Origin of the sequence: Micromonospora sp. NPDC047134, assembly GCF_040643455.1 — a bacterium.
Lineage (GTDB): Bacteria > Actinomycetota > Actinomycetes > Mycobacteriales > Micromonosporaceae > Micromonospora.
This window is the reverse complement of sequence record NZ_JBEYUI010000029.1, coordinates 1-57,671: the sequence shown is the minus strand read 5'-3', so window position 1 is coordinate 57,671 and position 57,671 is coordinate 1. Positions and strand designations below refer to the sequence as shown.

General features: G+C 70.6%; 49 protein-coding genes, 1 pseudogene and 1 riboswitch (1 of these 51 running past the window's edge). Of the genes and pseudogenes, 16 read left to right on the top strand and 34 right to left on the bottom strand.

The features are described 5' to 3' along the window. The 18 genes from ABZ795_RS25525 to ABZ795_RS25440 form a co-directional block, all read right to left on the bottom strand. Window positions 1-144: the beginning of an SgcJ/EcaC family oxidoreductase gene (locus ABZ795_RS25525; RefSeq protein ID WP_327022949.1), read on the bottom strand. Its footprint begins 276 nt before the window's first position; the window shows 144 of its 420 coding nt (coding positions 1-144); the start codon lies at window positions 142-144; its stop codon lies beyond the left edge, outside the window. Window positions 145-514: 370 nt separating this feature from the next. Beyond that, on the bottom strand, window positions 515-1,696 hold the full coding sequence (locus ABZ795_RS25520) for an acyl-CoA dehydrogenase family protein (protein WP_327022950.1): 1,182 nt from the start codon (window positions 1,694-1,696) through the stop codon (window positions 515-517). Between the two features lie 131 nt (window positions 1,697-1,827). Then, complete coding sequence (locus ABZ795_RS25515) at window positions 1,828-3,204, bottom strand: condensation domain-containing protein (RefSeq protein WP_357532175.1); 1,377 nt, start codon at window positions 3,202-3,204, stop codon at window positions 1,828-1,830. A 29-nt stretch (window positions 3,205-3,233) separates the two neighbouring features. Beyond that, window positions 3,234-4,991: a non-ribosomal peptide synthetase gene (locus ABZ795_RS25510; RefSeq protein WP_357532174.1), complete on the bottom strand. Its 1,758-nt coding sequence runs from the start codon at window positions 4,989-4,991 to the stop codon at window positions 3,234-3,236. Window positions 4,992-5,031: 40 nt separating this feature from the next. Next, window positions 5,032-6,261, bottom strand: a complete 1,230-nt coding sequence (locus ABZ795_RS25505; RefSeq protein ID WP_327022953.1) for a cytochrome P450 — start codon at window positions 6,259-6,261, stop codon at window positions 5,032-5,034. Between the two features lie 5 nt (window positions 6,262-6,266). Then, window positions 6,267-7,346, bottom strand: a complete 1,080-nt coding sequence (gene hppD / locus ABZ795_RS25500) for a 4-hydroxyphenylpyruvate dioxygenase (protein ID WP_327022954.1) — start codon at window positions 7,344-7,346, stop codon at window positions 6,267-6,269. A 62-nt stretch (window positions 7,347-7,408) separates the two neighbouring features. Continuing rightward, complete coding sequence (locus ABZ795_RS25495) at window positions 7,409-7,612, bottom strand: MbtH family protein (RefSeq protein WP_327022955.1); 204 nt, start codon at window positions 7,610-7,612, stop codon at window positions 7,409-7,411. Window positions 7,613-7,863: 251 nt separating this feature from the next. After that, entirely contained in the window at window positions 7,864-9,300 is a 1,437-nt protein-coding gene (locus ABZ795_RS25490; protein ID WP_357532173.1) for an extracellular solute-binding protein, read from the bottom strand. 73 nt (window positions 9,301-9,373) lie between these two features. Beyond that, complete coding sequence (locus tag ABZ795_RS25485) at window positions 9,374-10,939, bottom strand: MFS transporter (protein ID WP_357532172.1); 1,566 nt, start codon at window positions 10,937-10,939, stop codon at window positions 9,374-9,376. Between the two features lie 61 nt (window positions 10,940-11,000). Then, window positions 11,001-11,711, bottom strand: coding sequence for an alpha/beta fold hydrolase (locus tag ABZ795_RS25480; protein ID WP_357532171.1), 711 nt, complete (start codon window positions 11,709-11,711; stop codon window positions 11,001-11,003). After that, on the bottom strand, window positions 11,712-13,094 hold the full coding sequence (locus ABZ795_RS25475; RefSeq protein WP_357532170.1) for a class I adenylate-forming enzyme family protein: 1,383 nt from the start codon (window positions 13,092-13,094) through the stop codon (window positions 11,712-11,714). It abuts the gene before it with no gap. Between the two features lies 1 nt (window position 13,095). Then, the gene (locus ABZ795_RS25470; RefSeq protein WP_357532169.1) at window positions 13,096-13,608 is read right to left on the bottom strand and encodes a hypothetical protein; all 513 of its coding nucleotides are present in this window, start codon (window positions 13,606-13,608) and stop codon (window positions 13,096-13,098) included. Continuing rightward, complete coding sequence (locus tag ABZ795_RS25465) at window positions 13,595-14,728, bottom strand: beta-ketoacyl-[acyl-carrier-protein] synthase family protein (protein ID WP_357532168.1); 1,134 nt, start codon at window positions 14,726-14,728, stop codon at window positions 13,595-13,597. The genes ABZ795_RS25470 and ABZ795_RS25465 overlap by 14 nt, the downstream gene beginning before the upstream one ends. Next, entirely contained in the window at window positions 14,725-15,201 is a 477-nt protein-coding gene (locus ABZ795_RS25460; protein WP_327022962.1) for a hypothetical protein, read from the bottom strand. The genes ABZ795_RS25465 and ABZ795_RS25460 overlap by 4 nt, the downstream gene beginning before the upstream one ends. Continuing rightward, a complete protein-coding gene (locus ABZ795_RS25455) occupies window positions 15,201-15,650 on the bottom strand; it encodes a thioesterase family protein (protein ID WP_327022963.1) in 450 nt (149 codons plus the stop codon). The genes ABZ795_RS25460 and ABZ795_RS25455 overlap by 1 nt, the downstream gene beginning before the upstream one ends. Then, window positions 15,647-17,029: an aminotransferase class III-fold pyridoxal phosphate-dependent enzyme gene (locus ABZ795_RS25450; protein ID WP_327022964.1), complete on the bottom strand. Its 1,383-nt coding sequence runs from the start codon at window positions 17,027-17,029 to the stop codon at window positions 15,647-15,649. Before ABZ795_RS25450 ends, ABZ795_RS25455 begins: the two co-directional genes overlap by 4 nt. Then, window positions 17,026-17,283 (bottom strand): acyl carrier protein, encoded by a 258-nt coding sequence (locus ABZ795_RS25445; protein WP_327022965.1) that lies wholly within the window; start codon window positions 17,281-17,283, stop codon window positions 17,026-17,028. Before ABZ795_RS25445 ends, ABZ795_RS25450 begins: the two co-directional genes overlap by 4 nt. Window positions 17,284-17,583: 300 nt before the next feature. Next, window positions 17,584-18,147, bottom strand: coding sequence for a dihydrofolate reductase family protein (locus tag ABZ795_RS25440; protein ID WP_357532167.1), 564 nt, complete (start codon window positions 18,145-18,147; stop codon window positions 17,584-17,586). 230 nt (window positions 18,148-18,377) lie between these two features. On the opposite strand from ABZ795_RS25440, the gene ABZ795_RS25435 reads away from it, so the two are divergent. The 3 genes from ABZ795_RS25435 to ABZ795_RS25425 are packed head-to-tail and all read left to right on the top strand — an operon-like array spanning window position 18,378 to window position 21,268. Beyond that, window positions 18,378-19,424, top strand: coding sequence for a ketoacyl-ACP synthase III family protein (locus ABZ795_RS25435; RefSeq protein WP_357532166.1), 1,047 nt, complete (start codon window positions 18,378-18,380; stop codon window positions 19,422-19,424). A 39-nt stretch (window positions 19,425-19,463) separates the two neighbouring features. Next, a complete protein-coding gene (locus tag ABZ795_RS25430) occupies window positions 19,464-19,712 on the top strand; it encodes an acyl carrier protein (protein WP_357532165.1) in 249 nt (82 codons plus the stop codon). Continuing rightward, entirely contained in the window at window positions 19,709-21,268 is a 1,560-nt protein-coding gene (locus tag ABZ795_RS25425) for an amino acid adenylation domain-containing protein (RefSeq protein ID WP_357532164.1), read from the top strand. Before ABZ795_RS25430 ends, ABZ795_RS25425 begins: the two co-directional genes overlap by 4 nt. A gap of 137 nt (window positions 21,269-21,405) precedes the next feature. On the opposite strand, the gene ABZ795_RS25420 is transcribed toward ABZ795_RS25425, so the two are convergent. Next, window positions 21,406-23,028 carry an MFS transporter gene (locus ABZ795_RS25420; protein ID WP_357532163.1) on the bottom strand — a complete coding sequence of 541 codons (1,623 nt, stop codon included), beginning with the start codon at window positions 23,026-23,028 and terminating at the stop codon, window positions 21,406-21,408. A 201-nt stretch (window positions 23,029-23,229) separates the two neighbouring features. Between ABZ795_RS25420 and ABZ795_RS25415 the strand changes: the two genes are divergently transcribed. Both ABZ795_RS25415 and ABZ795_RS25410 read left to right on the top strand, forming a co-directional pair. Then, on the top strand, window positions 23,230-24,237 hold the full coding sequence (locus ABZ795_RS25415) for a sigma-70 family RNA polymerase sigma factor (RefSeq protein ID WP_327022972.1): 1,008 nt from the start codon (window positions 23,230-23,232) through the stop codon (window positions 24,235-24,237). A gap of 149 nt (window positions 24,238-24,386) precedes the next feature. After that, the gene (locus tag ABZ795_RS25410) at window positions 24,387-24,932 is read left to right on the top strand and encodes an SRPBCC family protein (RefSeq protein ID WP_327022973.1); all 546 of its coding nucleotides are present in this window, start codon (window positions 24,387-24,389) and stop codon (window positions 24,930-24,932) included. Between the two features lie 96 nt (window positions 24,933-25,028). Here ABZ795_RS25410 and ABZ795_RS25405 read toward each other — a convergent pair whose 3' ends face one another. The 9 genes from ABZ795_RS25405 to ABZ795_RS25365 form a co-directional block, all read right to left on the bottom strand. Further along, complete coding sequence (locus ABZ795_RS25405) at window positions 25,029-26,078, bottom strand: enediyne biosynthesis protein (protein ID WP_327022974.1); 1,050 nt, start codon at window positions 26,076-26,078, stop codon at window positions 25,029-25,031. Continuing rightward, on the bottom strand, window positions 26,075-28,009 hold the full coding sequence (locus tag ABZ795_RS25400; protein ID WP_327027287.1) for a CRTAC1 family protein: 1,935 nt from the start codon (window positions 28,007-28,009) through the stop codon (window positions 26,075-26,077). The genes ABZ795_RS25405 and ABZ795_RS25400 overlap by 4 nt, the downstream gene beginning before the upstream one ends. Before the next feature lie 391 nt (window positions 28,010-28,400). Then, entirely contained in the window at window positions 28,401-29,756 is a 1,356-nt protein-coding gene (locus tag ABZ795_RS25395) for a cytochrome P450 (protein WP_357532162.1), read from the bottom strand. Continuing rightward, window positions 29,753-30,256 carry a flavin reductase family protein gene (locus tag ABZ795_RS25390; protein ID WP_357532161.1) on the bottom strand — a complete coding sequence of 168 codons (504 nt, stop codon included), beginning with the start codon at window positions 30,254-30,256 and terminating at the stop codon, window positions 29,753-29,755. Before ABZ795_RS25390 ends, ABZ795_RS25395 begins: the two co-directional genes overlap by 4 nt. A 52-nt stretch (window positions 30,257-30,308) precedes the next feature. Next, a complete protein-coding gene (locus ABZ795_RS25385) occupies window positions 30,309-30,749 on the bottom strand; it encodes an acyl-CoA thioesterase (RefSeq protein ID WP_327022977.1) in 441 nt (146 codons plus the stop codon). Between the two features lie 5 nt (window positions 30,750-30,754). Then, the gene (locus tag ABZ795_RS25380; protein ID WP_357532160.1) at window positions 30,755-36,553 is read right to left on the bottom strand and encodes a type I polyketide synthase; all 5,799 of its coding nucleotides are present in this window, start codon (window positions 36,551-36,553) and stop codon (window positions 30,755-30,757) included. Between the two features lie 84 nt (window positions 36,554-36,637). Further along, entirely contained in the window at window positions 36,638-37,597 is a 960-nt protein-coding gene (locus ABZ795_RS25375) for a DUF1702 family protein (protein WP_357532159.1), read from the bottom strand. A gap of 148 nt (window positions 37,598-37,745) precedes the next feature. Further along, entirely contained in the window at window positions 37,746-38,738 is a 993-nt protein-coding gene (locus ABZ795_RS25370) for a DUF1702 family protein (protein ID WP_357532158.1), read from the bottom strand. 103 nt (window positions 38,739-38,841) lie between these two features. Beyond that, on the bottom strand, window positions 38,842-39,876 hold the full coding sequence (locus ABZ795_RS25365; protein WP_357532157.1) for a carboxymuconolactone decarboxylase family protein: 1,035 nt from the start codon (window positions 39,874-39,876) through the stop codon (window positions 38,842-38,844). Window positions 39,877-40,181: 305 nt separating this feature from the next. Here ABZ795_RS25365 and ABZ795_RS25360 point away from each other — a divergent pair, with 305 nt between their 5' ends. From ABZ795_RS25360 to ABZ795_RS25340, 5 genes are all read left to right on the top strand, one after another. Then, window positions 40,182-40,751: a DUF5987 family protein gene (locus tag ABZ795_RS25360; RefSeq protein ID WP_327022982.1), complete on the top strand. Its 570-nt coding sequence runs from the start codon at window positions 40,182-40,184 to the stop codon at window positions 40,749-40,751. Continuing rightward, window positions 40,748-42,382, top strand: coding sequence for a GMC family oxidoreductase (locus tag ABZ795_RS25355; protein WP_327022983.1), 1,635 nt, complete (start codon window positions 40,748-40,750; stop codon window positions 42,380-42,382). Before ABZ795_RS25360 ends, ABZ795_RS25355 begins: the two co-directional genes overlap by 4 nt. A 60-nt stretch (window positions 42,383-42,442) precedes the next feature. Beyond that, window positions 42,443-43,516, top strand: coding sequence for a carboxymuconolactone decarboxylase family protein (locus ABZ795_RS25350; protein WP_357532156.1), 1,074 nt, complete (start codon window positions 42,443-42,445; stop codon window positions 43,514-43,516). A 1,013-nt stretch (window positions 43,517-44,529) separates the two neighbouring features. Continuing rightward, the gene (locus ABZ795_RS25345; RefSeq protein WP_327022985.1) at window positions 44,530-45,366 is read left to right on the top strand and encodes an AraC family transcriptional regulator; all 837 of its coding nucleotides are present in this window, start codon (window positions 44,530-44,532) and stop codon (window positions 45,364-45,366) included. 144 nt (window positions 45,367-45,510) lie between these two features. Beyond that, complete coding sequence (locus ABZ795_RS25340; protein WP_327022986.1) at window positions 45,511-46,269, top strand: MerR family transcriptional regulator; 759 nt, start codon at window positions 45,511-45,513, stop codon at window positions 46,267-46,269. 155 nt (window positions 46,270-46,424) lie between these two features. Here ABZ795_RS25340 and ABZ795_RS25335 read toward each other — a convergent pair whose 3' ends face one another. From ABZ795_RS25335 to ABZ795_RS25325, 3 genes are all read right to left on the bottom strand, one after another. Then, window positions 46,425-47,228: a TIGR03084 family metal-binding protein gene (locus ABZ795_RS25335; RefSeq protein WP_357532155.1), complete on the bottom strand. Its 804-nt coding sequence runs from the start codon at window positions 47,226-47,228 to the stop codon at window positions 46,425-46,427. Window positions 47,229-47,380: 152 nt separating this feature from the next. After that, window positions 47,381-47,800 carry an SCP2 sterol-binding domain-containing protein gene (locus ABZ795_RS25330; RefSeq protein WP_327022989.1) on the bottom strand — a complete coding sequence of 140 codons (420 nt, stop codon included), beginning with the start codon at window positions 47,798-47,800 and terminating at the stop codon, window positions 47,381-47,383. A gap of 111 nt (window positions 47,801-47,911) precedes the next feature. Next, window positions 47,912-48,091 (bottom strand): hypothetical protein, encoded by a 180-nt coding sequence (locus ABZ795_RS25325; RefSeq protein WP_357532154.1) that lies wholly within the window; start codon window positions 48,089-48,091, stop codon window positions 47,912-47,914. A gap of 275 nt (window positions 48,092-48,366) precedes the next feature. On the opposite strand from ABZ795_RS25325, the gene ABZ795_RS25320 reads away from it, so the two are divergent. The 3 genes from ABZ795_RS25320 to ABZ795_RS25310 all read left to right on the top strand — a co-directional run bounded on the left by ABZ795_RS25320 (window position 48,367) and on the right by ABZ795_RS25310 (window position 50,503). Then, complete coding sequence (locus ABZ795_RS25320; protein ID WP_357532153.1) at window positions 48,367-48,936, top strand: nucleotidyltransferase family protein; 570 nt, start codon at window positions 48,367-48,369, stop codon at window positions 48,934-48,936. A gap of 686 nt (window positions 48,937-49,622) precedes the next feature. Continuing rightward, window positions 49,623-50,237: a superoxide dismutase gene (locus ABZ795_RS25315; RefSeq protein ID WP_357532152.1), complete on the top strand. Its 615-nt coding sequence runs from the start codon at window positions 49,623-49,625 to the stop codon at window positions 50,235-50,237. Window positions 50,238-50,242: 5 nt separating this feature from the next. Beyond that, entirely contained in the window at window positions 50,243-50,503 is a 261-nt protein-coding gene (locus ABZ795_RS25310; RefSeq protein WP_357532151.1) for a superoxide dismutase, read from the top strand. Window positions 50,504-50,551: 48 nt separating this feature from the next. Here the strand turns inward: ABZ795_RS25310 and ABZ795_RS25305 are convergent, their stop codons facing one another. Both ABZ795_RS25305 and ABZ795_RS25300 read right to left on the bottom strand, forming a co-directional pair. Further along, entirely contained in the window at window positions 50,552-51,814 is a 1,263-nt protein-coding gene (locus tag ABZ795_RS25305; protein ID WP_357532150.1) for an ATP-binding protein, read from the bottom strand. Window positions 51,815-51,955: 141 nt separating this feature from the next. Further along, window positions 51,956-52,350, bottom strand: a pseudogene (locus ABZ795_RS25300) (hypothetical protein); the annotation flags it as partial. 179 nt (window positions 52,351-52,529) lie between these two features. Further along, window positions 52,530-52,746, top strand: a riboswitch (cobalamin riboswitch). Window positions 52,747-52,863: 117 nt separating this feature from the next. Between ABZ795_RS25300 and ABZ795_RS25295 the strand changes: the two are divergent. The 3 genes from ABZ795_RS25295 to ABZ795_RS25285 all read left to right on the top strand — a co-directional run bounded on the left by ABZ795_RS25295 (window position 52,864) and on the right by ABZ795_RS25285 (window position 56,127). After that, the gene (locus ABZ795_RS25295) at window positions 52,864-53,376 is read left to right on the top strand and encodes an acyl-CoA thioesterase (RefSeq protein WP_357532149.1); all 513 of its coding nucleotides are present in this window, start codon (window positions 52,864-52,866) and stop codon (window positions 53,374-53,376) included. 60 nt (window positions 53,377-53,436) lie between these two features. Then, window positions 53,437-54,006 (top strand): LysE family translocator, encoded by a 570-nt coding sequence (locus ABZ795_RS25290; protein ID WP_357532148.1) that lies wholly within the window; start codon window positions 53,437-53,439, stop codon window positions 54,004-54,006. A 915-nt stretch (window positions 54,007-54,921) separates the two neighbouring features. Then, window positions 54,922-56,127, top strand: coding sequence for an IS110 family transposase (locus ABZ795_RS25285; protein ID WP_357532147.1), 1,206 nt, complete (start codon window positions 54,922-54,924; stop codon window positions 56,125-56,127). A gap of 345 nt (window positions 56,128-56,472) precedes the next feature. Here the strand turns inward: ABZ795_RS25285 and ABZ795_RS25280 are convergent. After that, window positions 56,473-57,671 (bottom strand): hypothetical protein (locus ABZ795_RS25280; RefSeq protein WP_357532146.1); only part of this gene is annotated, 1,199 nt, incomplete at its 5' end.

Sequence of the window (57,671 nt, the reverse complement as noted above, 5' to 3'; positions counted from 1 at the left end):
CAGGATCATGCTGCCGTCCTCGGTGAAGGTGGCGGCGAAAGCCTCCGCGTCGTGCGCGGCCCAGGCGGCGACGATGCGCTGGGGTACCGCACGCACCGCGGCCTCGTCCTCGGCGCTCAGCATCGAAGTGGTGCTCTTCGACATGGGATGGTCCTCTCTCGATCTGGTGAACCGGACGGACCACGGTCGGTACGCCGGCGAAGGACCGCCTCCGAACCCCGTCGGGGCAGGCGACACCGGCGGCACACACGGCGCCGGCAGGACGGTCTGGGGTAAAGCGACACGGCGTCCGCGGTCCGGGCCGTCGGCGACGTGCGCAGTGCTAATTCTCCGGCGTACCCGGAAATGGCTCACCTTCGAAATTGCGAGGCCCGGCCGGGCCCGGTCAGCAGGCGAAGGGGCAGGTAGGCAGACGGGCGCCCCCCTTTCGGAGGACGCCCGTCGCGGGTGCCGCAGCCGTACGGAATGAATCGTCGAGGCTGGGCGGGAGGCGGGCGGCTAGCCGCCCTGGGAATCAGATGAACAGGGTGTTCGGACCGAGGCCGCAGAGGATCCGGCCGTACAGCTCCAGGTTGGTGTTGGGGTGCATGATGGCGTGCAGGTTGAGGGTCTGCACGTCCCGCTCGATCCGCTGGATCGGCACGTCCTGGTAGATCGAGGAGCCGCCGCTGGCGGTGTTCAGCAGGTCGACGGCCTCCTTCGACCGCTGGCAGACCGCGCCCAGGTCGAGGCGGACCCGGGCCCGCTCCTCCAGCGTCCAGTCCTCACCCGCGCCGGCCTTACGGTCGAGCATCTCGGCCGACCGGTACGCGTGGAAGTCCGCCTCATCGATCTTGACGGTGGCGTCCGCCACCTGGATGTGGGTGATCGGAGCCTGGCTCTGGTCCTCGTACTCCGTGTAGGTGATCTTCCGGCCGGGCAGCCGCTCGAAGAACACCTCCTTGGCGGCCTTCGCCAACCCCAGGCAGCTGGCGCCGACCGCCGTGCACGCCATCGACATGAAGGGCACCCGGTAGATCGACGAGCCGGCGTTGGAGTTGGTCAGCGGCACACCCTGGATGATCGGCCCCATCCGCACCAGCCGGTGCTCCGGGACGAAGAGCCCGTCGGCCACCGTGGTGACGCTGCCCGAACCCCGCATGCCGGCGGTGTGCCAGTCGTCGATGATCTGGAGATCCTTGATCGGCAACGCCACCATCACCGGCTCGTGGCTGCCGTCCGGGTTGGCGAGCACGGCCGCGTTCGTGTTCCAGTGGCTCTGGGTCGCCCCGGTGTTGAACGACCACCGACCGTTCAGGATGTACCCACCCTCGGTGGGGATGGCCATCGCACCGGGGCTGAGGATGCCACTGATCCGGACGTCCGGGGTGGAGAAGATCTCGTCCTGGGTCTGGTCCGGGAAGAGGCCCGCCATCCAGCTGCTGATCATCCAGACCGCCATCGTCCAGCCGGCGGAGCCGTCCCCACGGCCCACCTCGGAGACGACGTCCACGACCGTCCGCATGTCCGACTCGTAGCCGCCGTAGCGGGCCGGCATCCGCATCTTGAGCAGGCCGGCGTCGGTGAGGGCGGCGATCGTCTTCTCCGGCAGGCGGCGCTGCTCCTCGGCCTCCAGCGCGCCTTCTCGCAACAACGGCACCAGTTCCGCGGCGCGTCGCGCCAGCTCGCTGCGGCCGGGAGCTGCCATGGTTTCCATCGAACCTCCAGTTAGGACAAAGGGCTGAACAATGATGAGCGAGTCGGGGAAGGCTGTGCACCACCGACCCTGGCACCCCGTCGATGGGCCTGCACCTTTGAAAATGCGGCGCCCGGCGGGCCTTCGATCACCTATACGGCGACCCGCACCGATTCGCGGGCGGCATCCGGATCGACCAGCATCTCCCGCAGGACCTCCTGGAAGCCGCTGACCCACCCGGCGACGGTCGCCTCGTCGAACAGACCGCTCTTGTAGGCGACGCTGCCGACGACCTCACCGCAGGGGTCCAGGTTCAGGGTCCACAGGGCGCCGTCCGGGACGTCCGAGACGAGCGGCTGGGACACCAGGCGGTACCGGATCTCGGTGTACTCGAGATCGCCGATCAGCTCCTCGTCCAGCAGGAACGGGAACGCGAAGACCTGGAACACACAGGGCGCCCGGTCGTCGGAGATGGCCGGCAGCATCAGCTCCGGGGCGTGGGCCAGGATCTGCGGCACGTCCTGCGAGTACGACTCGACGCACTGGTTCCGGGTGGCGATCACCACCTCCCGGAAAGTGCGGCACTTGGCCAGGTCCACCCGGATCGGCATGAAGTTGAAGAAGGACCCGACGGTGTACGGGAACTCCTCGTCGCCCCGACCGGGGCTGAAGGTCGGTACGACCACGTCCGAGTTTCCGCCGAGCCGCTCGGCCAGTACGGCGAAGGCGGCGAAGAGCACCATGAACGGCGAGCTGCGGGTGGCCTTGCCGAGCTTGAGCGCCGGAGTGATCACCTCCGAGCCGATCACGAAACGGTGCATCGCGGTGGTCGTCTCGACGGCCACCGAACGGGGGCGGTCCAGCTTCATCGTGTGCACCCGGGCACCGGCCAGGTTCTGCTGCCAGAACTCGCTCGGCTCCGCCATCCGGACCGGATCGCCCACCAGCTCCCGCTGCCACTCCGCGAACTCCCGGTACTGGCGCGGCTCCGGCAGCACCGGCACCTCGTGGCCCCGCCGGGCGGCGTACCGGTTGGCCAGGTCCCGGATGATCAGACGCATCGACCAGCCGTCGGTGGCGGTGTGGTGGGAGATCAGCACCAGGACCGAGTCGCGGTCGTCGAACCGGACCAGGACCGCGCGCAGCAGCGGAAGCTCCGTGCTGGGGAAGGTGTCCGCCTCGGCCTCGATCAGCAACTGCTCGGCCACCGCGTCACGCTCGTCCTCGGGCACCACGGACAGGTCCCGCAGGATCAGCTGCACCGGGGCGGTCTCCGGGCTGATCACCTGGTACCGCTCCTGCGGCGTACGCACCACGATGGTGCGCAGCGCCTCGTGCCGAGCCACCACGTCGTCCAGGGCACCCTGCAACGACTCGACATCGACCTCGCCGCGCAGCCGCCATCCGTGCACGATGTGGTAGCGCGGGCCGAAGGGACCCTCCTCGTCGCCCTTGTCGTACATGCAGAGGAAGTCCTGGTTGAGCGAGAGGGGCGCCCGGTGCGGCGCCTGGGTGTCGGGGGTGTTCATCTGGCCATCAGCCCTTTCGTAGTCGTCGGCTAGGAGGTCGGTGCGGGCGTGGCCTGGGCGGCCAGCCGCTCGGCAAGGCCGGCCACCGTGGGGGTGTCGAAGAGGGTGCGCAGCGGCAGCTTCGTCCCCAGTACGGCCTCGATCCGGCTGATCAGCCGCATGGCCAGGAGGGACTGCCCGCCGAGTTGGAAGAAGTCGTCGTCCACGCCTACCCGGTCCACCCCGAGCACCTCGGAGAAGATCTCGCTGAGGATCTCCTCCCGCGGGTCGCGGGGTGCCCGGTAGGCCACCCACGCCTCCGGATCCGGCTCCGGCAACGCCCGCCGGTCCAACTTGCCGTTGGCGGTCAGCGGCAGGGTGGTCAGCGCCACGAAGGCGTCCGGCACCATGAAGTCGGGCAGGGTCGCGATCGCGAAGGCCCGCAGCGCGGCCAGGTCGACAGTGCGCTCACCGACCACCACGTATGCGGTTAGGGACCGCTCACCGGTCGGCAACTGCCGGGCCACCACGGCCACGTCGGAGAGTTCGGGGAACCGGGCCAGCACCGCCTCCACCTCGGCCAACTCGACCCGGAAGCCCCGGATCTTGACCTGGTCGTCGGCGCGGCCGAGGAAGTCGAACATGCCGTCGCTGGTCAACCGCACCAGGTCGCCGGTGCGGTACATCCGTTCCCCCTCCCCGGTGAACGGATCGGCGACGAAGCGTTCGGCGGTCAGGTCCGGCCGGCCGAGGTAGCCGCTGGCCAGTCGGGGCCCGGCCACGTACAGCTCGCCCACCTCCCCGTCGGGGACCTGACGGAGCCGCTCGTCCAGCACGTACGCCCGGATGTCCGTCATCGGGCGGCCCACCGGAACGGTCGGGCCCGGCAGGAACAGGTCGGACATCGGCGAGTGGGTGGTGAACAGGGTGGACTCGGTCGAGCCGTACATGGCCCGGACGACCAGACCGGGGCAGGCGTCCAGCACCCGCCGGACCGCCCCGGGGGAGATCACGTCGCCCCCGGTCATCACCTCCTGCACCCCGGTCAGGCAGTCCGGCGCCTCGTCGGCCACCACCCGGAACAGCCCGGCCGTCAGGTGCACGGCGGTGATCGCGTGCTCGGTGATCAGCTGGCGCAGGGTGGACACGTCGAGGTCGGCGGAGGGCCCCAGCACGACCGTGCCACCGCGGCTCAGCGGCACCCACAGCTCGTAGCTGGAGACCTGGAAGGCGTACGGAGCCACGGAGAGGACCCGCTGGTGCCGGCTGCCGTTCCAGGCCGGATCGGAGATGAGCCGGGTCACCGCGCGCTGCGGGATGGCCACCCCCTTGGGGTCCCCGGTCGACCCAGAGGTGTACATGACGTACGCGAAGTCCTCCGGGCCGGTGGGCACGGCCGGGTCGGTGCCGGGGAACTCGCCCGGCTCCTCGTCGACCAGCAGCACCCGCCCACCCTCCGGCAGGCCGCGGCGCCGGGTGCCGTCGTCGGCCAGCAGCACCGGGCCGCCCGCCTGGTCCAGGATCCAGCGCATCCGCGCCATCGGGTACGCCGCGTGCAGCGGCAGGTACCACGCACCGGCCTTGAGGACCGCCAGCAGTGCCACCGGCAGGTCGGCGGTCCGGCCGGTCAGCACCGCGACCGGCTGCCCCGGCTGGACCCCCTCGGCGATCAGACGGTGCGCCAGCCGGTTCGCCCGCTCGTCCAGATCCCGGTACGTCAAGGTGCGGTCACCGGCCACCACGGCCACCGCGTCCGGAGTCCGGCTCGCCTGCGCGGCGAGCATCTGCTGCACAGAAGTGAAGGTCATCAGACGCTCCATTCAGATGGTTAGGCCGGTAGAACCGGTTTCAGGTGGTTCCGCCGGGCTTGAGCGTCACCGGCAGGCTGGTGTAACCGCGCAGGAAGGTCGAGTACAGCGGGCGCGGTTGGCCGTGTAGTTCGAAGGTGTCGACCCGCCGACGCAGCGAGTCCAGCACCGCCCGAACCTCCGCCCGGCCCAGGAAGGCACCGAGGCAGAAGTGCGGCCCGTGTCCGAAGGTGAGGTGCTTGTTGGGCGTACGGCCCAGATCGAATTCGTCCGGCCGGTCGAAGACCGTTTCGTCCCGGTTGGCCGAGGCGTTCCAGACGGTGACGACGTCGCCGGCCGGGATGGTCTGCCCGCCGAGTGTGGTGTCCCGCCGGGCCACCCGCCCGACATGCATGGCCGGGGTGTTCCAGCGCAGGATCTCCTCCACCGCGTCGTCCAGCGACACCTCGCCCCGGCGCAGCGCCCCCCACTGATCCGGGTACTCGACGAAGTTCAGCACCGCGCTGATCATCGCCAGCCGGCTCGTCTCGTCCCCGGCGAGGATCAGGCCGTAGCAGTTGAGGACGACCTCCTCCTCGGTCAGCGGCGCTCCCTCGATCTCGCAGGTCACGAGGCTGCTGATCACGTCGTCCCGCGGGTCCCGGCGACGCTCGGCGGCGATCCCGCTGAAATAGAGCAGGATCTCGTTGCGGGCCAGCCAGGTCTCGTGGCCGGGCTGATCCGGATCGTCGGAACTGAGGGCCTGCTTGCTCAGTCGCAACAGCTCGGCCCGGTCCGCCGACGGAACGCCGAGCAGGTCGCTGATGGTGCCCATGGGCAGTTCGTCGGCGACCTGGGCGGCGAAGTCCCCGCCACCTGCCGCCACGGCCTGCGCCACCAGTTGATCCGCGCGGGCCAGCACCCCGGACAGCACCGGCCGCAGCATCCGGGGGGAGAACGACCTCAGCAGGTGGTTGCGCACGGCGGTGTGCCGGGGGGCGTCGGAGACGGCCAACAGCTTCCCCCCGGCGGTGTCCCCGCCGGTGAGCAGCGAGGTGAGCATGTTGCCCCGGCCCGAGCCGAAGGTCTCCGGGTCCTTGTAGACCCGCAGCGCCTCGGCGTACCGGGTGACCACCCAGAAGTGGGTTCCCTGCGGGGTGCTCGGGTGCCGCCACACCGGGGCGTTGCGGCGCAGCCAGCGCCACACGTTCTCCACCTCCGGGCCGACGAAGGTTCTCGGGTCGGCCAGGTTGACCCCGTCGAGGTCGGTGGCGCGGATGCCTGTGCTCACCGAAGTCAGTCCCGTTCCGCTTGCCGTTGCAGCTCCACGGCCTCGTACAGCGCCTTGACGTTGCCGCTGCCGAAGGTCTGCGCGCCGAGCCGTTCGATCAGCTCCAGGAAGAAGGTCTTCCGGGGGTGCGCCGAGCGGGTGAAGATCTGGAAGAGCTGACCGTGGTGATCGGCGTCGACCAGCACGTTGACCTCCCGCAGGTCCGACACGGTGTGCCGGGCCAGCTCCATGCGGGAGGCGAGCATCGTGTAGTAGGTGTCCGGGGTGGACAGGAACTCCACTCCCCGCCGCTGGATGTTCTGCACGGCGGCGACGATGTCGTCCGCGTTGAACGCCACGTGCTGCACACCCGCGCCGCCGTGGTTCTTCAGGAACTCGTCGATCTGCCCCGGCGAGCGGGTCACGTCCGGCTCGATCAGGGTCAGCGTCACCGCACCCCCGACGGACTGCACGACCTTGGAGTTCATGGCCTGGTTACCGACCACGATCTGCTCCTCGAAGATCATGCGGAAGTCGAGGACCTCCTCGTAGAAGCGGACCGTCGGGTCCAGCTGGCCGGCCTCCAGGCAGACCGCGAAGTGGTCCACCGCGGACAGCCCGCTGTCCCAGGTCGGCTCGGCCTCCGGGCGGGGCAGCAGGCCGGGCAGGTGCCGGGCGTCCATTCCCTCGGGGCGCCGGACGAAGGTGTGCGCGACATCGCCGAAGCCCATGATGGTGGCCCGTACCACGCCTTCGACGTCGTGCGGGGCCGCTACCGGCCGGGCCCCCCGGCGTACCGCCTCGGCGAAGGCCGCCGCCGGGTCGGCGACACCGAGGCTGATGTCGGCGACCCCGTCTCCGTGCCGCTCCACGTACGCGGCGGCCGGGTGGTCCTCGACCAACGGCTGGGTCAGCACCAGCCGGATCTCCCCCCGGCCCAGCCCGGCGGACCGGGCCTCCGGCGGGGCGGCCGGGTCGGTCCCGGAGTAGACGGCCAGACCGAAGCCGTCCACCAGCCGTTGGGTCTCCGCGGCCAGGTCGCTGACGTAGAACTCGATGTGGTCGAGCGAAATCTGACCGAAGATCGAAGTCTGTGGCGTGCTCATCGGGTCATCTCCCCCTTGTCATCAGCCCCGGGGGCCGACCGGCGGCCCGGGTGGGGCACGTTTCAGTGCGAGCCGGCGAGCCGGCGCGGGCGAGGGTCGATCCAGTTGTCGCTGACGTACCGCAGGCACTCGGTGCGGCCGGCCGGACCGCACACCGCACCCCAGCCCTGCGGCACATCGGCGAAGGCGGGCCACAGACAGTGCTCGCCCGCAGCGTTCACCAGCACCAGGAAATCGCCGTCGACGGCGTCGAATGGATTGTTCATTCCTTTTCCTCCAGCCCGAATCCGTCGGTCGACACAAGAAATTGGCGCACCGGTCGCTAGCGAATTCTTCGGCGAACCTGGCCGCCCTCAGAGGCTGTCATTACGACCCTGTACCACGCATCTTCCGTAGTGCGCAGCGCACGCCTGATCGACAGAAAGCAAGCGAGGGCAGGTCGCCGGCGACGCCGTTTTGACGGCACCGCGACGACCTGCCCCCGCCGACCGGAAAAGGCGGTCAGTTGTTGCTGGGATCAGCCCCAGATTCCGACCCGGTAGCAGTCGGGACCACGCGGCCCGGCACCGACGCATCGGGCGTTGTACGCGTCGAGGAGCCGCTGGGCGCGAGCGTCGGCCAGCCGGAATCGCTCCACCGGGTTGGCCCGGCGCAGCAGCACGTCATCCATCGCCAGGACCAGCTCGTTCTGGATCCCGTCGAACGCGCCGACCACCACGCCGAGACTGGCCGGCGACTTCGGGGCCTTGCGGATCTGGTCCAACGCCACCTTCGGCGCCGGGTGCTGGGCGAACCAGCGCTCCCGCTGGAGGAGGTCCACCGCCTGCCCGGTCATCGGCAGGTAGGCGGTGCTCTTGTGCCACTGCGCCGAGTTGCGCGGGCTGTTCAGGAACTGCATGAAGGCGAGGGCGCCGTCCTGGGTCTCCCGGTCCAGACCGGCCCGCAGGAAGAGCGAGTCACCGGAGTTGACGTTCCCGACCGCCTTGCCGCGACCGGGGTGCGGCAACGAGCCCGCGGCGACGTTGAACCCGAACTCGGCCCCCATCTGGGCGAAGGTGTCACCCTGGTTGGCCCCGTCGAAGGTGAAGGCGACCTGCTGGGTCACGAACGACTCGAAGTTGCCGCCCCAGTCCTCCGGCATGCCGGTGTACCGGTAGTGGCCCGCCTGGTGCATCCGCTTCCACCAGGAGACGTAGTTGAGGATCTGCGGCGAGTCCAGGTTGACCTTGGTGGCCCGGCCGGTACGCCCGTTGTTGTTGTTGGTCAGCAGGCCGCCCTGCTGGGCGATGGCCTGCTGGAAGAACCAGTTGTGGTTGGGCCAGGTCACGCAGTTCGCCGGGCCGTTCGGCATCCGCGCGATCTTCGTGCAGGCGGCCTCCAGCTCCTGCCAGGTCTGCGGAAGCTTGGACACCCCCGCCTTCTTCAGCAGGGTGGTGTTGGCGTACAGCACGCTGGTCATGCTGGTGACCGGGAAGGAGAACATGTCACCCCGGTCGGTGTGGTACGCCCGGACCTGCGGCAGCAGGTCCCGCACCACCACCCGCTCGTTGAGGATCTGGTGGCGTCCGCCGATGGCCCGCTGCACGGACGTGAACAGCGGTCGGCCGGAGCGGTCCTTCATGTCCCGAGCGACCTGGCTGACGTTGTAGTAGTAGTTGGCGATCGCCGGCGGGTTGCCCTCCCGGACGGCCCGGTCCACGTCAGCCGGCAGCGCCGTGTAGTCCCGCGCCTCGACGTTGATCTGGTAGCGCGGGTACTTACGGTTGAACTCCTCGGCCAGCCGCTTGCGCTCGTCCAGATAACCCGGGAACGGATAGTCCGCGAGCCAGACGTCAATGTTGATTTTCTTCTTCTTGTGGGCGCCGGCCTCCGCCGCCCCGGCGGTTGCGGTGACGGATGACAGGACAACCGCTACGCCGAGCGACGATGCAATCAGTGCGCGCAATGGTCGCATGGAACCTCCAGTTTCCGGTCAATCAAGGACGATCAACTGTCACCGTTCATCCTGTTGGTCGGCCGGGGTCAATTCATCTTTCCAAGTGCGCACTAGTCGCCACCGACGGGGAATCAGCCGACTCTTTCCCACCGGTGGGTCGACGCAGGGCCAGGGCGATCAGGACCGCCAGGGCCACCGATACGGCGGCCGCGACCAGCCCCACCGTGGCCAACGCCCCGGCGTACGCCTCCTGGGCCGGACCGAGCACGCCGGGCACCCGGTCGGCCAGTTCCATGGCCCCGGTCATCCCGTCCAGGGCCTTGGCCGCGACCTCCGGTCCCAGGTTCTCGGGGAGGGCGTCCTCCAGCCGCGCCCGGTAGACGGTGGCGGCCAGGCTGCCCAGCACCGCGATCCCGGCGGCGAAGCCGAGTTCGCTGCTCGTCTCGGAGATCCCGGATGCCGCTCCGGCCCGCTCCGGTGGAACGGACCCGACCACCAGGTCCACCCCCAGACCCGCGGGCAGCCCGTTGCCGACGGCCACCACCACCCAGCCGGCCAGGACCATCGTCTGGCCGCCGACGTCGGCGGTGGCGACCAGCAGGAATCCCGCGGCGGCGATCACGAGCCCGGCCGCCATCACCGGCCCGGCCCCGAACCGGCCGGCCAGCATCGGGGCGACCATCACCGCCAGGATCATCGCCACGGTGGAGGGCAGCAGCCACAACCCGGCTCGCAGCGGCGACAGTTCGGCGACCAGTTGCAGGTACTGGGTCACCAGCAGGGTGCTCCCGCCGAGCAGCATTCCCCCGACCACCAGCACCACCAGCACCGGGCGGACCGACCGGCGGGCGAAGAGTCCCAGATCCAGCAGCGGGTCGGGCAGGGCCCGCTGCCGCCGGATGAACACGGCTCCGGTCACCACCCCGACCAGCAGCAGCAGCCCCACCAGGGGTTCCAACCCGTACCGGGCGACATGTTTGACGGCGTACACCAGGGACAGCACCGCCACCAGCGAGAGCAACACGCTGGACAGGTCGACCCGTACGCTGCCGCGCCGTTGCCCCTTAGGTAGCAGCACCGGACCGGCCAGCAGCAGCACCGCCATCACCGGGACCCCCAGCAGGAAGACCGACCCCCACCAGAAGAACTCCAACAGCACCCCACCGACCAGCGGTCCGGCGGCGTTGCCGGCGAGGAAACAGCTCATCCAGACCGCGATCGCGGTGGACCGCTGGGCGGGCTGCCGGAACAGGTCACTGATCAGCGCCAGGGTCGACGGCATGAGGGTGGCACCGGCCACCCCCAGCAAAGCCCGGCTGACGACGAGCATTCCGCTGCTCGTCGAGAAGGCGGCCAGCAGCGAGAACGCGGCGAAGGCCGCCGCACCTACCAGCAGCAGTCGCCGTCGGCCGATCCGGTCGCCGAGGGCGCCCATGGTCACCAGCAGGCCGGCCACCATGAAGCCGTACACGTCGCCGATCCACAGTTGGGTCACGGCGTCGGCGCCCAGGTCCACGGCGAGCTGCGGCAGGGCCAGGAAGAGCACGCTCAGGTCGACGGCGACGAGCAGTGTCGGCAGGGCGAGCACGGCGAGGGCCAGCCATTCGCGCCGGCCGGCGGGGGCGGGTGCGTCCAGCACCGGACCGTTCTGTGTCATGGGGCCGACCCTGGCATTCCCCCTCGGCCGCGCTCACCTTCCACAGTGCGCAGCCCGCTTCCTACCTGCTCCGGACCGGATCCGGCACGGCCTGCCCGAGGACCCGGGCCACCTCGGCCGGCTCCCGCATCGGGAAGAAGTGCCCGCCCGGGACCGCCCGCAGCAGGAAGTCCCCGGTGGTGATGTCGGCCCACCGGGTCAGCGCGGCCGGCGAGGTCAACGGGTCGGCGATCCCGTGCAGCACGACCACCGGGGTGGCCAACCGGGGCCGCCTCGGTCCGGGCCGGTAGGCCTGGGCCAGTCGCAGGTCGGCGCGGAGCATCGGGAGGAAGGTGCGGTAGGTCAGCGGGCCGGCCGCCCGGGCATCGGCACCCCCGAGGGCCACCAGCCGGGCGAACAACTCCTCATCGGGCAGGTCAACGGCGTGCCACAACGCCGAGCCGGGGGCCATCCAGGGCGGATTCCGCCCACTGAGGACCAGCAGGTCCGCGGGATGACCGGCGTCGCGCAGCGCGTGGGCCAGCTCGTAGCCGACAAGGGCCCCCAGGCTGTGCCCGAACAGCCCGTACGGGGTGCCGTCCAACTCGCCGAGGATCCGGTCGGACAGGTCGGCGAGCAGGTCCGGCCAGCCCCGGCAGGGCGGCTCGCGCCACCGGTTTCCCCGGCCGGGCCGCTCCACCGGGACCATCGTGAGACCCTCGGCGTGCCGATCGACCACTGAGGCGAAGGACCCCGCTGACCCGCCCGCGTGTCCCAGGCAGTAGATGCGCATCTACTTGTGCCCGAACTCGTGCAGGGACATGGTCCGGATCCGGCTCGGCCACTCGGTTCGGACGAGTTTTCGGCGCAGCTGGCGGCGTACCTCCTCGGACTCGGTCGGCCCTACCTCGTGCAGGTAGAGGTCCAGGTCGAAGCGGGTGCCCAGCGGTGTCTGGTAAATACGGGTCTTCGAGGCCACGACGTTGGGCAGGGCGTTGGCGATCCGGCGTACCGAGGCCAGCGACACCTTCGCACCGCCGGTCACCACGAAGTCCGACAGGCGGCCCCGGAAGTGCAGGTAGCCCTCCTCGTCGATGTGGAACAGGTCGCCGGTGGCGATCTGGTTCGGGCCGACCAGGCAGTCGCCCACCCGCCCCTCGGCCATCCCCACCTTGCGACGCAGCACCGTGTCGGAGGTGACGAGCAGCTCGCCCACCCCCTCCGGGTCCGGGTTCCGCAGCTGCACCTGGACCCCCTCCAGGGGGCGTCCCACGGTCGCCAGCCGGTGGTACGGCTCGCGGTGGGCGGCCAGGGTGGCCACCCGGGGCCCGGCCTCGGTCAGCCCGTAGGTGAGATACAGCTCCAGCTCCGGTGACCGCTCCCGCAGCACCCCGGCGACCACCGGGCTCAACTGCTCCCCGCCGACCGTCAGCATCCGCAGCCGCTGCGGCGGTCGCCAGTCCGCGGCGATCATCTGCCGCACCATGTACGGGGTCACCGAGGAGCTCGTCACCCCGTGGTCCCGCAGGGCGGCCTGGTAGGTGGTGGTGGTGAAGGGCGGCCCGGTGACCACCAGCCGCGCACCGGTCGTCAGGCCGGCGAGCGCCTGGGCCACCAGGGCGTACGAGAAGTTCAACGGCAGGTTCACCAGCACGGTGTCCTCGGGGCGCAACCCCACCGACCGGGCGTGCCGCGAGGCGTTGCGCAGCAGGGCCGGGAAGCTGTGCAGACAGCCGCTGGCCACCCCGGAGGTGCCGGAGGTCAGGATGATGACGTGGCCCGGATCGTGCCGCTGCGGGTCCACGCCGTCCAGGGTCTCCACCCGCACCGGGCCCACCTGTCCCGACGCCGGCTGCTCCCCGGCCCGGGCTGGAGTGACGAGGGTCCGGGCGCCCAGCCCCTCGGCGATCTCCCGGACCCGGCCGGCCGGGGTGCCGGGGGCCAGCAGGGCCGGTACGCAGCCGGCGTGCAGCACCCCGAAGAAGCAGCGCAGCAGTGCCGCGCCGTTGGCCAGGGCGACCAGCACCACCTCGCCGGGCTGAAGGCCCCGCCGGTGCAGTTCGTCGGCGATCCCGTCGAGCAGGATCTCCGCGCCCGGGGTGGGCTCCAGGTCGATCACCGTGTCCAGGTACGTGGCGACCTGGTCGCGACTGAAAGGCGGTTCGAGCCCGGACATGTCAACGCTCCCGCGAGGTGAGGACAACGGTGTTCACACGGTGCACGCCCGACGGGTGCCTGCGGTGCTCGGCGACGACCAGTCGGGTGCAGGAGGCACCGAGCCAGGCCCCGGCCAGCACCGCCACGGCCGGGCGGGCCGCATCGGGTGCCATCGACAGCAGCAGGCTCGGGCCACGGAGTCCGTGCACGATGCAGGCCAGGCCGGCGACCGAGCCCGGAGCCGCCCCGGCGAACCGCAGCGGGGAGACCCGCCCCCGTTCGCGTACGGCGTCGGCGACCTCCCGCATGGTGTGGCCGGTGGCGTGTTCGCTGACCGCCACCATGCCGACCTCCGCCCCGGCCGTCGGCCCCGGCAATCCCGCCGCCTCCAGGGCGGTCCCGACCGCGTCGGCCACCAGCCAGGCCACCGGGTCGGCGTAGAACCCGACCCCACGCGGGCGACTCGGACCCTCCGTGCCCTCCAGGGTGGCCGTGCCGAGCATCGCGAAGGCCCCCTGCTCAGCCCAGTCCATCGGCTGCTCCGGCGAAGACCAGGCTGGTGTTGAAGCCACCGAACCCCAGGGTGACGCTGAGCCCGGCGCCCGGCCCCAGGGCCACCGGCGCGCCCTGCGGCACCGGAAAAGCCAACCCGGGGGCGGGGGTGTCCAGGCCGTACACCGGCGGGACCTTGCCGTGCCGCAACGCCTGGACCAGGGCGATCGCCTCGATCGCACCGGTGGCCCCCAGGGTGTGCCCGAAGGCGCCCTTGGTGGCGAAGAGGACCGGCCGGTCGGCCGCCGGGAAGAGTCGGTCGAAGCTGGCCGCCTCCACCGCGTCGTTGACCGGGGTGCCGGTGGCGTGCGCGTTGACCACGGCTACCTGGTCGGTGCTCAGACCGGCGGCGGCCAGGGAGCGCCGCACCGCCAGCAGCACGGCCGCGCCGGAGGGGTCGGGCGCCGTCATGCCGGCGGCGTCGTTGGCCGAACCACCACCGAGCAGTTCGGCGTACGCGCGAGCCTGGCGCCGCTGCGCCCGACCCGCCTCCTCCAGCACGACGATCCCGGCGCCCTCGCCCAGCAGGGTGCCGTCGGCGGCCTCGTCGAAGGCGCGTAGCAGGGTGGGCGACATGGTGCCCAGCGCGCTGTGGCCCAGGCGTTTGGCCGCGGTGAGGATGTCCACCCCGCCGCAGACGGCCACCTCCGTCATCCCGGCGGCGATGAGGTGCCCTCCCACCAGGATCGCGTCGGCCCCCGACGAGCAGGCGGTCGACACCGACACCGGGGGGCGGGTGAAGCCGAGCCCTCTCGCCACCGCCGCCGCCCAGTCGTGCAGCCCGCCGGCCCGGGTGTCGTCCAGGTGGGCGCCGTAGCTGGTGCCGAGCACCAGCAGCGCCTCACCCGGATCGCCGTCGATCCCGGCGTCCTGAAGGGCCCGGCCGACCGTACGGGTGCCGAGGGAGATCTGGCGGCGGGCCGGTGTCCACCCGGCGGGCGGATCGTCCACGGTCGCCGCCAGGCGATTTCGCAGCCGGTGCGGCGAGGGCACCTCACGCAGGCCGGTCTCCCCCGCCAGCAACCGGGACCACACCCCGTCCAGGTCGTCGCCGAGGGCGGTGTCCCAGGCCATCCCGGTGACCAGCACCTGGCGGGTCACCACAACTGACGTCCCAGTTCGTCGACCTTTGTTCGCACCAGTGACCCACGGAACGCCGCCACCCGGGCGCCATTCACGGTGGCCCGGCAGGAGAAGTGGAACGAGGCCTGGTACAGCCGGTCACAGCGCAGGTCGAAGATGACCTGGTCGCCGGGGACGACCACCCGGGTGAACCGGCTCTGCACCGAGCCGATCAGGGTCAGCTCGTCGTCGGCCAGGGGCGAGGTGCTCAGCTGGTAGAGGATGATCCCGGACTGGGCGAAGGCCTGCATCAGGTGGCTGCCGGGGAAGACCGCCCGCTCCGGGAAGTGACCGGCGATGGCGTCCATTGTGCCGGAGACCGACATCAGGCTGCGCAGGTACTCGCCGGGCCGGTGGTCCAGCACCCGGTCGATGTAGATCATCGGGTGGCGGTGCCGCAGCCAGCTCTTGATCTCGGTGAACCCGAGGGAAGTGTCGGTAGCCTCAGTCATCACAGTTCCTCTTCCGTCCCGGTTTCCCGCTTCCAATCCCCCATTGCTCGGCGCAGCGACGACGGCAGGGGCGCCGCCCGGCCGGTGGCCCGTTCGACGACGCAGAGCACCAAGGTCCCGCTGGCCAGCAGCTCGCCAGGGGTGCCGTCGTCCGACTCCCGGTGCACCGCACCGGACACCTCGCAGGTGGCTCCGGCGACCCGTTGCACCCGGACCGCCACCCGCACCCGGTCCAGGAACCGCGCGGACGCGGCGTACCGCATCCGCAGGTCCCGTACGGTCAGCTCCAGGCCCTCCGCGCCGAGTTCCCGGACCCCCACCCCCAGTCGGTCGAGGTTCTCCAGCAGCGCCGACTCCAACAGCGAGGCGTACCGGGTGAAGTGGACGACGCCTCCCGCGTCGGTGTCCACATGCTCCACTCGCCAGCGCAGCTCGCGTACGGCCGTCATCCCAGCGACCTCTGGAAGGTCCGGGAGCCCTCGGCGATGCGGCCCACCAGCTCGACGGCCTCGTCCGGCGTGGTGATCAGAGGGGGTGCGATCCGCATCGTGGGGAAGACGTACCGCAGGCCCCGCGAGCGGCGGCCCGCGCCGGCCATGAACTCGACGTACGCCCCGGCCCGCACGACATGCTCCCGCAGCCGCGCCAGACCGGCCGCCGCCCGCTCGGTCAGCTCGACGCCGTGCATCACACCGGTGCCACGGGACTCCTGGTAGAGGTCCGGGAAGGCATCCACCAGCTCGCGCTGGAGCAGCTCGGCGAGCTGGGCGCCGAGGGCGGCGGAGTGGTCGATCAGCTTGTCGGTGACCACCAGCTCCAGGCCGTCACGGATCACCGCGCAGGCCAGCGGACGCAGGTCCGAGGTGGCCACCGCGCCGGATCCGCGCGGAGACAGTCCCCGCCGGGCGATCACCATGGACAGCGACAGGGCGCCCATTCCCAGGCTCTTGCCGATCACGGTCACATCGGTCCGGATCGGGCCCTGGTCGTCGGCCATCGCGAAGAAGCGACCGGACTTGGCGAAGGTGAGCACCTCGTCGGCGACGAGCAGGGCGCCGTACTCCTGGCAGAGCCCCGCCAGCCCGCGCAGGTAGCCCGGCGGCGGCTGGAGGATGCCGGCATCGCCCTGCACCGGCTCCACCACCACCCCGAGCACCCGGTGGCCGTTCTCGGCGAACCAGTCCGCGAGCACCGCGGGGTCGCCGAAGGGCAGGTGCACCACGCTCACCCCGTAGGGCCCCTCCGGAGCCAGGGAGGGCAGCCCCACCCGGTAGTGCCGGCGGTTCAACAGCGGCACCAGGCCGCTGGTCCAGCCGTGCCAGGCCCCCTCGAAGGCGAGGATGAGGTCCCGTCCGGCGGCCTCCGGCACCGGCCGCAGCCGGTTTCCGTCGAACCGGGACTCCAGGACCAGACGCAGCGCCAACTCCATGCCCTCGGAGCCGGAGTTACGGCCGCTGACGTGGTATTCGCCGGTCGGGAACTGTTCCGTCCACAGCCCGTCCGGGCCGAAGAGGGTGTTCAGCAGTCGAGCCCGCTCCAGGGAACCCACCTCGTCGGTGGCCTGCCCGCCCTCGGTGACCCCCCGGGCCAACGCCCGGCGCACCGTCTCGTGACCGGCGCCGAGGCAGGCGCTGCCGTACGCGCCGCTGGCGTCGATCACCTCGAATTCCCGGCCGGCGTCCGGGCCGTCGAGGGCCATCAGCCGGCTGTGCACGCCCTGCCCACCGAGCACCGCGTACGGCAGCCGGTTCGACTGGTAGTGGTCCAGGTGCAGGTCCCGGCCGGCCCGCAGCAGCCGGAGGGTTTCCTCGGACCCCAGCCCGGTCACTGCTTGGCCTCCGCGCGCAGCCGGTTGATCAGGTCGGTGACCGTCCGGACGCTCTGGAAGTTCTCCGGGGTGAAGTCCTCGTCGGAGATACGCACATCGAACATGTCCTCGCACTGCACCCGCAGTTCCACGAAGCCGAGCGAGTCCAGGCCGTACCCGGCCCGCAGACTCTCGTCGAGGCCGATCTGCTCGGGCGGCACCTCGACGAAGAGCTCGGAATTAAGGATCTTGCGAATGCCGTTCTCGATCTCCATGGAGGCACCTTCGTCTCAGGTTGGGGGTCGCTTCGTCGACAGGCCCGGTCCGCGATCCGCACGGTCTGCATCAGGCGGTGACATTCGCGGGGCGGGGTCGGTACGGCACTGCCGCGAGCCGGTCCGGAGCCGGCGGCCGTTCGCGTCCGCCGAGGTCGGCGGTAGTGACCACCACATCGTGCGCGAGGCGTGAGAGAGCATGCATCTCTTGAATTGCGGGCCGCCCGCCGGCCCTTCGTGAAGGCGGCGGCGCCGGTGACCCGCAGGTCACCGGCGCCGCCGAGGTGAATGCCGCTGCGACTAGCGCACGACCCGGTAGCTCAGGTGGGTCACCTCCGGGGTGTGCAACGCGTCGATGCTCTCCAGGGTCACCGAGCCAGCCAGGTTGTCGAACAGCCGCAGACCGTTGTCGATGAGCACCGGACGCACCGCGACCCTGATCTCGTCGACCAGGCCGGCCGCCAGGCACTGCTGGGCGATCTGGGCGCCGCCCCCGACCACCACGTCCTTGTCACCGGCCGCCGCCTTGGCCTGGCGTACGGCGGACTCCACCCCGTCGCTGACGAAGATGAAACTGGTGTCCCCCTTGGCCAGCTCGTCGGGGGTGTCATGCGACACGATGAAGTGCTCGACCTTGAACGGGTTGTCCACGAAACCGCCCTGGCTGGCCCCCATGTCGTAGGTCCGCCGACCCATGACCATGGCGCCGATGGCGTCCACCTGCCGCTGCACCATCGCCTGGTTCTCCGGCGACGGGGAGAAGAACCAGTCGTGCAGCCCCTCCGGCTCATCCTCCGGGCCGGCGACGCAGCCGTTCACCGACATCGTCATGTCCAACACGACCTTGCCCACTGAGACCTCCATCTGTTGGTTTCCGATAGTTGGACGGGCCCGGTGCCGGGTGGCACCGACGCCCGCTGGTACTTCGTCCGGCCGTACCCGACCCTGCCATCCCCTGCACCTTCACGGGAAACGATGCGCAATCTGGGAGGCGGCCCGCCTCCGCCGCCGGTGCCACGATGAGGCGACGGCGGCGACCCGTCGCCGTGGCTCGGCCACGGCCGGGCGGCACATCTGCCGAGGGGACCGAATCGATGCGGTGGAACGACGTCTGGATCAGTGCGGCGGGCGCCTCCCTGGGGCGCGCCGAAACCACGGAGACGGCGGTCGCTGAGGGCCACTACCAGGAGAAGGACCGCGACGGTGACGGCTACCTGGCCGTCCGGGTGGTGGACGAGGGCCCCGCCGTCGAGCTGGCCGTGGCGGCCGGGAAGTTGGCGGTCGAGCGGTCCGGACGCCGGCCCGAGGAGTTCGCCCTGGTGACCCACTCCCACGTCGGCTTCCAGGGTCTCGACGACTTCGCCTCCGCCGCGTACGTGCAGCAACGCACCGTCGGCGGCTCGGCGACCGCCACCGAGGTCCGGCAGGCCTCCAACGGCGGGATGGCCGCCCTGGAACTCGCCGCCGCCTACCTCTCCGCCGACCCCGGACGCCCGGCCGCGCTGCTCACCACCAGCGATCTCTTCCACCCGCCGAGCTATGACCGGTGGAGCACCAGCGGAACCCTCTACGGCGACGGAGGCACCGCCCTGGTGCTCAGTCGGGGCAGCGGGGTGGCCCGGCTGCTCGCCAGCGTCTCCGTGGCCGACACCAGCCACGAGGGACTGCAACGCGGCGACGAGCCGTGGACCGGGGTCAGCGGCGGCAACGGCTGGCCGATCAACACCGAGGCCCGGATCGCCGGGTACGTCCGTCAGCACGGCGAAGAGGTCTTCGTGGACCTGGTCCGGCGGATCTTCGAGGCGGAGCGGCGCACGGTCGAGGGGGCGCTGGCCGACGCGGGAGTCACCGCCGCGGACATCGCCCTGTGGGTCTTCCCCAACATGGGCCTGTCCCTCACCGACTGGGACGCCCGCGCCTCGATCGGGGTGGACCCGGAGCTGACCACCTGGCCGTGGGGGCAGCGGACCGGCCACCTCGGCGCCGGGGACCAGTTCGCCGCGCTGGCCCATGTGCTGGAGTCGCGGCGCGTCCGAGCCGGGGATCTGGTGCTGGTCAACGGGGCCGGCAGCGGCTTCACCTTCACCTCCGCCGTGCTGGAGATCCAGACCGAGCCGGAGTGGACCACCAGCGCCGAATAGCTCGCGGGGCACAACGCACCGACCGGGGAGAGGAATTCGATGATCACGAAAGAGCGGTTCATCCACGCCGTTCGCGACGAGTTGAAGCTGCCCCTGGTCAACCCGGACCTGGAGCACGACTTCGACCAGAAGGTGCAGTGGCGTTCCATGCACCGAGTTCGACTCTTCGCCGCCCTCGAACGGCTGACCGGCCGCAAGGTGCCGGTGCGGCGGCTGTTCGAGCAGACCACGGTCAGCGGCGTCTACCAGCTCTACACCGAGCCGATCGAAGAGGAGCAGCCCGCGTGAGTACCATCCCCACCCTCTACGACTGGTTCGCGGAGTCAGCACGACGGCACCCGGATCGGCTCGCGCTGCGCGCCGGCGGCCTCGACTTCAGCTACCGTCAGCTCACCGCGGCCGCCGCCCAACTCGCGGAGGACATCGTGGCCCGGCAGGGCCGTCGGCCGGCCCGGGTCGGAGTGTTCGTCTCGCGTACGGCGGGCACCTATGTGGCCTACCTGGCGGCGTTGCGGCTCGGGGTGACGGTGGTGCCACTCAACACCGACTTCCCGCCCGCCCGGCACGCCCGCATCGCCCGCACCGCCGGCCTGGACCTGCTGCTGCACACCGCCGTCGACGCGGACCTGGCCGAGGCGGTGGGGACCCAGACCGGCACCGCCCGGATGGCCGCGCCGGACGAGCACCGGGGACCGACCGCACCGGCCGGGCCGCCGGAGGAGTACCGCCCCGACCCGGACGAACTCGCGTACATCGTCTTCACCTCCGGGTCCACCGGCACCCCCAAGGGGGTTCCGATCCGGCACCGCAATGTCGCCCACTGGCTGCCGTACGTGCTGGACTACTTCGAGGCCGGCCCGGACATCCGGGTCTCCCAGACCTCCGACCTGGCCTGGGACCTGTCGGTGTGGAACGTCTTCCTGCCCTGGGCGACCGGGGGTGCCCTGGTCGTACCGGAGCGCACGGAGTTGCTGGCGCCGAGCCGGCACATCAACGACGACGGGATCACCCACTGGTTCTCCACCCCCTCCTCGATCGTGACCGCCCGGATGCTCGACGACCTGATCCCGGACACCATGCCCGGGCTGCGGTGGAGCTGCTTCGGTGGTGAGCCCCTCACCCTGGACAAGGCCCGGGCCTGGCGGGACGCCGCACCGAACAGCGTGATCGCCAACGTCTACGGGCCGACCGAGACCACGGTCACCTGCCTCACCTACCGGGCGCCCGCGGATCCCCTCCGGTGGCCGCGGGCCGCCCTCGGGGCCCTGCCCCTGGGTCCGGCGTACCCGACCGTGGAGTGCGACCTGATGGACGAGGAGGGCCGCCCCGCCGACGAGGGAGAGCTGCTGATCCGGGGCCCGCAACGCTTCGACGGCTACCTCGACCCGGCCGATAACGTGGGCCGGTTCACCCGCTGGCGGGGGGACCGCTGGCGGATGGAGGAGGGCGAGCCGCTCACCGAGGAGCACTGGTTCCGCACCGGGGACCGGGTCCGCCGCACCGACAACGGGTACGTCTTCCTCGGTCGGATGGACAACCAGGTGAAGGTCAACGGGTACCGGATCGAGACCGGCGAGATCGAGGCCGTGCTGCGGCAGCACGACGCGGTCGACGAGGCGGCCGTCGTGCCCTGGCAGGCGGAGGACGGCACCGTGGAGCTGGCCGCCTTCTACGTCGGCGACCAGGCCGGCCAGGAGGACCTGGAGGGCTTCCTCGCCGAGCAGCTGCCCACCTACATGATCCCGCCCCGGCTCGGCTGGATCGAACGGTTCCCGCTCAACGTCAACGGCAAGATCGACCGTCACCGCCTGGTGGAGATGGCCCTCACCATGGCCGATGTCTGACCCTGGCCCGTCGCGCGCCCCCGGTTGACCGGGGGCGCGCTCGCGTGTGCGCCGGTCACCGGCTGAGCTGGGCCGCCCGGCCGGCACCGGCGGGCGGACCACCAGGGGTGGTCCGCCCCATCTCGGTACCCGCAACGTCACCTGGCCGGCTTCTGCGCGGCCTCACCGCGCGCTGCGGTCTCCGCCGGGGTCGGCTCGTCACCAGCGACACCCCCGTGCCCCGCCTCACCGTCGGGCATCTGGGCGTCGCGCAGGGCGACCACCGCGACCACGGCGAGCAGCAGGAAGAGGGCCGCACCGACGATCGCGGCCGTGTTCAGGCCGTTGGTGAAGGCCACCGAGGCGGCGTCGCGGAGCTGCTCGGCCAAGCCGCCGGGAAGCCCCTCGGCGGCACTGACCGCCCCGGTGATGCTCTCCCGGGCCGACTCGGCCGCATCCGCCGGAAGACCGGCCGGCAGCGAGGTGTCGATCTGGTTCCGGTAGACCGTGGCGCCGATGCTGCCCATCACCGCGATGCCGATCGCGATGCCCAGGTGGTTACCGGTCTCCGACAGGGAGGCGGCGGAACCGGCCTTCTCCCGCGGTGCGGAACCCACCACCAGGTCCGTGCCGAGGGCACCCATCGGACCGGCGCCCAGGAATGCCAGCACGAAACCGGCGACCAGCAGGGGCAGCCCGCTGACCGCGCTGACCTGGGTCAACAACACGTAACCGAAGGAGGTGACCGCCAGACCACCCGCGATGAGGTACGCCGGGCGGACCTTCTGCACCAGCGCCGGCGCCACCATCGAACCCACGATGATCGCCAGGGTGGAGGGCAGCAGCCAGAGACCGGCCCGCAGCGGGGAGAGCCCCTCGACGGTCTGGAGGTAGAGGCTGACCAGCAGGTAGATGCCGCCGGTGGTGACCGAGCCGAAGAGCAGGATGACCAGTGCGGCGCTGAACGAGCGGCTCTTGAACAGCCGGAGGTCCACCAGCGGGTCGTCCAGTCGCCGCTGCCGGGAGACGAAGATCGCCCCGAACACGATGCCGGCGAGGATGACCAGGATCGAGGTGGTGGTCCAGCCCTCGCCGGCCACCTCCTTGACCCCGTAGATGATCGGCAGGACCGTCAGCAGGGAGAGCAGCACGCTGGGCAGGTCGATCCGACCCGCCGAGGGGTCGCGGTACTCGGGCAGCAGCACCGGGCCCAGGACGAGCAGCACCACCATCACCGGCACGCCCATCAGGAAGACCGAGCCCCACCAGAAGTTCTCCAGCAGGGCGCCACCGACCACCGGGCCGAGGGCACCACCGACCATCAGGCAGCTGAACCACACCGCGATCGCGACGCCCCGCTGCTTGGCGTTGTGGAACACGTTGCTGATCAGGGCCAGGGTGGAGGGCATCAGCGTGGCGCCGGCCACCCCCATCAGGGCGCGGGTCACGATCAGCATCGTCACGCTGGTGGAGTACGCCGCGGCGATGGTGGCGACGGTGAAGGCGGCGGCCCCGATGAGCAGCAGCTTTCGGCGACCGATCCGGTCACCGAGGGTCCCCATGGTGACCAGGAAGCCCGCCAGGATGAATCCGTAGATGTCCAGGATCCACAGCGCCTCGATGCTGTCCGCGCCGAGCTCGGCACTGAGGTGCGGTAGGGCGAGGTAGAGCACGCTCTGGTCGAGGGACAGCAGGAGGGTGGGCAGCGCGAGTACCGCTAGCCCGAACCAACTTCGGCGGGTAGCCAACTGGCCGGTGCCGTCCGAGGACGTTTCGTGCATGACAGTTCCTTCCGTTCACCGAGTCCGGTCATCCGTACTGATCCACAAGGCGGCCGGAATTCATCGCTGCCCGGGAAAACTTCTGCTCCGCTGCCGCCACCGTGCTGACCTGCTGGCTACGCCGTGTCGCGAGGTCCTTTTCGAGGCGTTCGACCTGCCGACCGACCTACAATTGGCGGGCGTGAGCCGGGAGGGCAGACGATGACGGTTGAGAACGTGACCCGGGCGGATTTCCCCCGGCTCACCGACCCGTTCCGGCACGAGTTGCTCGTCCACTGCTACCGCATGCTCGGCTCGATGCACGACGCCGAGGACCTGGTCCAGGAGACCTACCTGCGCGCCTGGCGCTCGTACGACGGCTTCGAGGGGCGTTCCTCGCTGCGCACCTGGCTCTACCGGATCGCGACCACCGCCTGCCTGCGGGCCCTGGAGAACCGTGACCGGCGCCCCCTGCCGGTGGGGCTGGGCGCACCGAGTTCCGACCCGGACGAGTGGTTGAGCATGGACGAGGCCACTGCCTGGCTGGAGCCGATCCCGGACTACCTGCTCCGCGGGGAGCGGACGGATCCGGCGGCCATCGTGAGCGCTCGGCAGAGCGTCCGGCTCGCCTTCGTGGCCACCCTGCAACACCTGCCCCCACGGCAGCGGGCCGTCCTCCTGCTGCGCGACGTGCTCCAGTGGCGGGCGGCGGAGGTGGCCGACCTGCTCCAACTCAGCCCGGCCGCGGTCAACAGTCTGCTGCAACGGGCCCGGGCCACCCTGCACAGCCGGGCGCCCCGGGAGGAACAGTTCACCGAGCCGACGGCGGCCGCCGAGCGGGAGCTGCTGGACCAGTACGTGACCGCCTTCGAGGAGAAGGACATCGCCGGGCTGGTGCGGTTGTTCGCGCCGGACGCGGTGTGGGAGATGCCGCCCTACTCCGGTTGGTACGAGGGTCCGCTGGCCATCGGCCGGCACCTGGCGCTGCGCTGCCTCTCGGCCCCCGGTCCGGTGCGGCTGATCCGCACCGGCGCCAACGGACAGCCCGCCCTGGCGACCTACATGGGGGGCCAGGAGGGCGGTTTCGAGCTGGTCAACCTCCAGGTGCTCACGATCACCGGCCTGCGGATCACCCGGATCACCGCGTTCTCCGATCCTCGGCTGTTCGCGGCCTTCGACCTGCCGGTGACCGCCCCGGCAGGGCACCTCGACGAGCTCTGCACCCACTGACCCCGAGATCGACACCGAGCCGTCCGTCCACAAAAGACTGACGGCTCGGTCCGCACCTCCGGCTGCACGTAGCGTCGTTCTTGAATTTGAATCACGTCATGGGGTGTAGTGGACCGATCAGTTTCGGTAACGAACGAAGGAGCGGTGACGTGCGGTACGCCGACAGCCCCGCGATCGAGTGTCAACTCCACGTGGCGGCAGACCCCGCCCGGGTGTGGGCCCTGGTGACGGACATCGAACTCGCGGCGCGGTTGAGCCCGGAGCTGCAACAGACGCGCTGGCTGGACGACTGCGACGGACCGTCGCTGGGTGCCCGGTTCGAGGGGTTCAACGACCACCCCCTGCTGGGCCGGTGGCGAACGGTCTCGCATGTCGTGCACTTCGACGCCCCCCACCACTTCGGCTGGGTGGTGGTCGACGAGGACGGTCAGTTCGGCGGCGGCCCGGCCGACCTGGAGCGCCCCGGATCGACCTGGCAGTTCCGGCTGGTCGAGGAGGAGGGTGGCTGCCGGGTGGTCCACTCGGCCCGGATCGGGCCGGGCCGGACCGGCCTGAGCGTCATCATCGACAGCGCCCCGGAGCATGAGGAGGCCATCATCGAGCGTCGGACGGCCGCCCTGCGAGAGGCCATGACGAACACCTTGCAGGGCATCAAGACCCTCGCCGAGAAGGACGAGTCGACGCCGACCGGCTGACCTGTCGATCGGGGACCGGTGACACACGGACCGGTCCCGGCCACCGGCAGGCCCGCGAGGAGCGGAGCCTACCGGCGACCGGGACCGGCTGGTCGGTCAGCGGGCGACCGGCAGCGCCACCGCGGCGGGCGGCGGTACGGGAGTCATGTTCTCCGCCGGCGGCCGGTTGCGCTCCACCAGCCACTTGCCCCACCAGAACAGACCGCGGGCCAGGCAGACCAGGGTCACCGCGAAGAACAACGTGTAGACCACGTTGAACACCATCAGCACGCCGTACACCATGCCGACGCTGGCACCGAACATGAACTGCATCCGCGGTGCCGAGGGGGTGGTACCCGGGTCGGTGATCATGTAGTTGGTGAACAGGACGAAGGCCACCCCGGTCATCGGCACCAGCGCCGCGACCAGTGACACATCCCAGATGAAGTGCCGGATCACGGCCTGGATCACGAACGCACCCAGCCAGCCGACGATCAACGCCACCTTCTTGGTGAGCATGGCGTTGAGCACCGTGCCCGCCGTCACGATGATCACCGGGATCAGGATGCTGATGACCCCGGGGACGTTCTCCGTGAAGTGGTACGGCGGAGCGATGTTGACCCAGGAGAAGGCCAGCAGCGTGATCGTGATGCCGAAGTTGGACGGGTTCATGTAGTGCCGCATCCGACCCTTGATCGGCGCTTGCAGCACCGCCTTCTGACCGACCGCCACGACCACGGCGAACGCGATGGGCCAGAAGTTGTCGTTGGCGTACAGCAGCATGTTCGCGGCCAGCGCGGTGATGTGCGCGGGCAGCAGGAAGGTGTACATCCCCCAGAGGCCGTTGCCGCTGTAGGCGGCCGGTCGCTTGTAGGCCCGCGCCGAGACCCACTCTACGATGATCTCGGTGCCGTAGCCGACCGCCAGGGCCAGGAACGGCCACAGCCAGGGCTGCTCGAAGCCGAGCACCGTGTAGCCCAGGATGTTGAAGATCGACATCGAGATGGCGAAGTTGCGCAGCGCCAGGTAACGCGGGTCCTTGGGGTCCACCCGAGGTACGGCGTTCTGGGTCGTCGCGGGCGCCGGCTGCGGTGCCGTCGCGGGCGGGGTGACCGGTGTGTCGACGGACAGGTCCCTGCCCGCCTCCGGTCGCTTGACGTCCGTCATCGCTTGGTCAGCTCCTCGGCTTGACTGGTCAGCATGAGGTCGTGCCACCCGGCGGTCAGGTCCAGGGTCTGCTTGTGCATGGCGCCGTTGAGGTCACGCCAGCACAGCTCCGCCTTGACCGGCCGGTCACCGGCGTCGCCCAGCCCGAAGAACACGTCGAAGCTGCGCTTGCCGGAGTGACCGCCGCCGCCGTCCAACTGGGCGAGCTGGGTACGGCCGTCGGCGGTGGTGATCCGCACCTGGGCGCCGTACGCCGGGGAGGTCCCGTCGCCGGAGAGGGTCGGGCGGTTCAGCCGCAGCCCCAGGAAGTTGCCGTCGCCGGGCTTGTCGTTGCGGAAGAAGGCGGGCGGACCCCACTGGCGGGCCACGGCGAAGTCCTGCGCGCCGTCACCGTTGGTGTCGCCGACCGCCACCCCGCGGGTGGGGATGGGCGGGGACAGGCCGAGTTCCTTGCCGATGTCGACGTACCGGCCGTTGTCCTCGCGTACCCAGAAGGCGAGGGTGTTCTCACCGGCGATGTCGTCGCCCGGCTCGGCCTTGGGCCACATGTACGGGTCGGAGAGCAGCAGGTCGTTGGCGATCGCCAACTCCTGCAACCAGTTGAACCGGTTGATGGTGCCCTTCACGAAGCCGGTGGCCTGGACGACCGCCAGCTTGCCGCTGTTGTCGAAGTCGGCCATCTTGGTGTCCCAGCCCCAGCCGACCCAGGCGATGTTCTTGCGCCCCGCCACGTTGCGGTACGGCGCCTCGCCCCGGTTCAGCATTTCCCGGGCCTGCTCCGGCGTCTCGGCGGTGTTGTACCAGAGGAAGTTGCTCTCCTCCAGACCCCACGACTCGGTGATGTTGCTGACGAAGGCGTCGAAGCGGCCCCGCCCCTCAAGGTCGGCGAAGTCGATCGACATGCCCTTGAAGGAGTCGTGCCCGAGCACCAGAGACTTCGGGGTGATCGGGGTCCGGCGCCCCTCCACCAGGGCGAACCGGATCTGACCCGGAGTGGACCGGTTGTGGAAGAACCGGTCCTGGCCGAAGTCGTTGGCCAGGTACAGTTCCGGCAGCAGGTCGCCGTCCAGGTCAGCGGAGCCGGCACCGAGGGTCCAGCCGGTGAAGTACGCGGGGTCCCCGGCCTTCTGCTCCTCGTAGCTCACCGAGGGGGCATCACCGGTGGTCGCGCCGGTCCAGCGCAGGAAGTGGGCACCACCGGCGTTGTGCGCGTGCGACATCGAGTGGTTCATCTGCACGTGCGGCAGACCCTGCGGGTCCAGCACCTGGCTGTCCGGGAAGTAGTTGAAGATCCCGATGTCCGGCTTGCCGTCACCGTCGAAGTCGGCCACCGCGACGGCGTTGGTGTTCCACAGCGGGCCGCGGTAGGCCGGCCCCGAGGTCAGCTGGGGGATCAGCTCGACCGGGTGGTACGCCGCCAGGGTCAGCTCGGTAACCCCGGCCCGCTGCATGAACAGCACCGGCGTCCGGCCCCAGTAGTAGACCAGCAGGTCCATCCGACCGTCGAGGTTGAAGTCACCGGGGGTGCAGCCCATCGGGGCGATCGCGGAACCCATCGGCAGCGGGGCCGGGTCCAGCACGAAGGGAGCATAGGTGGCGCCGCTCTCCGGCGCCGGGGTGACGATCACCGCGTCGCTGCGGGGGTCGACCAGGCACAGGTCGTTCGCGCCGCCCCGGCCGTCCAGGTCGTTGAGCGCCACCCCGGCGCCGACGGACGAGATCCAGGACCGGATGTGCTCGTACCGGGGGTTGACCTGGCGCACGGTGCGTTCCGGCAGGCCGGGCGGCAGCGCGATGGGGAGTTCGGTGAACGCGAACCGGGAGGCCAGCTTGCTGCGCTCCTCGGCCGATGCCGAAGGCAGGCGGGCCACCGAGAACAGTCCGGCGACCAGCACCAGGACGAGCACGGGTGGAATGAGTCGGCGCAGGATGCCTACGGATTGCGATGGCAAGTGTCCCCCTCGGGTAGACGGCGCCGGGACGTGCGGGTCGGCCGGCAGCGGGCAGTCGGTCGTGGCGCCTACGAATGCGCCGTGGTTCGTACCGGCCGGCTCTGGGTATTCCGAATCTCGGGGAATCAGTCACCGGCCGGGCTCGGTGCGAACCATCGTCATGCTTTCGCCCGACGCGCCGTGAAGTCTTCTCAGGAATTGCTCTCAAAATCGTTCACGGCGAAGATCCGCACGGTTAAATAAAATGTGGAAAGTAGGCATCTCCACTGCTCACAGCGCCCGGACGAGCGGGAACCGATCCGGGAACAAATGTGGAACGCCACCTTCCCCACCCGGTAGAAACCGGGCGGGGAAGGTGGCTGGATATTCGTCAGTCAGGCGTTCCCACATGCATGGGCAGGCCGCCGCGTACCCGCAGCGACAGCATCGGCTCGGGCACCACAGGGTGATTAGCCGGACGGGTCAGACGCAGATCCCGCACCAGCAGGGCGGTGGCGAAGGTGGCCTCCATCAGACCCAGGTGGTTACCCACACAGAACCGGGGACCCGCCCCGAACGGGATGTACGCGTACCTTGGTCGGCCGGCCGACCGGGAGGGGTCGAACCGCTCCGGATCGAAGCGCTCCGGATCGTCCCAGAACCGCGGGTGCCGGTGCAGGGTGTACGTGCAGATGAGCAGGTCCGCCCCGGCCGGAACGTGGTAGCCGCCCACCTCGTCGTCGGCCAGGGCCTTGCGTGGCAGCAGCCACACCGGTGGATAGAGGCGCATGGCCTCCTCCAGCACCATCGTGGTGTAGCGCAGCTGACCCAGGTCGTCCATGGTGGGCAACCGGTCCCCGAGCACGGACACCACCTCGGCACGTAACCGTTCACGCACCTCGGGGTGCTTGTCGAGCAGGTACAAGGTCCAGCTCAGGGTGCTCGCGGTGGTCTCGTGGCCGGCTAGCAGCAGGGTGACCAGCTCGTCGCGGAGCCGGATCCGGCCGATCCGGGGATCGGCCTCCCGTCCGGCGGAGGCGATCAGCCGGGACAGCACATCCGCCCGGCCGTCGTCGGCGGTGCCCCGCTCGGCCACCAGCCTGTCGACGATCTCCTCCAGCCGCTGCCGGGACCGCCGAAACCGCAGCTGCTTGGGCAGCGGCAGCACCGGCGGCACCGCGCTCAGGGTCTCCAGCTCGAACATGGCCTGGTCCTGCACGGCGGCGAAGTCGGCGCCGATGGTGGGGAACCGGCCCAGGTCGGTGTCGAGCAGAGTACGGCCCAGCACTCCCAGGGTCAGCCAGGTCAACTCCTCCGACAGGTCCACGACCTGCCCGGCGCGGCGGCGCAGCCGCTCGACCAACGCGGCGGCCTCCTCCGCCACCGCACCGGCCTGGTCGGCGATCCGCCGGCTCTGGAACGCCGGCTGGATCACCTTGCGCTGCTTGCGCCACAACTCGCCCTCGCTGGTGAGCAGCCCGTCGCCGAGCGCCCGCCGGGCATGCACCAACCCGATGCCCTTGTGGTAGTTGGCCGCGTTGTCCGCCAGTACGTGCTTGGCGTGGTCGGGGTGGTTGAAGAAGTACAGACTCTTCGGGCCGACCGGCAGGCGGGCCGCGTCGCCGTACTCCTGGGCCGCCGAGGTCATCATGCCCAGCCGATCCCGGGCCATCACCATCAGCATGCGCAGCGCCGCGGAGCGCGGCGGACCGGGCGGGGTCCGCCGCGACCCCATGGCGACGCTCACGTCGTCACCCCGGTGCGCTCGTACTCCAGCCGGCGGAACCGGCCGTCGGCGAAGAGCAGCGCCTCGCCGTCGGTCCGGTCCAGCGTCACCAGCCGGCCGACGAAGATGCTGTGGTCACCGCCGTCGTACGCCTGCCACAGCTCGCACTCGAAATGCGCTACCGCGCCGACCAGCAGCGGGGACCCGGTCTGGGCCCCGGCCTGCCACTGGCCGAACTCGAACTGCTCCCGACCCAGCGGCCGGCGCCGGTCGGCGAAGTAGCGGGCCACCGGCTCCTGGGAGGCGGCGAGCACCGAGATCCCGAAGCGCCCGGCCTCGGTCAGCGCCCCGTGCATCACCGCGTCCCGACCGACGCAGACCAGGGCCAGCGGCGGGTCGAGGGAGACCGCGGTGAACGAGTTGGCTGTCATGGCGTGCGGGGTCGGGCCGCCGACGGTGACGACGGTGACACCGGTGGGGAAGGCAGCGAGTGCCCGGCGCAGTGCCTTGGAGTCGGACACCGCGCCAAGGGGGTGGGGATGGACAGTCACATCGACCTCCTGCGGTCGCCGGTCAGGCCCGTACGCCCGTGGCGTACGGCTTGAGCGCGGCCTCCAACGCCTCCGGCACCCGGGTGGGGACGGTGCGGGTGTTGGGGCCCCGCATGCACGCCACTCGCTGCGCGCCGCGGGCGACGAGGAACTCCCCGCCGTCGGCGTCCAGCCGGACGTAGTCGAAGCCGAACTCGATCTGGGTCTGCGCCAGCTCACGCAGGTGCATCCGGATGGCCAACTCGTCGAAGGCGGTGATCTCGGCGAAGAACTCGCAGTCCACCCGCAGGGTGAACAGCTTCAGGTCCGACTGGAGGTCGGCCAGGACCGCCGGGGCCCGCTCCTTGAGGAACATCTCCCGGCACCGCCCCTGCCACCGCAGGTAGTTGACGTAGTAGACGTTGCCCACGATGTTCGTCTCTTCGAACCCGACCGTGTGCCGGTACTCGAACCAGCGCTCCACCGTCGTCACCTTCCCTCGGTCAGGATTGCGAACACCAACGGCTCGTCCACCCCGCGTACCGCGGTGACGAAGGTCGCCACCCGCAGCTCGCCGCTGGCGAACACCGTCCAACCAGGACGGGGGGAGGACTGGAGGGTCAGCGGCCCACCGGGCTGGCCACCGGCCTTCTGCACACACTCCTTGGCCGTCCAGACCCGGGTGGCGGCCGTGTCCAGGTCCTCACCGGTGTCCGAGGTCAGCAGCCGGGCCAGCCCGGCGTGCCCGCCGAGCAGGCCGTCCCAGTCCGCCTCCTCGCGGTGGGTGACCGCCTCGACGTCACAGCCGAGAGCACCGGGAGCGGCCACCGCCAGGGTCAGCCGCGCACCGTGGGCCACCGACACCGACCGCCCGCCCGGAATCTCCGGCCGACCGTCGGGACGGTAGGTCACCTCGACCGGCTCGCCGGTCGCCCGCTGCACGGCGATCCGCGCCCTGGCCCGGCGCCGGGCCACATGCCCGCCCGACTCGCCGTCGGCCTCGGCCGGGTCGTCCGGCTCGATCGCCACCGCCACCTGCGCGTCGAGGACGTCGCCCAGACCCCGCTCCAGGTAGGGGCCGAGCAGCGGCGCCACCCAGGGGCCCTTACCGTCCTGCTTGCGTACGGCCCGCAGCCGCAGGCCCTCCCAACGCTCCACGACCTCGCCGGCGGAGGTCCGCAGCACGATGTCGTACACGTAGGTGTCGCCGTCGCGGCTGCGCTCGGTGGCGCAGTAGCGCAGGTCGCCCCGGCCGCTGAGCTTCTCCCCCGCCGGGTGGATCCGCTCCACCCCGGCCGGCAGCAGCGTGGCGTCCGGCACACAGACCTGGTTGCCGTGCATCAGCGCGTCCCGCACACCGGGGTCGCCGAGCAGCAGGCCGTCCGGCACGAACTGGGCGAACCAGTCGACGCCGTCCAGCGCCTCCACCTCGGCGTCGACATGCCGGGCGGCGGCCCGCCGGTAGCGGCGCAGCCGCTGGAACCGGTCGCCCTGGAACAGCACGTCGCCGTAGAGCTCGTCGGCCGGCGACAGCGGTACCGGGAGGGTCTCGTCGGCCACCTGGTCGGGCGGGCCGTCGGGGGCACCCTCGCCGGTGAAGCGCAGGGTAGCGGTGAAGTGGTCGGCGGCGAACGCGGTCTCCTCGCTGCGGATGGCGACCTGGACGGTGTCGTCGTCGGTCACCGTCGCGGCCACCCGGATCCGGCTGCGACCGTACGGCGGGACGATGATCGGCCGGAGGAACTCGGCCCGTTCGATGACCGGCACCCGCGCGTCACCGGTGACCGCGCCGGCCACCTGGGCCATCGCCTCCATGCCGAAGACCGCCGGGAAGAGCAGGTTGCCGTCGAGGAAGTGGTCGGCCAGGTAGAGGTCCGTGCCGACGTTGAGGTCGACCTCGCTGACCAGTTCCACCCCGTGGTAGCGGATCAGGGGCCGCTCCACGAACCGCAGCAGGGGCAGCTCCGGCAGGTCGTACCGGACGGTGTCGATGCCCTCGGTACGGCCACTGATCACCACCACACCGGGCGCGTCCGGGTCGGCCAGCAGCCGGCGCAGGATCGCGATGCCCTGGTCCGGGGTGACCGGGGTGACTCCGTCGCGGGTCAGGGACTCGACCACGGAGAGCCGCTCCCCCATGCCGACCCCCGACCAGACCGACCACTCCAGGCAGATCGCCCGGCAGCCGGGGTGCCGGCGGCCGAACTCCGCGGTGGTCTCCGCCAACCAGTCGTTGGCGGTGGCGTAGTGCGCCTCACCGCGCAACCCGGCGCGGCCGATGATGCTGCCCAGGGTCACCAGCAGCTTCAGCCGGTCCGGGTCGACCGCCTCCAGGGTGGCCCGCAGGCCGTCGATCTTCGGGGCGATGGTCTTCCGGAAGGCCGCCATGTCCAGGCTGGTCAGCGACGCCGGCTCGTTGCGGCCGGCACCGTGCAGGACCGCGGTGACCGGGCCCAGCTCCGCGGTGAGTTCGGCGACGGCCCGGCGTACCTGGTCGGCGTCGGTGACGTCGGCGCGGGCGTAGCGGACCGTGACCCCGGCCTCGGCGATCCGGGTCAGGTTGGCGGCCAGTTCGGTGTCGGTCGCCGGGTCGGAGCGGCCCAGCAGCGCCAGGCTGGCCCCGCTGTCGGTGGCCATGGCCAGCGCGCACTCGGCGGTGATGCCCTTGCCGCCGCCGGTGACCAGCAGCACGTCCTCCGCGCCCAGGGCGGGAACGGACCGGGCGGCCTGCACCGGCATGGCGCGCAGGGTCGGCACCCGGCGTACCCCGGCGGTGTCGTAGTGCACCTCCCGGTAGTCGGCGGTGCCCGCCACCTCGGTCACCACCCGGTCCACCACGGCCGCGTCGTCCGGCAGGTGGACGATCGTGATCCGGGCGCGGGGCGCCTCCAGGCGGAGGGTCTTGGCCAGGCCGGCCGCGCCGCGACCGTGCTGGACCAGCACGTACCGGGTGCCGGGAGCACCGCTGAGGATTTCCCGGGCCCCGGTCAGGGCCAGTTCCAGGGCCTCCTCCGGGCAGGGGTCGGGCAGGCAGACCAGGACACCCTCGCCGAGGTTCGCCCGTTGCAGGGCGCCGGCCAGCCGCTCGGCCCAGGGGTGCCCGGGTGCGGCGTGCACCTGCCACCGGCCGACCTCGTTGGGGGCCACCCGCGCCGGGGCGGGCAGCTCGTCCAGGTCCAGCCGCCAGGGCCGGGCCCAGGCCGCCGCGCCGGCCACCACCGGGCTGTTCGCCGCCTCGGCCGCTCCGGCGGTACCGGCCAGTTCCTCAAGCGCCTCGGCCAGCTGGCGAACGGTGGCGGTGGCGAAGTTGGTCGGCAGCGCGGCCGCCGGGACATCCATCCGCTGGGCCAGGTGGTTCACCACCTGACCGACGGTGATCGAGCTGAGGTGCAGGTCGTCCAGGAGGCGGCTGTCCGGCTGCACGGTCTCCAGCGGCAGTTCCGCCCGCTCGGCGGCCATCCGGCGCAGCAGGTCCTCGATGGACTCGCCGGGTACGTCCTCGACCCTGCGGTCGGCGGGCCGGACGGTCGCGGTGGCCGACTGTGCGGCGGCGGACGCCGACAGTTGCAGGGTCGGCGCCTGCTCGCAGGGGTTGGCCAGGAAGGAGAACGGCTGCCCGACGTGCAGCGGCCGGGTCAGCCGGCCGTGGAACAGCCCGCTGTCGACCGGGGCGGCACCGACGACGTACGCCGCGCCGACCACCTTGAGCAGGCTGGCGATGGACTCCTCGTCGGTGTCCAGGGCGACCGCCGGCACCTCGGTGGTCCGGGAGGCCAGCCCGCTCAGCACCCGACCGGGCCCGACCTCGACGAACAGGTCGATGTCTTTCGCGGCCAGGGTGACGGCCTGGCTGAACAGCACCGGGTCGGTGATCTGGCGGCGCAGCAGGGCGGGCAGGTCCGTGTCGGCCGGCAGCACCTCACCGGTGACCGTGGAGACCAGCCGGCGGTCCAGCGGCCGGAACGGCTCGTCGGCGATGGTCGCCCCGAAGGCCTCGGCGGCCGGAGCCACCAGCGGCGAGTGGAACGCGTGCGAGACGGACAGGACGGTGGCGTTCAGCCCCGCCTCCTGCGCCCGCCGGCAGGCCGCCTCGATGTCCTCCTGGGTCCCGGCGATAACGGTGTGGTCGGGGCTGTTGTAGCCCGCGATCACCACCGGCAGGTCGGTGATCAGTGGATCGACCAGCTCCGGGGCGGCACCGATGTTGGCCATCGTGCCCGAGGAGCTGTGCTGGGCCATGGTCCGGCCGCGCAGGGCGGCGATGCGCAGCAGGGTCGCCTCGTCGATCGCACCGGCCCAGTGCAGGGCGGCGATCTCGCCGAGGCTGTGGCCGACCGCCACGGAGGCCTCGATGCCCAGGGCGGTCAGCACCCGCAGACCGGCGGCGGCGCCGGTCACGATGCGCGGCTGCGCCACCTCGGTGGCCACCACGTCGCCGCCGGTGGGCAGGTTCGACCGCTGGTACACCTCTTCGGCCTCGACGAACCGTCGGCGCAGGGCGCCGCCGCTGAGGCCCCGACCGGAGCCCTGGCCGGGGAAGAGGAAACCGATCCGGCCCGGCTCGCTGACGTGGCCGACCAGGCATCGCCCGTCGGTGGAGAACATCCGGGTCTCACCGGCCTCCACGGCGTCGCGTACCTTGCGCAGTCGCCGTTCGGCGTCCTCCGGCGAGGAGACCACCACGGCCGCCCGGAAGGGCAGCTCGCGCAGCTCACCGTGCAGGGTCGCGGCCAGGTCGCTGAGCTGGGCGTACGCCAGCGAGGGCACGAACTCGATCAGCTGGTCCAGCCGGTTGACCAGGTCCTTCGGGGTGGCGGCGTCGACCACCAGCAGTTCGGCGTCCTGGAGGCCGGTGGCCACCGCCCGGGTCCGGCTGTCCATGGTGGAACGCCGACGCGGCCGGGAGCTGTCCAGCACGACATGGGTGTTGATACCGCCGAAGCCCATCGCGGTGATCCCGGCGCGGACCGGGGTGTCGGTGGGCCAGGCCTCCGCCCGGCGCAGCGCACGTAGCGGCGGATCGCCGTCGGTGAGCAGGGTGTGCGGGTCGACACAGCCTATGGCCGGCGGCAGCACCTCCTGGTGCACCGCCATCGCCGCCTTGATCAGGCCGGCCACCCCGGCCGCCGCCTTGGTGTGGCCGATCATGCCCTTCACCGAGCCGATGGCGGCCGGCGGCGCCGAGGGGTCCGCCTCCGCCCGGGCACGCGACAGCGCCTCCAACTCGGTGGCGTCCCCCACCTTGGTGCCGGTGCCGTGGCCCTCGAACAACCCGACCGTCTCGATGCCGAAGCCGCTGCGCTCGTACGCCCGGCGCAGCGCCAGCCGGTAGCCGTTGACCTCGGGGCGGGTGATGCCACCCTTGCCGTCGGAGGAGATGCCCCAGCCGGCGATCGTGGCGTAGATGCGGTGTCCTCCGGCGCGGGCCTCGTCCTCCCGCATCAGCACCACCATGCCGCAGCCCTCACCGGGCCAGAACCCGTTCGAGGAGCGGTCGTAGACCCGCATCTCGCCGGTGGCCAGGGCGCCGGTCTTGGCGAAGCCGATGATCTCGAAGGGGTCGATGGAGAGGTCGACGCCACCGGCGACGGCCACGTCCACGTCCCCGTCGATGAGGGTCTTGCAGGCCGTGGCCACCGACAGCAGCGACGAGGAACACGCCCCGTCCACGGTGTAGCCGCCGCCCTTGAAGTCGAAGTGGTTGCAGATGCGCCCGGCGATGGTGTTCGACAGCGCCCCCGCCAGGGTGTCCTCGTCGACCTCCGGGAAGGGGCTCTTGAAGGTCGCCTCGAAATCGTCGAGGAAGGTGGCCAGTTGGTCGTCGTTCCAGTCCTGTTCCTTCAGCGCGGCGGCGACCATCCGCCGGACGTACGGCCAGCGCAGGCGGAGTTGGTTGGCGCGGGAGAACTCACCGGTGAGGCTGTTGCCGACGACCACCCCGGTCCGCTCCCGGGGCAGTCCCTCGGCCATCGGGAAGCCGGCGTCGGCGAGCGCGGCGGCGGCGACGTCCAGCGCCAACCAGTGGGTGAGGTCCGTGGAGCGGAAGGTGCTACCGGCGATCTTGTACGCCACCCGGTCGAACTCGTACCCCTCGATGACCGCCGCGTTGCGCGCGTAGAACCGGTCCGGGGTCTTCGGGTCGGCGTCCCAGTAGTCGTCCAGCTTCATCCGCACGTCGGGCAGCCGCCGGAAGGCCCGCCTACCGGCGATTGCGTTCTCCCAGAGCTCCCGTGGGGACGTGGCGTCGGGATAGCGACACGCCATGCCCACCACAGCGATTCTTGTCATGCTTTCTTCGCCCTTTCCTCAGACGCCCGCGCAGCACAGAAAGATTCGCGCACGGCCTTCGGTGAATGAATCGATTTAATTGCTTCAGGCCGACACAAGAACGTTTTTGATCCGCTGCCGCCACACTTCGTACGCCGGTAGGCCGTTCGCCGGCGCCACCTTGACCCGGGCCTCGTCGGTGACCGCCGAGGCCTCCTCGGTGGACAGCCCGCAGAGCACCCGGGTGGCCACCTCGTTGTGCGGCACCACCAGGCCGGCGCGCACCCTGGCCCCGGCCGCGAAGGCCGATCCCTGGGCCAGTTCCCCGTGGTACGCCCCGGACAGCTCGCGCAGCCGCTCCAGCTCCGCCTTGTCGGCGCCGCCGGCGTAGGTGGCGGCCAGGCCGGTACCGGCCCACAGGTCCGCCCGACGCCGCTCGGGGAACCCGGCGAACAGGCGGGCCAGCCGGTCCGGGTCGGCCCCGACCACGAACCAGGAGGCCCGGCCGACCCCCTGGTCGATCGCGCGGACCGCGTACCCGCCCGGGTCGTCGCCCGGCCACGGGAAGGTCGCCTCGCGGTACCGCCCCTCGATGTAGCTGGCGGTCCGGAAGTACGCCTGGTGGAAGCCGTAGCCGTCCAGCACCAGCCAGCGCAGCAGCGGGTCCGGCGCGGACAGCCGGGGCCAGAGGAACCGGGGTAGCCGGGCCATCGCCCAACCCACCCCCACGTACGCCATGTAGACGTGCGGGTCACCGGGGCCGGTGAGGAATTCGGTCACCCGCCCGCCCCGTCCGGGCAGTGCGTCGCGGATGGCCAGGCCCATCGCGGCGCCCTCGTAGGCGAAGCCGCGCCAGGTGGGGGCCAGCCGCTCCAGTGGGGCCACCACGTCGCCTACGACGCGGGCCTCCGCAGCCTCGCCGAATCCGGCGAGGAAGGATGCGCCGACGGTCTCCAGCCGGTCACGCGTCGCCTCGTCCTTGACGTGGAAACCCCGAACATCACACTTCGTCTGGGAAATGTCGGGGGTAAGAACACGCCGTCGCAGCCTTTGCCAAGCTCTCATCAAGCACTCCCCGGGCAACTAATATGCTGCCAATGGTTTCAGCCCGAACGGAGACTTTCTTCTTCACCATTGCGCCGCTTGACCGCAGTTTCGGACACACCGGATCGACGCCCACACAAGGAGCGCGAAAAATGGATAGCGGAAATCGCTAAGATACGGCCGTGGTGGGCACCGGGAAATGGGCGCGGATCCGGCGCCGCCACACCTCGTAGTCCGGTTCGGTGCCCTCGGCCAGGCCGCCGACCGCGACGTCGTCGGCCAGGGCGGCGGCCGCCTCGACCGACAGGCCGGCCAGGGCCGTCAGCCCGACCTGGGTGTGGGCCGGCTGGAAGCCGGAGAAGTGCCGGGCCTTGGCCGCGAAGACCGCCCCCTGTGCCAGGTGCGCGTGGTTCTCCCCAGCGGCCTCCACCAGGGAGCGCAGGCCGGTCAGGTCGGCACCGCCGGCGAAGGTGGCCGCCAGGCCGACACCGCTCCACAGGTCCGCCTGCCGGGCGGGCGCGAACCGCCGTACCGCTGCGGCGACATCCGCCACGGCGGCACCGTGGATGAACCACAACGCCCGGCCGATGCCCTGGTCGACGGCGCGCGGGAAGTAGTCCGCCCGGCCCTGCCAGGGGTACGCGGGCAGCAGTTCCTGCCGGGTCACCCACCGTTCGGTCTCGAAGTACGCCCGGTCGAATCCGTACCCGTCGACGGCCAGCCAGCTCATCGTCGGGTAGTACGGGGTGCCGCTAAGGTCGGGCAGCACCCCCTTCCACAGCACCCGCGGCAGGCGGGCCATGGCGAACCCGATGCCGATGTAGGTCAGGAAGGTGTGCGGGCGCCCCGGGCCGGCGAGCAGGTCCCGGGCCCGGTGGCGGCGGCGTCCCGGCATCGCGTCGAGGACGGTCAGCGCCATCGCCGCGCCCTCGTACGCGAAGCCCCGCATCTCCGGTTCGACAAGCTCAAGGCGGCGCTCCAGCTCCCACTGGTCCCGCATGTCGATGCCCCATTCGAACCCGCAGATCACCGCCTGCGGGATGGCTTCCAGCCGGCGCGTGACCGGACCGGGCACGACGGGGAAGCCCCGACGGGCGAAGGTCGTCTCGATCAGCGACGGGGTCAGGGCCAGCCGCCGCAGCGAACCCAGGGTGGTCGGCATCGTCGTCCTCCTCACGGCCCGGCGACATGCCGCAGCCGGGTGCACCCATCGTCATATGCCGAACACGTTGTGTGCGCCTTCGTTCATGCGCTCCCGGTCGGGCTCACTGCCCGGCGGTCGAGGGCCCGAGCACCGAACCCGACTGCCGGGCACCGACGAGCACCGCGGCCGACCAGGCGGCCCACGCCGCCACCTCGACCAGGGTGCGGTCCTGCGGGTGGTGGCGGCGGAACTCGTCGACGACCTCCTCGTTCACCTGGTACGAGGCGAACGCGGTGAGCAGGGCCAGCCGCGCGGCGGACCGGTCCGCCGGCTCCAGGTCAGCGATCAACCGCTCACACCAGTCGGTGCTGATCCCGGTGTCCTCGCCCCGCCAGTCGGCCAGTCGGATGGTCACCATGTCGCGCACCTCCGGGGAGAGTGTGGCTTCCCCGGCGGCGCGGAAGACCCGGTCGGCCGCGCCGATCGCGGCGGCGACAGCCGGCCGGGGCGCGGCCCAGGCGGTGTCCTCGCGCAGCGGTGCGGCGGGAAGCAGGCCCGCGGCCAGCCCCGGGGTGCGCGGATCGCGCAGGGTGGGGCGCATGACCCGGCTGATCCCCTGCTTGAACCGACGGCGGGACCAGGGGGCCAGCCCGGGCGGCAGCAGGAAGTTCGCCAGGAACACGTTCACCATGCGGGTCAGGTAGTGGAAGGCGACGACCACCCCGATCAACTCCGCCCGGTCGGCGGGGGTCAACCTGGGCGGCGGCGGTACGGCCTCATCGAGCAGGTGCGCGTTACGGGCCCAGGCCACCACCTCCCGCAGGGCCGGGTCGGCGATGTCCTGCACCCGGTCGCTGCCGACCGCCTCGGCAGCGTGCTCGCCGGTCAGGTCGTACATCCCGACGGTGTGCATGTCCGCGCAGTACGGGCAGATGTTGGCCACCGACACCGCCGCCGCCACCGCCTCCTTGGTGCCCCGGTCCACCGCACCGACGGTGACCAACGGTTCCCGCGCCACAGCCCAGTACGCGGCCAGCACCTGCGGCGACGGTGAGTGCATCAACGCGGGTGGAATCACCAGCCGCATCTCCTCGGCGACCTGCGCGTACACCTCGGCGACCAGCCCGCCGGCCGAGGCGGCGGGCACCGGGGTCACATACCTGACCTGACGTTGGACCACTGAGGATGCGACCCGACCGACGACCATCTCTGCCTCCATCCACTGACGTGCGTCTGGCCAGTATCAGCGCGTTCCGGCCAGCCGGAACGATCTCGGGCGGTCCAGGGCACGACCGAAGAAGGACACGCAGACATGGGCGGCTTGTCCCCATTTTCGGGGTTTTCCTTGCGAGCGCAACGACGAAGATGCGGTCCCGGTCGTCCCGTCGAGACCATGAGGACCCGACCAGCGAGTGGTGCCCGGCGGGTCACCGGAGCGGGGCACGGACAGGAGGCGATGCTGTGCAGCCCGACAATTCCGAGCGCGACCCGGAGCGGACCCAGGTGCTCGAGGCGTTCGCCGACACCATCATTCCCGGCGAGAAGCGGTTTCCCGGGGACCGCACCGTGGCCGGGGTGGCGGCCGGCGGCGGAGCGGTGGCGGCCGGTGCCATCGAGCTACTCGAAGACCCGGCCGGCGGTCTGGCCGAAGGGCTGGACTCCCTGGCCTTCGCCCTCAACGAGCACGCAGGGCAGTACGCCAGCGACCACGGTCTGACCCTGGACCCGACGGTGCCGCCCTTCGTGGCGCTGTCGTTCGAACACCGCACCGCCCTGGTGTCCATACTCACCCGGCCGGACCACCCGGAGAAGCAGATGTGGGTGGGCCTGGCCCTGTTCAGCAACATGGCCTTCGACAGCGCCGCACACCTCAGCACCCCCGAGGCGCTGGCCGCCGGCCACCCCGGATTGCTCACCATCGGCTACGAACTTCCGCAGGAAGACGGCATCTGGCGCTTCGATTCCTTCTCCTACGGCCGGGAACTGGCCGACCTTCACCCTGACACGACGGCGACGGGCAGCCCAGCATGACCAGTATCGAATCGACCGACGTTCTCATCATCGGCAGCGGCTTCGGCGGGGCGATCCCCGCGTACCACCTGGCCGCCGGTGGTGCCCAGGTGACCGTGCTGGAGCGCGGCCCCTGGCTACAGGGCGAGGAGTTCGACCACGACTTCCTGCTCGGCTCGTCGTACACCCGGGTCTTCGACTTCGTGGTGGGTGACGGCATGAGTGTGCTCGGCGGCAACTGCGTCGGCGGCGGCAGCGTGGTCTACTTCGCCACCATGCCGCGCGCGCCGCGCTTCGTCTTCGAGCGGCGCGGCAGCATCGGCCGCCGGATGTGGCCGGCCTCGATCAGCCGGGACACCCTGGAACCCTGGTACGACCGGGTCGCCGAGGCGCTGCCGATCACCCGGCAGACCTGGGACAAGATCCCGTTCGCCGGTGGTCTGTTCGCCGCGGCCTGCAAGCACGCCGGGCGCACCGCCAACCCGGCGCCGTCCGCGGTCGACGTGGACATGTGCACCAACTGCAACTGGATGATGGCCGGTTGCCGGTTCGACGCCAAGCGTTCGCTGCTGATGAACTACCTGCCGGCGGCCCTGGCGCACGGCGCGCAGATCCGGCCACTGCACGAGGTGCAGCGGATCACCCGCAAGGAGGACGGCAGCTACCGGGTGCACTACCGGATCGTCGACGGCGAGGACTACCGCATCCTGCACGACGAGGGTGCGATCGACGCGAAGCTCGTCATCGTGGCGGCGGGCGCCGGTGCCACCCCGGTGATCCTGCAACGGTCGGAGCCCGCGCTGGGCACCATGCCGCACGCGGTGGGGCGTTACTTCTCCGGCAACGGCGAGCGACTGAACACCGCCGTCTTCGACGAGGACCGGGTGCGGGAGGTGCTCGGGCTGTCCCGCCCGGACGGGCGGGCCTATGAGGCGTACCAGATCGGGCGCGGCCCGACCGTGGCCAGTTGGGACCGGCTCGACGGCAACCTGCCCGAGTTCGAGCGGTACTCGCTGGAGCAGCTCTACTTCCCGCCGGGGCTGGGCACCATCCTGGCGCAGGCGCCCGACGCCACCGGCCCCAGCTGGTTCGGGGTGGACAAGAAGGAGATGCTGCGGCGCTGGAAGTCCTGGCTGACGATCTTCATCATGTCCGAGGACGACAACGAGGGCGTCTTCGGGCCGCCGCCGGAGACCGGCAACGCGCACCGCTTCTCCCAGCAGATGCTGGGGCACGGTCCGCTGAGCTACCGGCCGACCGAGAACACCCGGCGAGGCTGGTCGCTGGCCGACGCCGAGATCAAGGACATCCTGGAACGCGACGGGCTGGCCAAGGTCGAACCGTGGACGAATGACCTGGTCGGCGCGTACACGGTGCACCCCTTGGCGTCCTGCCGGATCGGCGACGACCCGGCGACCTCGGCCCTGGACGACCGACACGAGCTGCGGGGGCATCCCGGGATCTTCGTCACGGACGGGTCGGCCGTTCCCGGCGCCCTCACGGTGAACCCGGCCTCCACCATCGCGGCCCTGGCGGAACGTGCCGTGCCGGGCATCGTCCGGGCCGCCCAGGAACGGGGCATCTCCGTCAAGTACGGCGCCCCGTCCCCCGACGGCGCCACCGCGGGCCGCCGAGCCGTGCTCTCCCGCTGACCCATCGGGGCGTCGGCCGGCCATCCGCCGGCCGGCGCCCTGTTTCAGGAAGAGGTATCGGTGCGAAAGCTCATCACGAGGGTCACCCGGGGCGCCACGGCGGTGCAACTGCGGTACGTCGCACCGGTCGCACCCGGTCCGGCGCGTGGGCCGGTGGCCAAGGTGTATCACCAGGTCGAACGGGACTTCGGGATGCTCGCACCCCCGGTGGCGCTGCACGCGGTCGCCCCACCCCTGCTCGCCGCAGCCTGGACCATGCTGCGCGAGGCGTTGCTGGCACCCGGCCCCGCGGGCCGGGAGGCCCGGGAGATCGTGGCTGCCGGCGTCTCCACCGCCAACCGCTGCCCGTACTGCGTGGACGTGCACGGCGGCACCCTCGCCGGCCTGCTCACCGGTCCGGACGCGGCGGCGGTGCTGACCGGGCGACTGGCGGATCTGCGGGATCCCCGGCTACGCGACCTGGCCAACTGGGCCGTTCGCGGCGGGCCGCCGCCGTTCCCGCCCGAGCAGGGCCCCGAACTAGTCGGGGTGGCGGTGGTGTTCCACTACCTGAATCGGATGGTGAACGTATTCCTGCCGGACTCACCCCTGCCCCCGGTGCCCGGTCCGGTGGCGGCGGTGCTGCGGCGAGGCGCGGCCCGGATCCTGGGCGGACTGGCCCGTACGACCGTGGTCGCGGGTGAGTCGCCGGGCCTGCTACCCCCGGCGCCGGTGCCGTCGGACCTGTCCTGGACCGGTGGCCGGCCGCACCTGGTCGCCGCCTTCTCCCGGTCCGCCGCGGTGGTCGAGGCGGCCGGCGAGCGCAGTGTCCCCGAGTCGGTACGCCGGTTGGTGGCCGCGCAGCTGCCCCGGCTGGAGGCTCCCCCGCCCGCCCTGGACGACACTACGCCCCTTTTGGGGGATATTCGCTGGCTGGCGGAGTGCGTGGCCGGCCTGCCGGAGCCGGATCGCCCGGCGGGACGCCTGGCGATGCTCGTGGCGTACGCCTCCTACCGGGTCACCGCCGCCGACATCGACCGGGTACGCGCCCACGGGTACGACGACCGCGCCCTGGTCGAACTGGCCGCCTGGTCTAGCCTCACCGCAGCCCGTTACCTGGGCACACGGGTGGCGCCGGCACCATTCGCGGACTGAAATCCGCCGCACCATTGGCGATGCCCTGGTCGGACGTTTCCGCGAGGTCGCCGGCGCCCCTGGTCGATCCACCTCCGGGGGCGCCACCACCGATTTCGTACCCCCGGCGAGATCGGTAAGGTGCCCACGGTGCAGGTGTCTCACCGATGGGATGTGCGGCCGGCCTTGTTCCCACCTGTGGCCCTTCCTTCCCTGGTGAAGGTCGAAGGGGCGGGACGGTGCAGTGCGATCAGTGGGACCCGTACACTGACGGCCAGCGGGCCGTACCATTTCGACGATCATTCTCGAGCGCACCTAGATCAACGATGTAGATCCATGGGAGATTCAGCCGAATGATCAACCCCCGTCGTCGGATCACCAACCGACACAAAACGCCGACGACCGATTCCGTAAGATCGGGCGCAGGCAGTTCTGCAACCATTAACCCGGGTGCCAGAAATCGATTTCAATAACCGGCCCAAGATTAAGCCAGCATTAAGAAATCGCCGCCGCGGCCATGAGTGAATAAATCATCCAGATTCATCATCACTGGCAACAATCCTGCCCATTCAGCACAACCTCCACCGGGCGTGAGCAGGGCCAGGCTAGGCCGACTGGCAATTACCAACATTCCAGGGCAAATCGCGGAGGTCAGGCGCCGTTGCGGTAACCCACCGTCAAATTACGGCCAGCTCAGCCGGCCTTTTGGAAAGTGGGTCGTACCGCTATCCAAATAGGCGGTCGACAGGCGCATATCACCAGTAAAGCGCTGCTCATGACGCACCCCTCTTCACGATTGCGCTCTGTCGCCGTCCGGTGATTCCCAGTGTTGTCAATCGATCAGAGCTGGGTTAACCTCGACCAGAAGCAGGGGTCATCCGCCACGAACGGAGTAGATTAATAATGCGCAACGGCGCACTGCGGCAATCACCGTCATCACTCGATAAAGGCAACCGAACCAAACTCTCGTTATTTCCGCAGAACAATTATTGACCATTCAAGCACAATTTGCTTTCGGGTCAGTGGGAGGCATCATGGAGGAATCGAGCAAGCAAGCCGTGGACCGCGCGATCAACACGATGCGGGACAACCTCGGCGAGCAACTCACCGTCGACGACATGGCCCGGGCGGCCATGTTCAGCAAGTTCCACTTCACCAGGATCTTCCAGCGGGTGACCGGGGTGTCCCCAGGCCGCTTCCTGTCGGCGCTGCGGCTACAGCGCGCCAAGCAGCTGCTGGTCTCCACCTCGCTCAACGTCGCCGACATCAGTCTGCGAGTGGGCTACAACAGCGTCGGCACCTTCAGCTCGCGGTTCACCCGCAGCATCGGCATGTCGCCCACCGCCTACCGACGGCGGGCCGGCTACGCCCCGCACATCGCCACCGACCCCGGCCCGACCGCCTTGTCCGAGGCGCGAGTGCACGGCCGCATCCCCGCCCAGCCCGGCGGGCCGAACACCCTGGTCTTCCTCGGCCTCTTCGCCGACCGCATTCCCGAAGGTCGCCCCGTACGCTGCGCGGTGCTGTCGGCCGGGGGTTCCTTCCGATTCGCCGCGGTGCCACCGGGCACCTGGTACCTGCTCGCCCAGGCCGTCGCCGCCGGCGAGGACGGCTCCCCCGACGAGGCCAACCACCCGATCGCGGTGGCCTCGCACGGGCCGCTGACCGTCAACCGGGACTCCGACATCCGGGTGGACCTGGACTTCCAACCGATCCAGAGCATCGACCCGCCCGTCCTGCTGGCCCTGATGGACAGCCGCGAGCTCGCGCTGGCCCGGCTCGCCGCCGAGGAGCAGGCCACCGAGGCACTGCTGGCACCCGCCACCGGGATCGCCCCACAGCTTTCCGAGGCCGGCCGCAAGGCGGCCTGAGGCCCGCCGGCGGGAGGGGCCGCCGCATGACCTGTGTCCCGGACGCTTCCGCCACGAGCGTCCCGGGAGACGACCACTGATCCATCACCACTCCACATGGGAGAATCGCAGCGCGGGGCTGAGTTAACCAGCTGGGGGAGCACGATGCGCATCTCTGACCTGAGCCGCCGCACCGGCGTGCCTGTCGCCACAATCAAGTTCTACCTTCGGGAGGGCCTGCTCCCGCCGGGCCAACCGACCGGCCGCAACCAGGCGCAGTACGGCGAGTCGCACCGGCGTCGCCTGCTCTTCATCCGGGCGCTGACCGGCATCGGTCAGCTCGAGCTGTCCACCGTGCTGGAACTACTGGCGGCCATCGAGGACGACGAGCTCTCCCTGCCCGGGCTCTACCAGGTCGCCAACCGGTTGGTACACCCCGACCTGGACAACTCCAACGCCGCCGAGGCCCTGACGGCCGAACGGGCCGAGGTCGAGCGCTTCATCGACGAACTGGGCTGGCAGGTGGGAGACGACACCCCTGGCCGCAATCGGCTGGCCCACGTCCTAGCAGCGCTCCGCCAACTGGGATGCAGCTGTGGGGCCGAGTTCTTCCACCCGTACGCGCAATTGGCGGAACAGTACGCGGAACGGGAGCTGAGCCTGCTCCCGCATGACGGCATGGAGGTGGAGCGGGCCGCCGCGGTGGCCCGCGCGGTGCTGCTGGACGCAGCCCTCGGCGCGCTGCGCGAGATGGCCCAGGAGCACCTGGTCACCAAGCGCTTCGGTAGCCCGGACGCCACCTCCGAGGCGGCCCCGCCCGCACCGGGCCGCCTGTCGGCCGTCGACCCCCCGCCGGGGAAGGCCGCACGGAACCCCGGCCACCCGGCCGAGATGCCCTGCCCCTACCCCCGCGGGGCCGGCTGACCACCACCCGGCGCCGGGCACAGGACGATTCGCTGCCGATCCGGGACACCCCCACCCCGGCCGCAGTGTGTCCAGATTCGGTGACCTACCCGCCTCGGGCGGTGTGACCGGGCATGATCGTGCCCGGCACGGCGTCGCCGTGCCGGGCACCAAAGTCAGCGGCTGGCCGCCGCGAACTGACCGGGACGCCGGCCCTCACCCGCCGGCCCGCGGTAGGCCTGCGCGATGTCAAGCCAGCCGTCGGCGATCTCACCGGAGGCCGTCAACCCCAGGTCGTCACGGTGGCGGCGGCGGGTGACCAGCAGGCAGAAGTCGACCGCGGGGCCGGTGATCCGCTGGGCCGAGTCCTCCGGGCCGAAACACCACACCTTGCCCGAGGGGGCGGTCAACTCGAACCGGAACTCCACCTCCGGCACCGGCAACTCCCGGGCCAGGTAGCCGAAGTCCCAGGTACGGACGGCGAAGGCGACCAGGTGACCGACCCGGTCGGTGTACTCCCGCCGTACGCCCAGGGCGTCGGCGATGTCCTGCCCGTGGGCGAAGGTCTCCATCATGCCGGCCATGGCCAGCACGGCAGCGGGCAGAGGCCGGACCAGCCACGGCACCATCTGGTCCGGCGGCAACGCGGCGAGAGCCTTCTCGGCACCGGCCCGCTCGGCCCGCCACCGGGACAGCAGGACCGGTGGCGGCTCCGCCAGGAACTCGGCCAGAGCGGCGTCGACGTTGGCGCTGAAGTTCGGCGTCAGTCGGGAGATGACCCCCTGGAATGCCTCCGGGTTCGACGCGGCGAGCGCCGCCAGCCGGAAGGTGGCAGCCAGGTGGGCAACCTGGTGAGCGACCGTCCACCCGGGCGCCGGGGTGGGCGTCGCCCAACCCTGCTCGCCAAGGTCGGCGACCAACCTGTCGATATCCTCGCCCTCGGCGATGAGGTCGGCGATCACGTTCGGCTGCTCCGTCACTCGAGTACCCCTCTTCGAATTGGTGATGGCAACGCGATGGCGCTGCCTCCGGCTGGTGGTTCGGCCCGATCGGGCCCGGGGCGCGGCCCGGCCCGGTCACGGGTTGGGTGCGGACCCGGTGCGGTCAGGGCTTCGGCGCGGTGCTGGCAGGGTCAGGGTTTGGGCGCGGCGAAAAAGTTGGGGAACCGGGCGGTCAACCCGAGCTCCCCACGGGTTTTCAACCGGCCCTTCATCACCAGCATCACCGCGTGTGCGTTACCGGTGACCAGGTGGACGAAGTCGACCGCGGCAAGACTCAACGTCAGCTGCGGTTTCGCGTCGACCCGAGGCGACAGGGTGCACACCCCGTCGGCGATGACCATCTCGTAGGAGTCGACCCCACCGTCGGCCCGGTCACCGATGCGCCAATGCACCACCGCACGGGTCTTGCCGGCAACCTCAGGTCGGAACACGGCCGGCATCGCGCCGATCAGGTGATCGAGAATCTCAGCCCGCCGATCACCGCGCAAAACCTGACGCAGCTCGTCAACCGGGGTGCGCTTGACCAGCCGGGCGAACTCGACAGGATCCATGACTTCGACTCGTGCGTCGTGGATGGACATGGCACTCCTCCATCGGCGGATGACGGACACGCCCGCCCGCCTGCCGGCTGTCGCCGACCGGCGGAGGTGACCCCGCCCGTCTCAGTCGAATCCGCGCAGGATGTGCGGCTCGCCGTCGTCCTCGCCGGACCAGCGGTACAACTGCTGCGCCCGGACCCACAGGTCAAGGCTGCTCGGCGGTTCGACGGAGGACGGGACAACGGGTGCACCGGCGGCCGTGGTCGGGTCCGGCGGGGCTTCCGAAGCGAATTCCTCGGTCATCGCCACCCCCCTTCCCTTGCCACTCATCCTCACCGCGATGCCCGACCGAGGGCATCTCCCAGGCTGCGCAGGTGATCGTCGCAGCGCTGCCGCCAGCCAAACCGGCCGCTGCGATTCAGACCCGTTGCCCTGGGATCTCCTGACCGTTGACGGTGCAACCATGAGGCTTCCGGATACCGTGGCGGCCGCGCGCCTCCTGCAATCCGGCCAAGCGCCTCGCATCAGCCGGATGTTTCGACTGGGCAGGACCGAACAGCGACAACCAGGGGGAAGCGATGCGGGAAGACGAACTGCGGGATCTGGTACGGCGCAGCCCCTGGCTGATCCGGGCGCTGGATGTCGTACGGGACTCAGCCCTGCCGGACGCCTGGATCGGCGCCGGCGTCATCCGCGACCTCGTCTGGGCCGAACGGTACGGCAACGGCTTCGACCCGAGCTCGGTACGCGACGTCGACGTCGCCTTCCTCGACCCGACCGACCTCAGCCGCGACAACGACGACCGCGCCACCGAACGGCTGGAAGCGGCCTGGCCGGAGCCACCATGGGAAGCGAAGAACCAAGCCGCCGTACACACCTGGTACCCGGCGAAGTTCGGCGGCGGTGCGGTACCGCCCCTGCGCAGCATCGCCGAAGCAGTCGCCACCTGGCCCGAATACGCCACCGCCGTGGCCATCCGCCTCGACCCACACGACCACATCGCCGTCTGCGCACCACACAGCCTCGACGACCTCCTCGACGGGATTTGGCGACCCAACCCCAGCAGAGTCAGCCCGGAAATCTCCCGCCAGCGACTCGCCCGCCACCGCCCCACCGAACGCTGGCCCGGCGTCCGCGCCATCACCTGAACCGCCCCACGACTCACCCGACAGCCGCCGACATGGCCAACACCCGCCCGTTCGCGGCCCTCCGAACGCGCCCCAAACGGCCAGCCGTGATCTTGGATGATGTGTGCGGCGTGTGCTCTCCAGCCGATACCACCCTGGGTCAACCGATGCCAAACCAGGGCAAAGCAGGCCAACGATCACGATCGCAGACGTGGTCGGTGTGATCGACGTGTGGTCATCCGCCGCCCCGACCCACCGGGACAACCCAGGCCACTCCCTGCCACCCCGGGTCAACCCGCAGGCCGTTAGACTGGGCCCTCGCGCCCTCGTAGCTCAGGGGATAGAGCATCGGTTTCTAACCCGCCGCTCCATTTGTGTCCGCAGGCTGATGACCTGCGGCTTTTTTCTTTCCAGGGGTTCTGTGCCGGTCGCACGTGCGCGCCGCTGTGATCGCCTGCGGAAGCTCAGCGAAGTGCGTAAGCGCTGGTCAGCTCTACTTTTCCATCGACCGCTGTGGAGGTCTCCTGCGACGTGCTGCGCCCGACCCGGCGTCGGTCCGCGCCTCACTTTGGACCGTTCTTATTGCCAAAATTTGGCAACTACGCAAAGCTGGCACCAGTGGGCGGGTGCTCCGGCAACGCGATGATCTGAACCACCGCCGGGGTGCCCGCCCAACTCTGCGACGACGATGGTGTGAGGAGTTGCTGGTGGCCGTCTACTCTCTGCCCGACATGCCGTACGACTACGGTGCGCTGGAGCCGGCGATGTCCGGCGAGATCCTGGAGCTGCACCACAGCAAGCACCACGCCGCGTACGTCAAGGGCAGCAACGACGCCCTGGAGCAGCTCGCCGAGGCCCGGGACAAGGGTGACTTCGCGGCGCTGGTCGGGTTGGAGAAGACGTTCGCGTTCAACCTCTCCGGGCACGTGCTGCACTCGATCTTCTGGAACAACCTGTCCCCGGACGGCGGTGACCGCCCCGACGGTGAGCTGGCTGCCGCGATCGACGAGCACTTCGGCTCCTTCGACGGCTTCGCCGGCCAGCTCTCCGCGGCTACGAAGAGCGTGCAGGGCTCCGGCTGGGGCGTCCTGGCCTGGGAGCCGCTCGGACAGCGGCTGATCGTGGAGCAGGTCTACGACCACCACGGCAACGTCGGGCAGGGCTCCACCCCGCTGCTGGTCTTCGACGCCTGGGAGCACGCCTACTACCTGCAGTACCGCAACGTACGCCCGGACTACGTCGACCGGCTGTGGAATCTCGTCGACTGGGCCGACGTGACCGCCCGGTTCGAGGCCGCCCGCGCCGCCGCGCCGAAGCTCTGACCGGCGTGACCGGCCCGGTTCCGGTCGCCGCCGACCTCGTGCAGCGCGCCGCCGGGGTCATCGCCGCCCGCCACCGCGGTGACCTCGCCGGCGCGGAGGCGCTGCTGGCCTCGTTCGACACCGACCAGGCCCGCACGCTCGGCTTCTACCTCCTCGCCGACCTCGCCCTCGGACTGGTCCGCGCGCAGACCGGTCAGGCCCTGGACGACCTGGTCCGGGACCTCGCCCTGCTCGTGGCCGCCACACCACTGCCTCCGCCCGGCTGAGGTGCATGCCCACTCCCCTGACGGCTGGGGAGCGGCCTGCGAGCGAGGTCAGTCGGCTGTCGAGGCGGAAACCTGCCACAGGGCGCTGACCGGCATGGCGCGGAGTCTGTCGCCGAACGGCAGCGTGGCGGTTCCGGTATAGAGGACGATGCCGACGATGAAGTCGTCGCCGAGGCGGTCGGCGAGTCGGCGTAGGCCGCGGAAGTCGTCGGGTCCGACGGTGCTGGCTGCTTTGACCTCGATCCCGACCACCTGACCAGCTCGGTTCTCGAGCACCGCGTCGACTTCGTACCTGCTCTGGTCGCGGTAGTGGGACAGGTCGACGAACTGCTCGGACCAGGTGAGCTGCCGGGACAGCTCGGACAGCACAAATGACTCGAGCAGCGGCCCGAACGGTGCGCCCGGCCGGAGCAGTGCCCGGGCGTCGGTCGCGATTTCGTTGGCGGCGATGCCCGAGTCGACGAAGATCAGCTTCGACGCGGCGGTGGCACGGGTGCCGAGGTTGCGGGACCAGCCGGGAATCCGTTTGATCAGGAAGATCTCTTCCAGGGCCTGGAGGTAGCGGACGATCGTCGGCCGGCTCAGTCCGAGGGCGGATTCGAGGGAGTTCGCCGCGATGATGGTCGCGGACCTGGCCGCGAGGAGGCGTACCAGCCTGCGTAGCTCGCCCTTGTGCTGAATGTCGGACAGCTGCCGGACGTCGCGGTCGATGAGCGCCTGGACATAGGCGTCAAGAAACCGTTGGCGGCGGCGCGGGTCGGTGCGGGCGGTGGCCTCGGGTAGGCCGCCTCGCACGATCCTGGCCGCGTAATCGGCGCGGGTCACGTCCGACTCGTGTCGCAGGTCCGGGCCGAGCGCGAAGACGGCGTCGATGAATCCGTCCAGGGCTCCGTCGAGTTCACCTTGGGAAAATGGCCAGAGCTCGACGGTTTCCATCCGACCGGGCAGCGCGTCCGGCGCAGCCACCATGCCGAACAGCCGCGACGATCCGGTGAGCAGGTAGCGGCCAGGACGGGGATCCTCGTCGACGGCAGCCTTGATGGCCAACAGGAGCTCCGGAGCGCGCTGGATCTCGTCGATGACCAGGAGTTCGGAGGAGTCCACGAACCCGACCGGATCGGCGATCGCCGCCGCCCGGTCCTGAGCCCGATCAAGATCGCGGCGCTCGGCCAGACGATCGCCGGCAACGAGGCGGACCAGGGTGCTCTTACCCGCTTGGCGTGCCCCGCTGATCAAGACGACGCGGGTGTCCGCCAGAGCAGCGTTGACCTGCGCGGCGGCGTGGCGGGGGATCAGATGCGGTGTGGGCACGGCGTCATCATAACCGCCGAACTTCCGATCTGCGAGGCCGTTCGCTTTCGATTTGCGGCACCAGATGCGTTCGATACGCGGTCATTTGATATTCGATCTGCGGGCCAGGCGAACGGGGCGGTTCGTGGAAGGGGTCCACCGCTACGTCGCGTTGCTGCGGGTCGCGGCGAGTTCGGGGAAGGCGTCCTCCCAGTGCTGGCGGAGCTGGGGCGGCAGCCACAAGGTGGGCCAGAGCCGCCGCAGCAGGTCGGCATTGAGCCAGGTGTTCAGGTCCTCGACGGTACTGGCTTCGATGAGCACCACCTTGTACATGCTGGCCAGGCGCGCGGGCCGGTTCAGGTCGTACTCGGCGTGCCCGGACCAGTCGAGGTGACGCGGCAGCGTCACCGTGCCGTCGGTCGGGCCGTGTAGCGCGGCAAGGGTCTCGGCCACCACGTAGGGTTTCCGGCGCTGTAGGGCCGGTAGTCCGCCGGCGGCTGGGGTGATGGCCTGCGCCGGTTGAGGTTGGTCGCCCGTCGGACTTCCGGTCGTAGGGCTTACGGCGGGCCGCGTTCGGCGCGCCGGTCACCTTCGCCGCGCCCAACCCGCCAACGCCCCCGGCGGGTGGTGACGACGTGACGATCTTCGACATCCCGCCGTCACCCTCCCGGCGGCGGCGGAGGGAGTTACCTCACAGCGGCCCCCGCGACCACCCGGTGCGTGACAGGCAGCGCGATAGGCTGGCGACGGCGCTGGTTCGCCCGGCCGTACCAGGTCGGGCGTCGTAAGAGGGAACCCGGTGTGAATCCGGGACTGCCCCGCAGCGGTGAGTGGGAACGACCGCCGTCACCACGCACTGGACCACTCGGTCTGGGAAGCGACGGCCAGTAGGAGACCGGCGACCCCGGTCGTGCCCGCGAGTCCGAAGACCTGCCCGCGCTGCGTACACGAGGTGTGTGCGCTGCCGTCGACCTCGCGGGCGGGTCGGGCGGGTGACACGCCACGAGCGTGTTCCTCGACGTGCGTGCCGGCGGGATCGGCAATATGCTTCCCGAGGACGGACTCCCGCTGTGCACGACACCACCACCATCACCGGCCGACCGCCGTCGGCGTCGCACCTGACGCTGTCGCAGATCATGGACCAGCACCACACCAACCTGATGGGCACGGTCCACGGCGGCCGAATCCTCAACCTGATCGACTCCGTCGCCGGGGTCGTCGCCGCCCGGCACTCCGACGGTCCGGCCGTCACTGCGGCCATCGACGAGACCGCCTTCCTGCGCGCGGTACGGGTCGGCGACGTGGTCCACGTCGACGCCCGGATCACCTGGGCCGGTCGCAGCTCGATGGAGGTCGCCGTCAAGGTCACCGCCGACCGGTGGGACCGCGCCGTGCCGCCCACCGACGTGGCCACCGCGCACCTGGTCATGGTGGCGATCGACGACGACGGGCAGCCACGGCCGGTGCCGCCGCTGCTGCCCGAGACCGACGGCGACCGGCGCCGCTACCGGGAGGCGCGGATCCGCCGCGAGCACCGGCTGGCGTTGCGTCAGGCACTGCTCGACGGAGCCGGGGAGGGTTGAGTCGGGCTCGGACTGTCTGCGGCGACGCTCGCCGGGTACCTCGCCGCGATCGTCGTGCTCATGGTCACCCCCGGCCCGGACATGATGTTCGTCCTGGCCAACGCCGCCCGCTACGGCACCCGCGCCGGTACCGTCGCGGCGCTCGGCGTCGCCGCCGGGGAGATGGTGCACGTCGCCGCGGTCGTCTGCGGCCTCGCCGCGCTCGTCTCCGCCTCGCCGGTGCTGTTCAACGCGATCCGCTGGGCCGGCGCGGCGTACCTGATCGTCCTGGGAATCCGCGCCTTGCGCGGCACCGGAACGCCCACCGCCACCGAGCCGCAGCACCCCGGCGGCACCGGGCGGTCATTCGTACGCGGGCTGGTGACCAACCTGCTGGACCCGAAGATGATCCTGTTCAGCGTGGCGTTCCTGCCCCAGTTCGTCGACCCGTCAGCCGGCAACGCCACCGCCCAACTGGTGCTGCTCGGGGCGCTCTTCGTGGCGGTGCAACTCACCGTCGACATCGCCCTCGGCGCGGGCGCCGGACGGCTCGCCGGTCGACTGGCCGACGGACGCTGGTCCCGACGGATCAACCGGATCTGTGCGGTCGCCTTCGTCGCACTCGGCATCCGCCTAGCCTCCAACGGATAGCAAACGGCGAGCGCGGCCAGCCTGCCGAGCATCAGCCAGCCGTGGGAGGACTACCAGAGTTGGTCCACCGCGCCAAGGCGTACGGCGGCGTTGACGATCTCGCTGACGCCGACGGCGACGAAGCAACCCAGCGCGAGGCGGCTGTAGCGGCTTGCGGCGCCGGCGAGGTGCCGGCTGCGGCGACTGCCAGCAGGGCCACCAAGGCGCCGACCCACAGGGCAGCGGCGAACACGTGCAGGACCAGACTGGAGACCGCGATCTGGTGGTTGCCGGCCCCGGCGGCGTGCCCGGTGAACGCCGGCGGCACGCCGCCTCCGCCAGCAACCCCGCCAGATCCGCCACCCGATCACCGCGATCAGCGTCACCAGCGCCACCAGAGCGGCCAGGCCCCGCGAGACGCCGACCCGAGCCAGCACCGCGACCACCAGGGCCAGGCCGGCCTGCAACAAGCATCGCCAGCCCTCGCGAGATCGACGTGGCGAAGCTGACCACGGGTCGCCGTACCCAACCAATCGACCGGCACGCCGAGTAGGTCCAGCACGAGCAGCGCCGCGACGGCCGCCGCCCAGCCCGCCGCCAGTAACCCCGCGCGGCAGCAGCATCCACCCGTGTCCGGAGACGCCGGGCCGCCGCCGGGCAGCAGGAACGCAGCCGTCACCGCCCGAGTCCGTCCGACCCGCAACCGGACATCGAACTGTGTCGTTTGCCGTGTGGACCCGGAGGGTCGGGTGACTGTCTGGGTGTGTGCTGCCGATGTCATGGCCAGCTAGGAGTAGGACGCCCCGACCCTCGCTGACGACCGCTGTATCAGCACTGGATGGAGACTTGCGACCGATCGCCCTTTCCGAAGTTGTGGCCACTGAACCGCGGCGGGTCCACGCCCCTTGACCAGACAACCGAAGAGGGTGATGCCCGATGGGCAGCCTGTGGGCCGGCGTCGACGTCGGCAAGACCCACCACCACGTGTGCGTCATTGACGACGACGGCACCGTGGTGGTGTCCGAGAAGATTCCGAACGACCAGCAGGCCATCTCCGGCATCGCCGGGCGGCTCGGCAAACGCCGCAAGCCGATCCGCTGGGCCGTCGACCTACGCGGCGGACCAGCGGCGCTGCTGTTGGCGGTCCTGTTCGACCGGAATGCGGACGTGCGCTACGTCAGCGGCATGGTCACCTCACGGATGGCGGAGGCGTTCCACGGCGAACGCAAGACCGACGCCCACGACGCCTACGTCATCGCCCAGACCCTGCGCATGCGCGGCGACCTACCGACCCTCACTCTCGCCGACGGGGTGCAGCAGCAGTTGAAGCTACTCGTCTCCCGCCGCCTCGACCTGGTCGCCGACCGGGTCCGCATCACCGCCCGCATCCAGGACCTCCTGGCCATGATCAGCCCAGCGCTCGAGAAGACGCTGAACCTGCGCAGCAAGGGCGCGCTGCGGCTCCTCGCGCAGTGGCAGACACCCGCCGGACTGCGCCGCGCCGGTGAAGCCCGCATCCTGGACTACCTGCGCCAGCACGGCGTCCGGGCCGCCAGGGCACTCACCGCCAAAGTCCTCACCGCCGCCCGGACGCAGACCATCGCCGTCGCCGGAGAGGCCACCGTGGCCGGGATCGTGGCGCAGATGGCCACCGACCTGGAAGCGGTCAACGACCGCATCACCGCCATCGAAGAAACCATCGCCGTGATTGTCGCCGAGCACGAGCTGGGAAAGATCGTCACCAGCCTGCCCGGCATCGGCACCACCCTCGCCGCCGAGTTCCTCGCCCACGCCGGCACCCTCACCACCTACCCCAGTCCCGCCGCACTCGCCGCCCACGCCGGCCTCGCCCCGATCTCCCGCGACTCCGGACGCAGACAGGGTCACCAGGTTCGGCCGCACCGCTACCACCGTGGTCTGCGCCGGGTGTTCAGCATGTCCAGCTTCACCGCCCTGACCCACTGCCCACAATCACGCGCCTACTACGACAAGAAGAGAGCTGAGGGTAAGACCCACCGCCAAGCCACCGCCGCCCTGTCCAGACAACGCCTCAACGTCCTCTGGGCCTGCATCCGCGACAAGACCCCCTACCAGCCCAAACAAGCAAGATCAGTAGAGGTGGGGCTGTGCGAACTCGCGTAGAGACTCCGAATTCGACGCTGGCGATCGCCGTGCTGCAGCCCCTACAGCGCAGCTCGACCTTGCGATGGCCGATGTGGCACCGATTGAAGCGGTCCATCATCCAGCCCTGCTGGGTCGATGCCTGTGCGGCGTGCTGGCTGCGGCAGATCCGCTTCACATCGTCCTGCGGCAGGGCGGCGGGCAGAGCGGTACTGGTCTGCGGCGGCGTGTTGTCCGGCGTGGGTGTGCTGCCGGAGGATTCCGTCACCAGCCAGCCAGTCGGTTCGGGCCGCGGGACGGCCGCTGTGGCGGGGGTGGCCGTGGCGAATACGCCGACCGCGGCGACCACCAGAGAGGCGAGTCTCCTCACGAAAGCTCCTTTCGGGGGCAGGGGCTGCCGAGACATGCGTAGAGCAGACGTCCGTCCGCGGCGTCATAGACCATCGTGTAACCCTGGTAAGTGAGGTCCGAACGCTTGCCCAGGCCGTTGACGGTGGCATCACCGGTGACGACGTGAACGTTCGTCCCGACCGGGGCGCCGTCGAGCGCGATGCCGCTTCGGCCGATCTCGTCGCTGGTTAGGGTCGCGACGCGGCCGCCGGGGGATTTCACCCGCAGATCGCGTCCGGCCAACTTCTGGGCCTCGGCCGGCGTGACTGGCTTTCGGCGCTCGCTGGAGGTGGCGGGGCGGGCGGGTAACGCGTTGCACTGCTTACGGGCGGCGACACACGCGGCCAAGCCGGGGACGGTCTCCAGACAGCGGGCGGGGTCGTCACCCAGACAATCGGCAAGCGCTCTCTGGTCGACACCGTTGTGCACGGCCGTGCTGGCCGTGTTCGGCGTTGGCGCCGCAGCCGCCAGAGTGCCGGCCGCAGGCTTGCCGAGCGTCACCCGGTCGACCTCGCCGGTACTACGCGCTGTTGTCGAGGAGGTATAGCAGTAGGGGGGCGTGTTGGCCTCACCCATTTCAAGCGAGAACGGGTCTGGTAGACCGCAGATGTTCCTCGAGAAGCCGGAAACCTGCCCCAGCGTCGGCCGATGCCACACGTCGTTACCATCCAGCAGCTGCAGCCGGTTTTCGAACGGAGTGGCCAGCGAGGCATATTCGGCATGGCGGGTGAGCAGGCCGTACTCGAGGTCACGGGTCCGGTTACCGGGCGCGAACCGCGTCGTTCCAACATGGTTGAAGTCGTAGAACAAGTCCCACTCGCCCGCGTCGTTGCCGAGGCTCATCCAGGTGTGCATCGATCCATCGGCCAAGGTGGAGTCCGGTCTCTGGATGGCGTGGAACTCCTCCACCACGTACTCGTCTTCGATCCCCACCTCGAGCCAGTAGGCGGTGTGCGTGCTGGTGTCCGTCTCTGAGGAGTAGCTTCCGCGCCATCCCATCTCGGCGTAGTCGTACCCAGGATTACCGTTACTGTTGTCCAACGGATCCCAGTTGACCTGGTTGGACATTTCGTTGTATCCCGGCTCTTCGAAGTTAGGCGGGGTTGAGGTGTCCGCGGTGGCGTCGGGTTGTCGCGGTGCGGGTGCGTAATCGCTGGTTTTCGGGGTTGCGGAAG

What these genes read in the sequence shown, in the direction of transcription:
- ABZ795_RS25455 (WP_327022963.1), bottom strand. Translation starts at nt 15,650, where the DNA reads ATGACGGCCGTACGCGAGCTGCGCTGGCGAGTGGAGCATGTGGACACC.
- ABZ795_RS25435 (WP_357532166.1), top strand. Translation starts at nt 18,378, where the DNA reads ATGCGGTGGAACGACGTCTGGATCAGTGCGGCGGGCGCCTCCCTGGGG.
- ABZ795_RS25495 (WP_327022955.1), bottom strand. Translation starts at nt 7,612, where the DNA reads ATGAACAATCCATTCGACGCCGTCGACGGCGATTTCCTGGTGCTGGTG.
- ABZ795_RS25430 (WP_357532165.1), top strand. Translation starts at nt 19,464, where the DNA reads ATGATCACGAAAGAGCGGTTCATCCACGCCGTTCGCGACGAGTTGAAG.
- ABZ795_RS25340 (WP_327022986.1), top strand. Translation starts at nt 45,511, where the DNA reads ATGCGCATCTCTGACCTGAGCCGCCGCACCGGCGTGCCTGTCGCCACA.
- ABZ795_RS25285 (WP_357532147.1), top strand. Translation starts at nt 54,922, where the DNA reads ATGGGCAGCCTGTGGGCCGGCGTCGACGTCGGCAAGACCCACCACCAC.
- ABZ795_RS25480 (WP_357532171.1), bottom strand. Translation starts at nt 11,711, where the DNA reads ATGCGCATCTACTGCCTGGGACACGCGGGCGGGTCAGCGGGGTCCTTC.
- ABZ795_RS25510 (WP_357532174.1), bottom strand. Translation starts at nt 4,991, where the DNA reads ATGACCTTCACTTCTGTGCAGCAGATGCTCGCCGCGCAGGCGAGCCGG.
- ABZ795_RS25445 (WP_327022965.1), bottom strand. Translation starts at nt 17,283, where the DNA reads ATGGAGATCGAGAACGGCATTCGCAAGATCCTTAATTCCGAGCTCTTC.
- ABZ795_RS25355 (WP_327022983.1), top strand. Translation starts at nt 40,748, where the DNA reads ATGACCAGTATCGAATCGACCGACGTTCTCATCATCGGCAGCGGCTTC.
- ABZ795_RS25520 (WP_327022950.1), bottom strand. Translation starts at nt 1,696, where the DNA reads ATGGAAACCATGGCAGCTCCCGGCCGCAGCGAGCTGGCGCGACGCGCC.
- ABZ795_RS25515 (WP_357532175.1), bottom strand. Translation starts at nt 3,204, where the DNA reads ATGAACACCCCCGACACCCAGGCGCCGCACCGGGCGCCCCTCTCGCTC.
- hppD (WP_327022954.1), bottom strand. Translation starts at nt 7,346, where the DNA reads ATGAGCACGCCACAGACTTCGATCTTCGGTCAGATTTCGCTCGACCAC.
- ABZ795_RS25375 (WP_357532159.1), bottom strand. Translation starts at nt 37,597, where the DNA reads ATGAGAGCTTGGCAAAGGCTGCGACGGCGTGTTCTTACCCCCGACATT.
- ABZ795_RS25325 (WP_357532154.1), bottom strand. Translation starts at nt 48,091, where the DNA reads ATGACCGAGGAATTCGCTTCGGAAGCCCCGCCGGACCCGACCACGGCC.
- ABZ795_RS25475 (WP_357532170.1), bottom strand. Translation starts at nt 13,094, where the DNA reads ATGTCCGGGCTCGAACCGCCTTTCAGTCGCGACCAGGTCGCCACGTAC.
- ABZ795_RS25485 (WP_357532172.1), bottom strand. Translation starts at nt 10,939, where the DNA reads ATGACACAGAACGGTCCGGTGCTGGACGCACCCGCCCCCGCCGGCCGG.
- ABZ795_RS25380 (WP_357532160.1), bottom strand. Translation starts at nt 36,553, where the DNA reads ATGACAAGAATCGCTGTGGTGGGCATGGCGTGTCGCTATCCCGACGCC.
- ABZ795_RS25345 (WP_327022985.1), top strand. Translation starts at nt 44,530, where the DNA reads ATGGAGGAATCGAGCAAGCAAGCCGTGGACCGCGCGATCAACACGATG.
- ABZ795_RS25440 (WP_357532167.1), bottom strand. Translation starts at nt 18,147, where the DNA reads ATGGAGGTCTCAGTGGGCAAGGTCGTGTTGGACATGACGATGTCGGTG.
- ABZ795_RS25460 (WP_327022962.1), bottom strand. Translation starts at nt 15,201, where the DNA reads ATGACTGAGGCTACCGACACTTCCCTCGGGTTCACCGAGATCAAGAGC.
- ABZ795_RS25490 (WP_357532173.1), bottom strand. Translation starts at nt 9,300, where the DNA reads ATGCGACCATTGCGCGCACTGATTGCATCGTCGCTCGGCGTAGCGGTT.
- ABZ795_RS25370 (WP_357532158.1), bottom strand. Translation starts at nt 38,738, where the DNA reads ATGCCGACCACCCTGGGTTCGCTGCGGCGGCTGGCCCTGACCCCGTCG.
- ABZ795_RS25420 (WP_357532163.1), bottom strand. Translation starts at nt 23,028, where the DNA reads ATGCACGAAACGTCCTCGGACGGCACCGGCCAGTTGGCTACCCGCCGA.
- ABZ795_RS25330 (WP_327022989.1), bottom strand. Translation starts at nt 47,800, where the DNA reads ATGGATCCTGTCGAGTTCGCCCGGCTGGTCAAGCGCACCCCGGTTGAC.
- ABZ795_RS25415 (WP_327022972.1), top strand. Translation starts at nt 23,230, where the DNA reads ATGACGGTTGAGAACGTGACCCGGGCGGATTTCCCCCGGCTCACCGAC.
- ABZ795_RS25470 (WP_357532169.1), bottom strand. Translation starts at nt 13,608, where the DNA reads ATGGACTGGGCTGAGCAGGGGGCCTTCGCGATGCTCGGCACGGCCACC.
- ABZ795_RS25320 (WP_357532153.1), top strand. Translation starts at nt 48,367, where the DNA reads ATGCGGGAAGACGAACTGCGGGATCTGGTACGGCGCAGCCCCTGGCTG.
- ABZ795_RS25405 (WP_327022974.1), bottom strand. Translation starts at nt 26,078, where the DNA reads ATGACGGACGTCAAGCGACCGGAGGCGGGCAGGGACCTGTCCGTCGAC.
- ABZ795_RS25290 (WP_357532148.1), top strand. Translation starts at nt 53,437, where the DNA reads ATGGTCACCCCCGGCCCGGACATGATGTTCGTCCTGGCCAACGCCGCC.